At 70.9% G+C, this 56,436-nt stretch carries 55 protein-coding genes and 1 pseudogene (2 of these 56 cut by a window edge); 24 read left to right on the plus strand and 32 right to left on the minus strand.

All coding sequences use genetic code 11. From position 1 onward, the window contains the following. From AB4Z14_RS13610 to AB4Z14_RS13665, 12 genes are all read right to left on the minus strand, one after another. A protein-coding gene (locus AB4Z14_RS13610) for a M23 family metallopeptidase (RefSeq protein ID WP_442275641.1) crosses the window boundary here: on the minus strand, positions 1-397 show its 5' portion. The gene continues 1,106 nt to the left of window position 1, outside the view; the window shows 397 of its 1,503 coding nt (coding positions 1-397); it begins with the start codon at positions 395-397; the stop codon falls past the left edge of the window. Between the two features lie 146 nt (positions 398-543). Next, positions 544-1,449, minus strand: a complete 906-nt coding sequence (gene ftsX / locus AB4Z14_RS13615; protein WP_056775782.1) for a permease-like cell division protein FtsX — start codon at positions 1,447-1,449, stop codon at positions 544-546. Between the two features lie 24 nt (positions 1,450-1,473). Next, positions 1,474-2,370 carry a cell division ATP-binding protein FtsE gene (gene ftsE, locus AB4Z14_RS13620; protein WP_442275642.1) on the minus strand — a complete coding sequence of 299 codons (897 nt, stop codon included), beginning with the start codon at positions 2,368-2,370 and terminating at the stop codon, positions 1,474-1,476. Between the two features lie 182 nt (positions 2,371-2,552). Continuing rightward, positions 2,553-3,023 (minus strand): hypothetical protein, encoded by a 471-nt coding sequence (locus AB4Z14_RS13625; protein ID WP_442275643.1) that lies wholly within the window; start codon positions 3,021-3,023, stop codon positions 2,553-2,555. A gap of 134 nt (positions 3,024-3,157) precedes the next feature. Beyond that, on the minus strand, positions 3,158-4,270 hold the full coding sequence (prfB, locus tag AB4Z14_RS13630) for a peptide chain release factor 2 (protein WP_442275644.1): 1,113 nt from the start codon (positions 4,268-4,270) through the stop codon (positions 3,158-3,160). 171 nt (positions 4,271-4,441) lie between these two features. Next, positions 4,442-4,969, minus strand: a complete 528-nt coding sequence (locus AB4Z14_RS13635; protein ID WP_442275645.1) for a matrixin family metalloprotease — start codon at positions 4,967-4,969, stop codon at positions 4,442-4,444. A gap of 288 nt (positions 4,970-5,257) precedes the next feature. Then, on the minus strand, positions 5,258-5,716 hold the full coding sequence (locus AB4Z14_RS13640) for a lamin tail domain-containing protein (protein WP_442275646.1): 459 nt from the start codon (positions 5,714-5,716) through the stop codon (positions 5,258-5,260). 305 nt (positions 5,717-6,021) lie between these two features. Continuing rightward, complete coding sequence (locus tag AB4Z14_RS13645; RefSeq protein ID WP_442275647.1) at positions 6,022-6,540, minus strand: hypothetical protein; 519 nt, start codon at positions 6,538-6,540, stop codon at positions 6,022-6,024. Between the two features lie 374 nt (positions 6,541-6,914). Then, positions 6,915-7,424 (minus strand): pilus assembly protein TadG-related protein, encoded by a 510-nt coding sequence (locus tag AB4Z14_RS13650; protein WP_442275648.1) that lies wholly within the window; start codon positions 7,422-7,424, stop codon positions 6,915-6,917. Next, positions 7,421-7,885, minus strand: coding sequence for a pilus assembly protein (locus AB4Z14_RS13655; protein ID WP_442275649.1), 465 nt, complete (start codon positions 7,883-7,885; stop codon positions 7,421-7,423). The genes AB4Z14_RS13650 and AB4Z14_RS13655 overlap by 4 nt, the downstream gene beginning before the upstream one ends. Beyond that, on the minus strand, positions 7,882-8,256 hold the full coding sequence (locus tag AB4Z14_RS13660; RefSeq protein WP_442275690.1) for a TadE/TadG family type IV pilus assembly protein: 375 nt from the start codon (positions 8,254-8,256) through the stop codon (positions 7,882-7,884). Before AB4Z14_RS13660 ends, AB4Z14_RS13655 begins: the two co-directional genes overlap by 4 nt. A 71-nt stretch (positions 8,257-8,327) precedes the next feature. Beyond that, the gene (locus AB4Z14_RS13665) at positions 8,328-8,543 is read right to left on the minus strand and encodes a hypothetical protein (protein WP_442275650.1); all 216 of its coding nucleotides are present in this window, start codon (positions 8,541-8,543) and stop codon (positions 8,328-8,330) included. Between the two features lie 166 nt (positions 8,544-8,709). Between AB4Z14_RS13665 and AB4Z14_RS13670 the strand changes: the two genes are divergently transcribed. The 7 genes from AB4Z14_RS13670 (at position 8,710) to AB4Z14_RS13700 (ending at position 13,841) form a co-directional block, all read left to right on the plus strand. Beyond that, the gene (locus tag AB4Z14_RS13670) at positions 8,710-10,074 is read left to right on the plus strand and encodes a recombinase family protein (protein WP_442275651.1); all 1,365 of its coding nucleotides are present in this window, start codon (positions 8,710-8,712) and stop codon (positions 10,072-10,074) included. Between the two features lie 646 nt (positions 10,075-10,720). After that, the gene (locus tag AB4Z14_RS13675; RefSeq protein ID WP_442275652.1) at positions 10,721-10,951 is read left to right on the plus strand and encodes a hypothetical protein; all 231 of its coding nucleotides are present in this window, start codon (positions 10,721-10,723) and stop codon (positions 10,949-10,951) included. An 8-nt stretch (positions 10,952-10,959) separates the two neighbouring features. Next, entirely contained in the window at positions 10,960-11,163 is a 204-nt protein-coding gene (locus tag AB4Z14_RS13680; protein ID WP_442275653.1) for a hypothetical protein, read from the plus strand. 125 nt (positions 11,164-11,288) lie between these two features. Then, the gene (locus AB4Z14_RS13685) at positions 11,289-11,552 is read left to right on the plus strand and encodes a hypothetical protein (RefSeq protein WP_442275654.1); all 264 of its coding nucleotides are present in this window, start codon (positions 11,289-11,291) and stop codon (positions 11,550-11,552) included. A gap of 150 nt (positions 11,553-11,702) precedes the next feature. Continuing rightward, complete coding sequence (locus AB4Z14_RS13690; RefSeq protein WP_442275655.1) at positions 11,703-11,912, plus strand: WhiB family transcriptional regulator; 210 nt, start codon at positions 11,703-11,705, stop codon at positions 11,910-11,912. A gap of 331 nt (positions 11,913-12,243) precedes the next feature. Further along, on the plus strand, positions 12,244-13,638 hold the full coding sequence (locus tag AB4Z14_RS13695; RefSeq protein ID WP_442275656.1) for a phage major capsid protein: 1,395 nt from the start codon (positions 12,244-12,246) through the stop codon (positions 13,636-13,638). After that, complete coding sequence (locus tag AB4Z14_RS13700; protein ID WP_442275657.1) at positions 13,638-13,841, plus strand: hypothetical protein; 204 nt, start codon at positions 13,638-13,640, stop codon at positions 13,839-13,841. Before AB4Z14_RS13695 ends, AB4Z14_RS13700 begins: the two co-directional genes overlap by 1 nt. Positions 13,842-14,186: 345 nt before the next feature. Here AB4Z14_RS13700 and AB4Z14_RS13705 read toward each other — a convergent pair whose 3' ends face one another. After that, a complete protein-coding gene (locus AB4Z14_RS13705) occupies positions 14,187-14,702 on the minus strand; it encodes a hypothetical protein (RefSeq protein ID WP_442275658.1) in 516 nt (171 codons plus the stop codon). Positions 14,703-15,173: 471 nt separating this feature from the next. On the opposite strand from AB4Z14_RS13705, the gene AB4Z14_RS13710 reads away from it, so the two are divergent. The 3 genes from AB4Z14_RS13710 to AB4Z14_RS13720 all read left to right on the plus strand — a co-directional run bounded on the left by AB4Z14_RS13710 (position 15,174) and on the right by AB4Z14_RS13720 (position 17,029). Then, entirely contained in the window at positions 15,174-16,073 is a 900-nt protein-coding gene (locus tag AB4Z14_RS13710) for a hypothetical protein (protein ID WP_442275659.1), read from the plus strand. 62 nt (positions 16,074-16,135) lie between these two features. Then, positions 16,136-16,672 (plus strand): hypothetical protein, encoded by a 537-nt coding sequence (locus AB4Z14_RS13715; RefSeq protein ID WP_442275660.1) that lies wholly within the window; start codon positions 16,136-16,138, stop codon positions 16,670-16,672. Positions 16,673-16,777: 105 nt separating this feature from the next. Beyond that, positions 16,778-17,029, plus strand: coding sequence for a helix-turn-helix transcriptional regulator (locus AB4Z14_RS13720; RefSeq protein ID WP_442275661.1), 252 nt, complete (start codon positions 16,778-16,780; stop codon positions 17,027-17,029). A gap of 32 nt (positions 17,030-17,061) precedes the next feature. On the opposite strand, the gene AB4Z14_RS13725 is transcribed toward AB4Z14_RS13720, so the two are convergent. Beyond that, positions 17,062-17,433, minus strand: coding sequence for a hypothetical protein (locus AB4Z14_RS13725; protein ID WP_442275662.1), 372 nt, complete (start codon positions 17,431-17,433; stop codon positions 17,062-17,064). A 121-nt stretch (positions 17,434-17,554) separates the two neighbouring features. Here AB4Z14_RS13725 and AB4Z14_RS13730 point away from each other — a divergent pair, with 121 nt between their 5' ends. Beyond that, complete coding sequence (locus AB4Z14_RS13730) at positions 17,555-17,770, plus strand: hypothetical protein (RefSeq protein WP_442275663.1); 216 nt, start codon at positions 17,555-17,557, stop codon at positions 17,768-17,770. 234 nt (positions 17,771-18,004) lie between these two features. On the opposite strand, the gene AB4Z14_RS13735 is transcribed toward AB4Z14_RS13730, so the two are convergent. Genes AB4Z14_RS13735 through AB4Z14_RS13745 form a run of 3 tightly spaced genes read right to left on the minus strand, consistent with a single transcriptional unit; the run spans position 18,005 to position 21,029 of the window. After that, positions 18,005-18,928 (minus strand): type II secretion system F family protein, encoded by a 924-nt coding sequence (locus AB4Z14_RS13735; RefSeq protein ID WP_442275664.1) that lies wholly within the window; start codon positions 18,926-18,928, stop codon positions 18,005-18,007. Then, positions 18,925-19,791, minus strand: a complete 867-nt coding sequence (locus AB4Z14_RS13740) for a type II secretion system F family protein (RefSeq protein ID WP_442275691.1) — start codon at positions 19,789-19,791, stop codon at positions 18,925-18,927. Before AB4Z14_RS13740 ends, AB4Z14_RS13735 begins: the two co-directional genes overlap by 4 nt. Continuing rightward, on the minus strand, positions 19,791-21,029 hold the full coding sequence (locus tag AB4Z14_RS13745; protein WP_442275665.1) for a CpaF family protein: 1,239 nt from the start codon (positions 21,027-21,029) through the stop codon (positions 19,791-19,793). The genes AB4Z14_RS13740 and AB4Z14_RS13745 overlap by 1 nt, the downstream gene beginning before the upstream one ends. Before the next feature lie 252 nt (positions 21,030-21,281). Here AB4Z14_RS13745 and AB4Z14_RS13750 point away from each other — a divergent pair, with 252 nt between their 5' ends. The 3 genes from AB4Z14_RS13750 (at position 21,282) to AB4Z14_RS13760 (ending at position 27,514) form a co-directional block, all read left to right on the plus strand. Beyond that, positions 21,282-25,568, plus strand: a complete 4,287-nt coding sequence (locus AB4Z14_RS13750) for an FtsK/SpoIIIE domain-containing protein (RefSeq protein WP_442275666.1) — start codon at positions 21,282-21,284, stop codon at positions 25,566-25,568. A gap of 28 nt (positions 25,569-25,596) precedes the next feature. Further along, on the plus strand, positions 25,597-26,547 hold the full coding sequence (locus tag AB4Z14_RS13755; RefSeq protein WP_442275667.1) for an acyl-CoA thioesterase: 951 nt from the start codon (positions 25,597-25,599) through the stop codon (positions 26,545-26,547). Positions 26,548-26,641: 94 nt separating this feature from the next. Beyond that, positions 26,642-27,514, plus strand: coding sequence for a hypothetical protein (locus AB4Z14_RS13760; protein ID WP_442275668.1), 873 nt, complete (start codon positions 26,642-26,644; stop codon positions 27,512-27,514). A gap of 39 nt (positions 27,515-27,553) precedes the next feature. Here AB4Z14_RS13760 and AB4Z14_RS13765 read toward each other — a convergent pair whose 3' ends face one another. Further along, positions 27,554-28,759, minus strand: coding sequence for a glycosyltransferase (locus AB4Z14_RS13765; RefSeq protein ID WP_442275669.1), 1,206 nt, complete (start codon positions 28,757-28,759; stop codon positions 27,554-27,556). Positions 28,760-28,963: 204 nt separating this feature from the next. Between AB4Z14_RS13765 and AB4Z14_RS13770 the strand changes: the two genes are divergently transcribed. Beyond that, positions 28,964-31,018, plus strand: a complete 2,055-nt coding sequence (locus AB4Z14_RS13770) for a PhoX family protein (protein ID WP_442275670.1) — start codon at positions 28,964-28,966, stop codon at positions 31,016-31,018. Between the two features lie 100 nt (positions 31,019-31,118). Here the strand turns inward: AB4Z14_RS13770 and AB4Z14_RS13775 are convergent, their stop codons facing one another. After that, positions 31,119-32,045, minus strand: a complete 927-nt coding sequence (locus tag AB4Z14_RS13775) for a DNA-3-methyladenine glycosylase family protein (protein WP_442275671.1) — start codon at positions 32,043-32,045, stop codon at positions 31,119-31,121. 124 nt (positions 32,046-32,169) lie between these two features. Between AB4Z14_RS13775 and AB4Z14_RS13780 the strand changes: the two genes are divergently transcribed. Together AB4Z14_RS13780 and AB4Z14_RS13785 are read left to right on the plus strand one after the other, a co-directional pair. Further along, positions 32,170-32,913 (plus strand): DUF3105 domain-containing protein, encoded by a 744-nt coding sequence (locus AB4Z14_RS13780; RefSeq protein ID WP_056827092.1) that lies wholly within the window; start codon positions 32,170-32,172, stop codon positions 32,911-32,913. A gap of 76 nt (positions 32,914-32,989) precedes the next feature. Beyond that, positions 32,990-33,424, plus strand: coding sequence for a nitroreductase family deazaflavin-dependent oxidoreductase (locus AB4Z14_RS13785; RefSeq protein WP_442275672.1), 435 nt, complete (start codon positions 32,990-32,992; stop codon positions 33,422-33,424). 48 nt (positions 33,425-33,472) lie between these two features. On the opposite strand, the gene AB4Z14_RS13790 is transcribed toward AB4Z14_RS13785, so the two are convergent. Together AB4Z14_RS13790 and AB4Z14_RS13795 are read right to left on the minus strand one after the other, a co-directional pair. Further along, positions 33,473-34,435 (minus strand): lysylphosphatidylglycerol synthase domain-containing protein, encoded by a 963-nt coding sequence (locus AB4Z14_RS13790; RefSeq protein ID WP_442275673.1) that lies wholly within the window; start codon positions 34,433-34,435, stop codon positions 33,473-33,475. Between the two features lie 33 nt (positions 34,436-34,468). Further along, positions 34,469-36,484 (minus strand): glycosyltransferase, encoded by a 2,016-nt coding sequence (locus AB4Z14_RS13795; protein ID WP_442275674.1) that lies wholly within the window; start codon positions 36,482-36,484, stop codon positions 34,469-34,471. 98 nt (positions 36,485-36,582) lie between these two features. On the opposite strand from AB4Z14_RS13795, the gene AB4Z14_RS13800 reads away from it, so the two are divergent. The 4 genes from AB4Z14_RS13800 to AB4Z14_RS13815 are packed head-to-tail and all read left to right on the plus strand — an operon-like array spanning position 36,583 to position 39,566. Then, positions 36,583-37,269 carry a glycosyltransferase family 2 protein gene (locus AB4Z14_RS13800; RefSeq protein ID WP_056775742.1) on the plus strand — a complete coding sequence of 229 codons (687 nt, stop codon included), beginning with the start codon at positions 36,583-36,585 and terminating at the stop codon, positions 37,267-37,269. Further along, positions 37,266-37,694: a DUF2304 domain-containing protein gene (locus AB4Z14_RS13805; protein ID WP_056775741.1), complete on the plus strand. Its 429-nt coding sequence runs from the start codon at positions 37,266-37,268 to the stop codon at positions 37,692-37,694. The genes AB4Z14_RS13800 and AB4Z14_RS13805 overlap by 4 nt, the downstream gene beginning before the upstream one ends. Then, entirely contained in the window at positions 37,684-38,838 is a 1,155-nt protein-coding gene (locus tag AB4Z14_RS13810) for an LCP family protein (RefSeq protein ID WP_442275675.1), read from the plus strand. The genes AB4Z14_RS13805 and AB4Z14_RS13810 overlap by 11 nt, the downstream gene beginning before the upstream one ends. Next, positions 38,838-39,566, plus strand: coding sequence for a TIGR03089 family protein (locus AB4Z14_RS13815; RefSeq protein WP_442275676.1), 729 nt, complete (start codon positions 38,838-38,840; stop codon positions 39,564-39,566). Before AB4Z14_RS13810 ends, AB4Z14_RS13815 begins: the two co-directional genes overlap by 1 nt. Before the next feature lie 11 nt (positions 39,567-39,577). Here AB4Z14_RS13815 and AB4Z14_RS13820 read toward each other — a convergent pair whose 3' ends face one another. Then, entirely contained in the window at positions 39,578-41,437 is a 1,860-nt protein-coding gene (locus tag AB4Z14_RS13820; protein ID WP_442275677.1) for a peptidoglycan-binding domain-containing protein, read from the minus strand. 246 nt (positions 41,438-41,683) lie between these two features. Between AB4Z14_RS13820 and AB4Z14_RS13825 the strand changes: the two genes are divergently transcribed. From AB4Z14_RS13825 to AB4Z14_RS13835, 3 genes are all read left to right on the plus strand, one after another. Beyond that, positions 41,684-42,475: a CoA transferase subunit A gene (locus AB4Z14_RS13825; protein ID WP_442275678.1), complete on the plus strand. Its 792-nt coding sequence runs from the start codon at positions 41,684-41,686 to the stop codon at positions 42,473-42,475. A 1-nt stretch (position 42,476) separates the two neighbouring features. Beyond that, on the plus strand, positions 42,477-43,133 hold the full coding sequence (locus AB4Z14_RS13830) for a 3-oxoacid CoA-transferase subunit B (RefSeq protein ID WP_442275679.1): 657 nt from the start codon (positions 42,477-42,479) through the stop codon (positions 43,131-43,133). Between the two features lie 233 nt (positions 43,134-43,366). Next, a complete protein-coding gene (locus AB4Z14_RS13835; protein ID WP_442275680.1) occupies positions 43,367-46,501 on the plus strand; it encodes a SpoIID/LytB domain-containing protein in 3,135 nt (1,044 codons plus the stop codon). Between the two features lie 73 nt (positions 46,502-46,574). Here AB4Z14_RS13835 and AB4Z14_RS13840 read toward each other — a convergent pair whose 3' ends face one another. The 10 genes and pseudogenes from AB4Z14_RS13840 to AB4Z14_RS13885 form a co-directional block, all read right to left on the minus strand. After that, positions 46,575-46,976 carry an adenylyltransferase/cytidyltransferase family protein gene (locus AB4Z14_RS13840; RefSeq protein WP_020144383.1) on the minus strand — a complete coding sequence of 134 codons (402 nt, stop codon included), beginning with the start codon at positions 46,974-46,976 and terminating at the stop codon, positions 46,575-46,577. 70 nt (positions 46,977-47,046) lie between these two features. Next, the gene (locus AB4Z14_RS13845) at positions 47,047-48,030 is read right to left on the minus strand and encodes a glycosyltransferase (RefSeq protein ID WP_442275681.1); all 984 of its coding nucleotides are present in this window, start codon (positions 48,028-48,030) and stop codon (positions 47,047-47,049) included. Continuing rightward, positions 48,030-48,848: a CDP-alcohol phosphatidyltransferase family protein gene (locus AB4Z14_RS13850; RefSeq protein ID WP_056775724.1), complete on the minus strand. Its 819-nt coding sequence runs from the start codon at positions 48,846-48,848 to the stop codon at positions 48,030-48,032. Before AB4Z14_RS13850 ends, AB4Z14_RS13845 begins: the two co-directional genes overlap by 1 nt. Next, a complete protein-coding gene (locus AB4Z14_RS13855; RefSeq protein WP_442275682.1) occupies positions 48,845-50,764 on the minus strand; it encodes a DUF5941 domain-containing protein in 1,920 nt (639 codons plus the stop codon). Before AB4Z14_RS13855 ends, AB4Z14_RS13850 begins: the two co-directional genes overlap by 4 nt. Continuing rightward, positions 50,761-51,516 (minus strand): ABC transporter ATP-binding protein, encoded by a 756-nt coding sequence (locus AB4Z14_RS13860; RefSeq protein ID WP_442275683.1) that lies wholly within the window; start codon positions 51,514-51,516, stop codon positions 50,761-50,763. Before AB4Z14_RS13860 ends, AB4Z14_RS13855 begins: the two co-directional genes overlap by 4 nt. Next, on the minus strand, positions 51,516-52,316 hold the full coding sequence (locus AB4Z14_RS13865) for an ABC transporter permease (RefSeq protein ID WP_056775719.1): 801 nt from the start codon (positions 52,314-52,316) through the stop codon (positions 51,516-51,518). Before AB4Z14_RS13865 ends, AB4Z14_RS13860 begins: the two co-directional genes overlap by 1 nt. A gap of 159 nt (positions 52,317-52,475) precedes the next feature. After that, positions 52,476-53,696, minus strand: coding sequence for a CDP-glycerol glycerophosphotransferase family protein (locus tag AB4Z14_RS13870; RefSeq protein ID WP_442275684.1), 1,221 nt, complete (start codon positions 53,694-53,696; stop codon positions 52,476-52,478). 62 nt (positions 53,697-53,758) lie between these two features. Further along, on the minus strand, positions 53,759-54,739 hold the full coding sequence (locus AB4Z14_RS13875) for a glycosyltransferase family 2 protein (RefSeq protein WP_442275685.1): 981 nt from the start codon (positions 54,737-54,739) through the stop codon (positions 53,759-53,761). A 68-nt stretch (positions 54,740-54,807) separates the two neighbouring features. After that, positions 54,808-55,971 carry an acyl-CoA dehydrogenase family protein gene (locus AB4Z14_RS13880; RefSeq protein ID WP_442275686.1) on the minus strand — a complete coding sequence of 388 codons (1,164 nt, stop codon included), beginning with the start codon at positions 55,969-55,971 and terminating at the stop codon, positions 54,808-54,810. Positions 55,972-56,045: 74 nt separating this feature from the next. Next, positions 56,046-56,436: pseudogene (locus tag AB4Z14_RS13885) on the minus strand (HNH endonuclease signature motif containing protein) (its annotated part continues 176 nt past the right edge of the window); the annotation flags it as partial.

The raw sequence follows: 56,436 nt of genomic DNA on the forward strand, positions 1-56,436 counted from the left end.
GCTCGTTGGCCTTGGCCACGGCGAGCTTCTGGGCCACGGCCTCGTTGTGGGCGCGGGCCTTCGCCTCGGCGGCGATCGCGCGGGCCTCGGTGGCCTCGGCCGCCACCTGGGCCGCCTGGGCGCGCACCTGGGCCGCCTGCGCGGAGGTGACGCGCTGCTGGGCGATCGGGAGCGCGGCGTTGGTGCGCTGGAGGTTGACGTAGGCGCGCGCGAGCGCGGCGTTCGTGCCCTCGAGCTGCTGACCCAGCGTGGCGATCTTCTGGTCGTTGCGCTTCTTCTGGTCCGACACGGAGTCGGCACGCGCGACGAGCGCCGATCCCAGGGAGACGGAACACGTGATGACGAGCCCGGCGGCCGTCAGCCTGGTCGCGGGCCCGCTCTTCTCAGAACGCCTCATGAGCCACATATGCTCCATTGGTACCACACGTCACTCGCGTTGGGGAGAAATCGTCACGATCAGGGCCGCATGCCGGCCCGGGACAGCATGCGACGCCGCCTCGGTCCCTGGCAGCGAATTCGGGAAATTGTGCAGAGCGGGCCGCGTCAGACGCGCAGGTAACGGCGCAGCGTCACCCAGGACGTGAGGCTCGAGAGCACGATGACGCCGACGACGACGAACGGCGCGACGTAGTAGACGTCCGCCACCCCGATGAAGGCGGTGTCCGTCAGGGTCTGGCTCAGGAAGCCGACGACGCCGTAGCGCACCGTGGCCCAGAGCATGCCCATCGCCAGGACCGCGCCGAGCACGCTCGCCAGGACGGTCTCCATGACGAACGGGAAGCGGATCGTGAAGTTCGAGGCGCCGACGAGGCGCATGATGCCGGTCTCACGCCTACGGCTGAAGGCGGTCTGGCGGATCGTCGTCGAGATGAGCATGACGGCCGCGAGGACCATGAGTGAGGAGAGCGCGATCGCCGCCCACGACACGGTGTTCATGAAGGTGAAGAACTTCTCGAGGAGCTTCTTCTGGTCCTGGACGTCGGCGACCCCGGGCATGCCCTTGATCGAGCTCGCGACGACGTCGAACTTCCCGGCGTCGTTGAGGTTGACCCGGTAGGAGTCGGCGAAGTAGGACTCCCCCGCCCGCGCGAGCGGCGAGTTCTTGTAGGTCTGCTTGAACCGCTCGAACGCCTCGTCGCGCGACTCGTAGTAGACCTCCTTGACCGTCGGCTTGAGGGCCTCCAGCTCGGCCTTGATCGCCGTCCGCTGGGCGTCGGTCGTGGCCTCGCCCGCGCAGTTGGTGAAGCGGGTCTTCTCGGCGCAGAGCATCACCGTGACCTGGACGCGGTCGTACCAGTAGTCCTTCATGGTGTCGACCTGCCGCTGGCCCATGAGGCCGAGGCCGAGGAGGTACATCGAGATCATCGTGACGATGACGACCGAGACGGCCATCGAGAGGTTTCGCCGGAGGCCGTTGCCGATCTCGCCGACGAGGAACTGGAATCGCATGTCGTGTCTCGCTTCGTCTCGCGCTCAGCGGTCGCTCGTCTGGACGGCCTTGTGCCGCCGGAAGATTCCGCTCTTGCTGCGTGGCGCGTCGGCGTCGCGCCCGATGGGCGGCAGCCCGTCCGGCTCGTCCGTGTCGTATGCCGTGGGGTCCCCGTCGTCGTAGCCGTCGGACACCTCGGGCTCGGCCGCGCGGCGCGGCGCCTCGGCCTCCTCGTCGAGCCGGATGCGCGGGATGGAACCGGTCGTGTAGTCGCCGGCCTCCATGTCGCTGACGAGCACGCCGCGGTCGAGGCGGATGACGCGCTTGCGCATGGCGTTGACGGTGACGGTGTCGTGGGTGGCCATGACGACGGTCGTCCCGGTGCGGTTGATGCGGTCGAGCAGCTGGACGATGCCCAGGCTCGTGTCGGGGTCGAGGTTGCCGGTGGGCTCGTCGGCGAGCAGGACCGGCGGCCGGTTCACGAAGGCCCGGGCGATGGCGACGCGCTGCTGCTCACCACCCGAGAGCTGGTGCGGCAGGCGCTTCTCCATGCCGGCCAGGCCCACGAGCTCGAGCGTCTCGGGCACCGTCTGGCGGATGCGGGCCCGGCTGCTGCCGAGGACCTGGAGGGCGTAGGCGACGTTCTGGAAGACCGTCTTGTTGGGCAGCAGGCGGAAGTCCTGGAAGACGCAGCCGATCTCGCGCCGCAGGGCGGGCACCTTGCGCTCCGGCAGGCGGTCGAGGTCGCGGCCCGCGACGAGGATGCGACCCCGGGAGACGTCCTGCTCCTTCATGACGAGCTGCATCATCGTCGACTTGCCCGAACCGGACGTGCCGACGACGAAGGCGAACTCACCGCGCGGGATCTCGAGGCTGACGTCGTCGAGGGCCGGACGAGTCGTCCGCGGGTAGGTCTTCGTGACGTTCTCGAAGAGGATCATGCGACGGGCCTCGACTCGTACTGGACATCAGCTGGGCATCAGCGGGACGGCGGCTGGCCCCGGTGGCACGTGACGGCATACGCCGGCGTGAACAGGACCGGCTCCGAGGCTACGGGCCGACGGACGAAACCCCCGGAAAACGGCCGGCCCCGGCGTGGCGGCCCGCGATGCCCGGCCGGGGCTCAGCAGACGAGCGTCGTCAGGCCCTGGGCCGACTCCGAGCCGGCGCGGGAGAGCTTGCCCCAGCCCTGCGTGCAGAGCGAGGTCGTGCGGACCGGGGTCGAGTAGCTCAGCTGCTGGCGGCTGGCGCCCGTCGTGAAGCCGCGCGCCTCGGGCTCACCACGGACGGCGACGCCGGAGAGCGAGCGGTAGGCGAAGCCGCGCACGTGGTACTGGTCCCAGACGTAGACGGACGTGAAGTTCATCCACGCCGACCCTCGGGCGTCGCGGCACCAGCCGACGTACTGGCGGACGGTGAAGGCGGACATCCCGAGGTCGGAGACGACCTTCCGGTCGCCGATCTGGCGGACGCTGCTGCATGGCGGGGAGGCGCCGCTGGAGGCGGCGGACGCCGCGGGAGCCAGCCCGACGGTGACGGTGGCGGCGACGAGGAGGGCGGCGAGGGTCGTGACGAGGCGGTGGAGGGGTGACATGGGCGGAACCTCTCAGGCGGGAGCGTGAGCTGCGCCGACCCACCGTGGGCGGGGGCCGTCGGGTGGAGCCGACGACGCGACCCTACGAGCGCGGAGGCCGGCGCGCCCGCCGAAAGCGGAGATCGCCCGAGATGTCAGTCCTCGCGGCGGTTCTCACCGATCTGCCACCGGATGCCCGCCTCGATGAAGCCGTCGATGTCACCGTCGAAGACTGCGCTCGGGTTGCCGGTCTCGAACTCGGTGCGCAGGTCCTTGACCATCTGGTACGGGTTGAGCACGTAGGAGCGCATCTGGTCGCCCCAGCTCGCCTTGACGTCGCCCGCCATCTCCTTCTTCACCGCGGCCTCCTCGGCCTTGCGCTGCAGGAGCAGTCGCGACTGGAGGACGCGCAGGGCGGCGGCGCGGTTCTGGATCTGGCTCTTCTCGTTCTGCATCGAGACGACGATGCCGGTCGGGATGTGCGTCATGCGCACCGCCGAGTCGGTCGTGTTGACGCTCTGGCCACCGGGACCGCTCGAACGGAAGACGTCGACCTTGAGCTCGTTCTCGGGGATGTCGACCGAGTCGTCGCTCTCGATGAGCGGGATGACCTCGACGGCCGCGAAGCTCGTCTGCCGACGACCCTGGTTGTCGAACGGGCTGATCCGGACGAGGCGGTGCGTGCCGGCCTCGACGGACAGGTGGCCGAAGGCATACGGCACGTTGACCTCGAAGGTGGCGGACTTGAGGCCGGCCTCCTCGGCGTACGAGGTGTCCATGACCTTCGTCGGGTAGCCGTGGCGCTCGGCCCAGCGGAGGTACATCCGCATGAGCATCTCGGCGAAGTCGGCGGCGTCGACGCCACCGGCACCGGAGCGGATCGTGACGACGGCCTCCCGCTCGTCGTACTCCCCCGACAGCAGGGTGCGGACCTCGAGCTCGCCGACGTCCTTCTTCAGCGTGGCGAGGTCGCGCTCGGCCTCCTCGAGGGTGGCGGCGTCGCTCTCCTCCTGGCCCATCTCGACGAGAGTCTCGAGGTCCTCGATGCGCGCGTCCATCCCGAGGATGCGGTCGCGCTCGGAGTTGGCGCGGGAGAGGGCGCTCGTGACCTGCTGCGCCGCGTCGGGGTCGTCCCAGAGGTCGGGGGCGGAGGCCTGCTGCTCGAGCTCGTCGATGGTCCGGGCGAGCTCGTCGAGGTTCGTGACCCCGCGCACGGAGTCCATCGTCGCGCGCAGGTCCTTGATCTCTTGCGTGAAGTCAACAGCCACGATCGAACAGCCTACGGCAGCGGCGAGCCGCCCCGCGCACGCCGGGCTGCGCTCCCGGAGCATCTCCCACCCCGTGGCCGGGGTCTCCTGGACGCGCATCGGGCCCACGGCATACGCCGCGGGCCCGATGTGGTTGTGGTGCAAGCTCCCCCGAGCAGTGGTGCGGGTCGATCAGTAGTTGCCGGCCATCCAGCGGATGTCGGCGGCCGTGGGCCGGGTGAGTGCCGTGTTGGAGTTCGTCGACGGGTACATGACGCTCTTGGCCGACGTCGAGTGCGGCAGGCCGCCGCAGTGGCCGAGCTCGTGGATGGCGAGGTGCTCGCCGGCGTACATGGTCGCGAACAGCGGGTCGAGACGAACGGTGCAGCCCGTGATGACACCTCCACCACTGACGAGGGTTGCATCACCGATCGCGCCGTCCGAGGTCGCCTGTTGCGCGAGGACCGTGATGTTGGCCTTGGTGGCGTCGCTCGTCATGGCCACGTTCCACCCTGACTTGCGCCACTCCGAGACTGCCTCAGCGACCTTGTACGAGTTGTTTCCGCCGGTGGAGTCGTAGACGAGGGCCTGGGTCGCCCAGTGGCCCCAGTAGGCCGCCGTGACGGTGGGGGTAGGGGTGGGCTTGGCGGCCTGCGAGGGTGCGGCCGCGCCGACGGCGAGACCGACGGCTGCGAGGACGACGAAGATGATCCGCTTCATGTGCCTTCTCCTGCTGTGGGGGATGTGCTGGGGGCTCAGGACTGATGGGGCTCCATGCGGTGTGTTCGGACAGACGCCGAGACCACCCGTGGGGTAGGTGGTCTCGAGGGGAGTTGGCGCTGTTTGTCCAAATTATCGACTTCGTGACGTAATGCGGCCTTTTTGACGATCTCTTGACCATTACTGGCGCGTTGGTGGGACAACTCCCAGATATGGGGGCACGACGAAGGCCCGCCCCGGATGCGGGGCGGGCCTTCGTTGTGCGGCGTCGGTCGTACGGAGCTGGGCTCAGCAGTACTTCGCGGTGCCGCCTCCGCTCCACGCGCACGTGTCGACCGTCGTGCCCGAGGCGTTCTTGAGGTATGCCGTGTCGCCCGAGTTGTTCCAGACGTACCAGGTCTTGTTGTAGTAGCGGTGCGTCGACGTCGCGGACCCGCGCCCGGTGTGGACCGTCACGGTGGCGCCCGCCTTGAGGGTGAAGGTCGGGAACCGGTAGGTGTAGCCGGTCTTGTCGCGCAGGGTCCAGCCGGTGAGGACGCGGTTGCTGCGCGTCGTGTTCTTGATGACGACGTACTCCGCGTTGAGGCTCGTGTTGCTGCCGGTGTCGGAGCCGGGTGAGTCGTACTGGACCTTGTAGATCATGATCGCCGGCAGCGCCTGGGCCGAGGTCGCGGCGGCGATGGGTGCGGCCACGGCGAGGCCGAGACCGGCGGTGGCCACGAGGGCCTTGGTGATGAACGTGCGCATGCTTCCCTGTCTGTCGTCGCGACCCCGTGGTCGCGGCACGTGCGGATGGCGCCGCCCTTCGGACGGCGCCATCACTCCCTGTCTCGACGCGCCACGCCGCCAGGCCTTGGACGTGCTGGGCGGTGTGGGCGTCGTCGACGGACGCTAGTGCGGATCCGTCTGGCGTGTGAGCGTTTTGGAGGTTTTGCTTCGGTGAGTAGGCCATCAGGGGTTGGCGACGTCCTGGGTGCGGCCCAGCTTCCCCCGACCGCGCCGGTGCGAGCCACGACCCCCGCCGCGAGGACGGTGTCGGTGTCCACGTCGAGTCACAGGCAGGACATGGACTGGGTGCCGTCGGTCGAGAAGCGGTCGGCGAGCCAGAGTGCCCGGTTGGACGTCGTCATGGTGACGTCGCCCTTGCCGGAGCGCACGAGCACCACGGGCGTGACGGTCGGCCGCTCGTGGTCGGAACATCCGCCGGCTCCGGGCGCGAGGCGGAGCCACTCGAGCATGCGCGCCGTCGCCCACGCCGACCGACCCGTGGGCGGCGTGGCCGCGACCGAGACGAGGAACGCGTCGACCTGGGCGAGCACGAGCGTCCCCAGGTCGGCCACGAGCATCACGGCGGCCAGGTGCTCGCGTCCGGCAGCGCGGCCGAGGCGCGCCGCCTCGACGGCATCCTCCAGGGACTGCTTCTCCGAGTCCGGGACGGGCGGGTCGGCAAGGAGGTCAGCGAGCTCGGCCTTCGCCTCGGCCAGCGCAGCGGTGGCCTCGGTGGCTGCGGTGGATGCGGTGGCTGCCCCCGCCTTGGCGGTCGCGGCCGCCCCCGGGTCGAAGGTGCTCACGGCGGCCCGCGGGGCGGCCGAGCCGTTTCTGCAGCGGACTGCGACCCAAGGTCCGGAAGGGGTCGAGGGACACCGTGCACCCGGCAGTGGCGAGTGCGCCCGACCACCGCGACCGCACACGTGGAGTCCTCGTGCGTCACGGCAGACGTCGCGCCGCGGCCTTGTCCGCCTCGGCGAGAGCCTTGTCGACGGCGGCCTACTGGACCTCACGCCGCAGGTCAGCCGGAAGGTGCTCCAACGGATCGGGGTCGGCCACGGGGGGGCTCCTGTCGGTCGGCGACGCGGATCAGGCGGTTGCGCCACGTATGTCCCTCCCGCCCCTCGACGGTCGGTGATCACCACAGGTGGTCCGTGTGCCGCGGCGCCGCCCCGAGTCACCCGAGCGGCGCGCGGGCCCGGGACGTCACGGTGATGGTGACGCTGCCGCCGAGGGTCTCGAGGACCCACCCGCTCATCGGAAGCGTGGCCGTCCCCTGGATCGTCACGACGGCTGTGGCGCCGTCGCTCGTGCCGGTGCCGGGGACGACGGACCACGCGGTGATCCCGGACGGCAGCGGCGTGCGCGCCAGATGGGCCGTGGCGGCGCTGGCCACGGACTCGTCGGTGATGGCGAGCTGGTCGAGGACGCCGCCCTCGTAGGCGGCGCGCTCGTCGAGCGCATCGGCGGCGTCGAGAGCCGCCGAGTCTGCGGCGTCGAGCAGGCGCATCCGCGCCAGCTGAGCCGCGGTGACGTCGACGGCGCCGAGGACCAGGAGGGTCGCGAGCACGAACAGGCCGAGGGCGAGGACGCCGATCTGGCCCTCGTCGCGGGCCCGATTGTGACCTGTCCGAGCGCGGAGGCGACGGACGACGGCCCGGAGGCGGACGGCATACGTGCTCGTCATCGCGCCACGAACCGGTCGACGGAGGCGACGTGGGTCGACGAGACGGTCACGGAGGCCGGCACGTGCGACGCGATGAAGTCCGGCACGAGCGGAAGCCGGACCTTGATCGTCGCCGTGGAGGTCACCGTTCCGTCGGGGCGCAGGCAGGGAGAGCCGTCGCACGCCACGGACACCGCTGCGCCGTCCTCGAAGGAGAAGTCGGTGAAGGCCAGCTGGGCCGCCGCTCGGGCACGGGCATGGCCGTCGTCGTCGGACCGCGCCGTGACGAAGGCTCGGCCGGCCTCCCGCCCGGCCAGCGACGCCGAGAAGGAGGCTGCCTGGAGCCGAGCCGCTGTGAGCACGAGGTAGGTGAGCGGGAGCAGGAGCAGGAGGCCGAGGAAGATGAACTCGAGGATGGCGCGACCAGCCTCGACGTCACTCCGGCGGCCAGCCCGGGCGAGGACGTCCTGCGGCCGGATCATCGGGTGCCTCCGGCCACGACCTGCTCCTCGCTGAAGGCGCGACCGGACACCGTGAGTGCGCCCGTGGGTCCGATCGGACCGATGACCGGCAGCGGCGCCGTCACGCGGACCTCCACGACGCGCACCCCCGAGGCGGTGACGGAACGGGTGGCGCTCACGTCCTGGGCGAACGTCGAGCTCAACGCCGAGGTGATGAGCGCCTCGGTGCGTGCGATGCCGTCACCGGGCTGCGCATCGGCTCGAGCGCCGTAGCGGGCGCCCTCGGACGCGGCCGAGATCAGCGTGTTGCGCACGTAGAGCGCCAGGCCGAGCTGGAAGACCCCCATCGCGACAACCAGCAGAAGTGCAGCCACCATGACGAACTCCGCTATGGCAGAACCACGCTCGCGATCAGCTGCGCTGGTTGAGGGGTGCTCCAGCCGGGCCAGGAGCGACCCGGGCGTCACGGGCCCTTGACGTCCGAGATGGCGTCGCTGAAGAGCTGCCCGAGCTGGGGGCCGGCGAGGGCCCACAGCGCGGTGACGAGCCCCGCGGTCATGATCGTGATGAGGACCCAGCCGGGGACGTCCCCACGGTCACGAGCGCCGGCGATCCGACGAGACACGGCGGTCGTGACGGCCGCTCGGGCTCGGGCGTGTGCCGTGATGATGCGGTTCATTCTCTTTCTCCCTGTGTTGGATTGCGGTGACAGGACACTCGGTGGGCCGGGCGTCAGAGCTTGAGGTGGAGGAAGCTGAGGCCGGGGTAGAGCGCGAAGAGCACCGTCACCGGCAAGGTGAGGAAGACGATGGGGACCACGGTTGTCAACCGTTACTGTTCCTCTCATGAGCAAGCGCGCAGCGATCTACGCCCGCCAGTCACTCGACCGCTCCGGCGACGGAATGGCCGTCTCCCGGCAGCTCGCCGAGTGCCGGGAACTGTGCGAGCGCAACGGCTGGGTCGTCGAGGAGATCTACCAGGACAACGACCGCTCGGCGACGAGTGGCAAGCCCCGACCCGAGTGGCGACGTCTGCTCGAGGACCTGATCGACGGGCGGTACGACGTGCTCGTCTGCTGGCACACCGACCGCCTGTACCGGCGTCTCCGAGACCTCGTGGACCTCGTCGAGATCGCGGAACGGCGCGCGCTCACGATCGCCACCGTCAAGGCCTCCGACCTCGACCTTTCGACCCCGTCGGGCCGGATGGTCGCGTCACTCCTCGGCTCAGTTGCGGCATACGAGGGACAGCAGAAGGCAGCCCGCCAGATTGCCGCCAACAGGCAGCGCGCGCAGGCCGGCACGGTCCTCTGGACCCGACGTCCCTTCGGCTTCCAGCGAGACGGTGACCACGTTTCTCTCGTCGACGGTGAGGCCGCAGAGATCCGCAAGGCCGCCGAGCGCGTGATCGCCGGCGACACCCTCGCGAGCATCGCCTCCGACTGGAACACACGCGGCATCCCTACGACCATCGGCAACCGGTGGTCGGTCACCAGCGTGAGACGAGTCCTACTCAACCCGCGAACAGCAGGACGGGTTTCGTCCAAGGGCGAGGACTTCGGCTCGGCGCAGCTGACGATTCTGTCGACCGATGTCGCTGCCCGAGTCGGCGCGATCCTGCGCGACCCGGCACGCAAGGCATCGCCCCCATCCACCGCGGTCAAGTACCTCTTGAGCGGGATCGCCCTGTGCGGCCGAGACGACGCGGTCATGTATGCCACGACCAACGCACAGGGACGGCTCGTCTACAGGTGCCGTACCTGCTACTCGACGCGGCACATGACCTACGTCGATGAAGTCGTGGTGGGCGTTCTGCGTGAACGACTCAGCCGCTCCGACGCATCTGACCTGCTTCAGTCCGGCGACCAGCTCGAGCGGATCCGCACCCAGGTGAGCGACCTGCGCCGGCGTCGAGACGGGCTTGCGGAGCTGCTAGCCGATGGGCTTCTCGATGCTGACGCCGTCCGGGCCCAGGCCGGCCCACTGACGGCTCAGATTGATCGCCTCGAGCTCGAGCAGGGTGGCGGGGTAGTTGCCGCCCCCCTGGCCCGCGTCGTCCAGTCCACGGATGTCGTGAAGGCCATAGACCACCTCGAGCTCAAGGAACTTCGCACGGTCATCAAGTCGCTCATGACGGTGCACATCCTGCCCTCGGGACGAGGTGTTCGCTTCTCCCCCGAACAGGTACGCATCGACTGGGCCGGCCGATGACGACGCCACGCGTCCTCGTCTTCTGCGACGAGCCCGCACACGATGGCAAAGAGGTGTCCGTCGAACGTTTCCATCACGTGGCGGACGGTCATTGGGTTGCCGACGCGCACCGTGGTGCACACGGCCCTCGGGGGCGGCGCCTTAACAGCTACACCGGCGAGACGACCGCCGGGTTCCGAGCGGGGCATCGCAATGCCGTCCTGCGGTGCCCGCGGTGCGGTCTGGATCTGCAGCGCGCCATGACCGCGGTCGAGCCGATCCTTAACCAGCTCGCTACCGCGGGCCTCGCGCGCGTGTCTCTGCGGCAGCTGATACGACTGACTTGCTAAGGTTCGAAGCAGCACAGACGCGACGCAGGACGCGCGGGCAGGAACACACGATCTGCATCTAGGCCTCTCACCGGGGGCGATCTTTGCATCCCGGAAGAGGCCCTTTCCATGTCCTCGACTTTGAGGCACGAGCGAGCCCGCGTTGCGGCCCTGACTCGATCCCGAACCGCAGACGACCCAGACCTTCTCGAGGCCCGTCAGAACCTGCGTAGCGCTGGTCTCGAGGCCTACATTCGCCGCGTCGTCGATGAGGCGCCGCCCCTCTCGCGGGCGCAGCGCGACCGGCTGGCAGCCCTTCTCCGCGGCGGTGATGCCGCATGACCCGCGAGGAAGGCCGCCCCGTTGACACCGGGGCGGCCGATCGGAGCATCCTCGAGCAGGCGCGTTCCACTGCCAGCGTAAGACGGTCGCGGGCCCGGGTCGAGCAGATCCGCACGCGCCGCCGGGTGCAGCGTCAGGTGCACCGAGCGCTCGACCACGACCGCTACCCCGAGGTCGAAGCGGCCTACCCCCGCGTTGCGATGCGCGAACCGTTGGGGCCGTCATGACGTCGCGCATGTTCGTCTACAGCATCGCCACCAGCAGCCGGCACTCGCTGCTCCGTGGCAACGTCGCGGATTGGCTTCGCACACAACGAGTCCCGGTCCAGCGAGCTCGCAGCCTCAAGGGTTGGACCATCCGGACGGAGCACGTCGGCGACGTCGTCGCACGCGCGGAGCGAGATGGCATCACCGTGCGAATGATGGGCAGCGTCGAGTGAGCTGGCTCCGATTCTCCGACGACTTCACCGAGTGGCCCGAATGGGATCTCGCCCCACTCGAGGCGCGCTGGGGCTACGTGTGCCTCGTCCAGGCGTGCTCTCGCGGCAGGTACTGGGACGGCGTCATGCCGAAGAAGAAGGCGCTCGCGGCGCTTGTCGCTCAGGTGGACGACCCTCAGCAGGTGCTCGAGAGGCTGGGGATCCTCTCGCTCGTGAACGAGGACCGCGGCGCACAAACCGTTCGGCTGCCACGGATCCACGATCACGTGCCACCGCCCGGCGTTCGCCGCAACACCGAGGCTTCGCGGATCCGCATGCGCCGCAAGCGCGCTCATGATGCGGGCGACCACTCGATGTGCCTCGATACGTGCACGTTACGGGAGGGGTGACGCTACGTGTTACGCGTAACACCAGGACAGGACGGGACAGGTCAACAGACCACGTCACACGAAGTCGGAAACCCACACCGGGCCCGAGCCGAGACAGCGCATCAGACCCTCGTCCGCGCAGTCGCGGCCGCCGTCGCCGTCCACCTGACCGTGCCCTGTCTCGGCGATGCCCGCTGGCTCTCCGACTCGCTGCACGACCGACGACAAGCCGCACGCCTCTGCGTCGGGTGCCCCGTCTTCGACGAATGCAGCTCAGCCGCACCCAAGACCCGTGGGTTCGGTGTCTGGGCCGGCAAGGACCGAACGATGCGCCTACGGCACCGAGCCCTGACCGCGACCACACAGGGCAGCGAATTTTGACACCAGACCACCAGCGCGACCCCGGAGTCGCCTCGCTCTCTATCCGACGTTTTTTTCCACGCAGGACACTCGCCAGACGCGGGGACTGTCGGCGTGGCCTTGTATCGTTGCTCTTGCCAGGTGGAAGGTTCCGCCCGGCGATCGCGGAAGATGGTCACTCGCGTTTCGGCCCGAGTTCGGATCACCCCCGGTCGTCCGGAGTATCGGAGATCTCACCGACCTTGAGGCAGCGCTCGCGCCACGGCCCGACTGACCTGCGGCACTCCATCACTCAATGCATCGCTGCGCCCCGTCGACGTGTCGTCCGGGGCCGGAATGGAGAACCACAGTCATGACCATCCACACTCTCATCGAGCAGGTTCGCGCCGCGATGGCGACGAAGCTGCAGGCGCGTACTGCGCAGAAGGCCATCCTTGACAGCATCCGCGCCGCGGCCGCTGCCGACGGGAACCGCGACCTCACCGCCGACGAGGCGACCCGCTCCCAGGCGGCCGCCGCCGAGCTGCGCCAGATCGACGGCGAGATCGAGGCGCAGCGCACCCGGATCGCCGAGCTCGAGTCGGAGCTGGCCCGCGACGAGGCAACCGACGCGCTCGCTCGCGAGATCCACTGGACGCAGCCCGCCGCCCGCGGCCTCGCCGGTGGTCAGCCGGCAGCCTCGGCGCGTGGTTCGTTCGTCCGCGCGGACGACCTGCAGCCCGCCACGGTGGCCCGCGGGACCCGATTCTGCGACCACGAGGTCGTGGCGGCGTCCGTCGCTCGCTCGAGCCAGCGTGACGCCGCCGTCACCGGCCAGCACGGTTCGCTCGGCCAGCTCGTCCGCGCCATGTCGACGGCGTCCGGGTCCGCGATCGTGCCGACCGTGTGGTTCGGCGACATCATCGACCGTGCCCGCAACCTGTCCGCGGTGATCCAGGCCGGTGCCGAGATCGTGCCCATGGACGCCAAGACGGTCCAGATCGGGCGCCTGACCGGCGACCCGACGGCCGCCTTCCGTGCCGAGGGCTCGACGATCACCGCTTCCGACCCGACGTTCGACAACGTCACCCTGACGGCCACCACGATGAGCACGCTCGTCGTCGGTTCGCTCGAGTGGTTCCAGGACGCGAACAACGTCGACGAGATCGTCGCGAACGCCATCGCCGAAGCCTTCGCGCTGCAGCTCGACCTCGTCGCGCTCTACGGGTCGGTCACGACCGGTGCCGGCACCGTCAACCTGCCGACGCCGCCGAACCCGCGCGGCGTCCTGGGCACCCTCAACGCCGTGGCGGCGTCCTCGGTGCTCGGGGGCGCCGCGAACGGCACGACGCAGACGCCCGCGAGCTTCTACAACGAGCTGCTCGACCTGGCGTTTACGCCGCGCGACTACAACGAGGCACCGAACGCGCTCATCTGGAACGCGAAGGCCGCCCGGCAGTACGCCAAGGCCTACGACACCACCGGGCAGCCGCTGCGCATGCCGGCCGACGTCGAGGCACTGCAGCGCTTCACGACCAACCAGGTCCCGAGCTACACGCAGGGCACCATGACCGGTCGCGCCACGGACGTCTTCACCGGCGACTGGACGCAGCTGCTCATCGGCCAGCGCCTCGACCTCACGATCCAGACCCTGACCGAGCGCTACGCCGAGAACGGCCAGGTCGGCATCGTCGCCCACTGGCGCGGCGACGTCGGAGTCGCACGGCCGCGTGCGTTCGCCGTCTACAAGGCCCTGCAGGGTGCGTGATGGGTATCCGAGCAGAGCGGGCCGCGCAGGCCATGGACGAGGCCGCGCAGGAGTCCGGCCGCGCCAAGGTCCGGCCGCACCGCTTCACCGCTGACTGGCTGTCGGCCACGCATCCCGAGACGGGGCTCGAGGTCGTGTTCAAGCCGGGTGAGCGTCTCCCCGACTGGGTGGCGCTGCCCGGCGAGAAGCCGGTCGACCTGTGAGCGCCGTGAGGCGTCGTCAGCGGAAGGCGACCGGCCTGCCGAGTGCCCGGCCAGCGTCAGCACGAGGCGTGGACGAGCGCGCCCCATACGTCCACGACGGCGAGCTCCCGTCGCTGCCTCGACGCGGGTCCGGAAGCAGCTGGGGCGACATGTCCTGGGCGCGGGGCCGCTAGAACCACAAGCCACTCCGGTGGGCGTCAACGTCACCCCGACCTGCGATCTCAGAGTCTTTCGCAGCGCGGGGAGCGATGGCGGGAGAGTCCAAGTCCCCCTTTCGGATGCGGACAGTGACCCCGACCAGCGCCCGCCGGAGATCCCTCAGGGGAGCTCTTCCGACCAGCGGGGCTACTGCGTCAGCAGCACAGCGGCTGCAGACAGCACGCTGCCGATGGCCACCATCACCACACCCCAGAGCTGCACCGTCAGACTTCCGACTGCGGCGTTCTTGACCTCTGCGCGCAGCGCCCGGCCCTCCTGACGCAGAGTCGTGCGCAGGTCGAACAGCTGCTTCTGCATGCCGCCCTGCCGTCGAGACACCCCGTCGAGCCGGGCCTTGAGGTTCGAGATCTCGAACTGCATGCGCTCGATGTCGTCATTCGGTGGCGCCCAGTCCCCATCCACAGCTGTCGCAATCGCCACGCCGCCCGCATTCAACTCCACGCCGTCGAGGCGCACGATCCTCCTCCGGCGCCAGCGCCGAGGGTTCCGGTACCAGATGAACCCCCGTTTTGCCCCCGCCAAGGCACGCGCCAAAGCGTGATCGTTCGCGCGGGCGTCTTGCACCAGAGCCCAGCCCGACAGGAGCGCACCCACGAGGTTGAATGCAATCCCGACAACTCCGAACCAAGTCGCGGCCGACATGGCCACACCTCCCCTGTGCTGCCGATCACCCTGGCGCGAAGCGGCTCGCGATCAGTGTCCGGCATATCGCCGACATCGGTACTGCAAGCCCGTTCAGTCACGCCCCGACCCGCGTCACAAGCTCGGCGGCTAGCCACTGCTGGGCTAAGACGTCGTCGCCCTCGAGGTAATAGGAGACGAGCGCGAACCACTGTCCGTCGCGGCGCTCCCATGCGAGCAAGACACCAGGGTGCGGTCCGGGCGCCTCCCGGGTGCCCGCGACCCAGACATGGCGGCGGCTGGCCGGCACGGGCGGGAGAGGGTGTTGGTGCCCTCGCCCGGATCCGCCAGCCATGGCACCAGTGTGCCGGATCATCGAACACGCGTTCGATGCCAGGGCTGTTTGAGGCTGAGTTGCCCCGTTTCGGGCCACTACAAGCCCCACGACCCTAGGCTTGGCCGGCCGATGCACAAAACTCACAGGGGAGCCTCATGCCGAGTCGCACAGTCCGTTTCTTCGAGATTCTCGACGAGGACGGCAAGCAGATGCCAGATCTGGACTGGACGGGCTTGCTCGCGGCTGTCCGCGCGCTCCCGGCGAAGGATGCCTACCTTCACGTGGCGCGCATGGAGCTGTTGGGCTCGTGTTACGAGCCCAACGGCAAGGGTGTTCGTGCTTGCGACATGCTCATCCTCGACCGCATCACCCGGGACGTGCGGATCCGCATTGAGAACAATCGCAATTACCGGCCGCTCCAGCTCGGCAAGGACGACACCTTGGCGGAACCCACCCACTACGGGCTGTTTCCCAGAAACGTCGTCGGAGTCCTTCGAGCCGGCACCCACACGCCTGGGCCCGCATCTCTCCGTGACTTTCTCAACGCGGGAGGCTTCTTCGAAGATCCCATCACCATCAAGGCCTTGGCGGACATCAACGCCTTGCGCGCGTTGAGCGATGTTGACCAGCTGACAAGCATGGAGATCGAGATGGATGCCGCGGCCGCTGGGCAGGTACTTGGACAGAATTCCATGCTCGGAAACGTCTTCGACAACTTCCGGACCCGCCTGGGCGGCGTGACCATCGATGTCATCGTCAAGATCGATCGAGGCCTGCACGAGGCTAGCGACACGGCGCTTGGGGAGCTCCGAGAGATCGTCGAGGACGACGACGCGCGTCAGGTCGTCACGAAAGCGAAGATGAAGTACAAGCGACTCGAGGACGGTCGCGTCGACACCTTCGATTTCATCAATGAGTCCGTCGCCAAGTCGGTCGAGGTCGACATCGACGAGGAGGGCTCGGGCCCCACCGACCTGTCGGCGAGCCAAGGCATTGCTGCCGCCTACGAGGCGCTCTACGACGACATCGCAAGCGCGCTGGCCGGCAGGACATAAGCCGCATCCCGAAGGCTGACACCGGGCGGGACTAGTCTGGAAAGGGACAGGGAGGGGGCGTCATGGAGAACGGATACAAGACCGTACGCAACTGGTGTCTCGAGCACCCACTCGTGGACTACCTTGCCGCCGGAATCCTCACGATCGGTGCGTGGCAAGCTTCGGTCCGTCTCAGTCCGGCCTGGGATCTGCTGGGGGGAATGGCCTTCGCCGACAGGATGAGCCTCTACACGGACCTCATGACTGCGACCGGCATCTTCTTGGGTTTCAGCGCAACGGGCTTGGCCGCGTACCTAGCGTTGTCCGGCACTTCTATCGAGCGGTTCCGCGAAGTTGCCAACGGCAAGGTGCTAAGGCAGTGGGTTGCGGCACTCGCCGGAAGCGGTCTCGCCCTGCTGGTCTTCGTAGTGTGCAAGGTGGTTGATCGCGCAGATTCGGCTGCCTACGCTCACTGGCTCGCTACAGGGGCGTTCGTGTTCATGGTCGCTCGCGGCGTGCGGATGCTGTATGTCTTCGTCCAGCTGAGCGGGATCGCCACGTTGGCGCCCTTTAGCCGACGAAAGAGCGAGAAGGCGAACCATCTCAGGAGCGCGTCGTAACCCCGCCGCCCAAGGCCGCGCCTCCCGGGCCACTCTGGGCAGGGGTGGCATCATCTGCGAATGCGCCCGAGAAGGACTGAGTCAGCCCTCGATCGCACGTCGCCGGTGGCTCCACGCTTCTACACGCTGAGCGACGTCGCGACGCTGCTTTCGAGCACCGAGGCCCAGGTCTACGCGCTCGTCCGCACGGGCGACCTGCCCGCGATCAAGATCGGCGGCCGCGGGCAATGGCGCATCGAGATCACCGTGCTCGACCAGTGGATCGCTGACCAGTACGCGGCGACCAAGACCTACGTCGAGGAGCACCCGGTGACCGACGCGTCCCGTAAGGCCGGCCCGCGCAAGCTCGACGACTGACTGGTCAACTGCACGATGTCGTGAAGGCGTGTCTACGACCGTCTTCTGAACCAACCCCGCTTCGGCTTCACCTCCGTCGTGACGCCGGTTGCGTGTATCACCATCTCGCCTATGTCCAGCTCAATGCAGTTCGCAGACACGCGGTCCTGCTCGCTCCACAGAGCACGGTCCTCGGGAAGGGTCTCGATCCATTCGGACAGGAGCGACGAGCAGACTGACCGCACAGTGAGGGCCTCCTGGGCGTCGAGTTTGGCGAAGACCATGAAGTCGTTGTCCACTTCGACGTAGACCTTCTCAGCTTCCTCGACCTGACGCAGCGCCCGTCGCGTGAGGGCGTCTGCGTGTCGGTCGTTCCGCGTCCTCTCGGCGACGTTGCACAGCACCTCCCACGTAATGCGTGTCATCGGAACCGCGTACCGCATCGTGCCCCCCGCCCTGTCTTCGTCATCGCTAGCGCGCGTTGCTCGCCACGAACGCTAATCGCTCGCTCAGGTTGTCTCCCCCATCGAGTCCGACGGTGCGCTCGTGAAGCAGTGGCTGCCGCGGACGTCTTCACCCCGGCTGGGCGTCCTGGTTACGTTTGAGATCCGCAAGCTCAGCAGCGAGCTCGGTCACACGCGAAGAGAGCCCGTCGATCTCAACCCGAACCTGCCGCACCAAACCCGCATGCCACTGCTGATGGGTCGCCAGCGAAGCAGTGTCGATGAGGGCGCCGCACCCGGCGCAAGGCTTCGTGTGTGAGGTCATGTGGGCAGACCCTAACGGCCATGTGTCAGAGTCCGGGCCGCGCCACACTGAGTCTCACAAAGCGAACTGCGCCTGGGCGACGGGTGCATCCATGGGCCCAACCTTGACCCACGGAGCGCACACACCACCATCTTGCGACACGTTGCCGCTGAAGCGACTTCGCGCAAGCGCTGGACAAAGGCCGCAGGAACGGCGGCGTGCGTGCCAGCCGCGACAGCGTGAACGAATTTAGGACGGGTAACGGCTGACATTTGTGACCATCATGTAGATCTCCTTCTTCCCGCCCTCCTCCATGAGGGTGCGTCGCCCGTCCTCGCGGACGTCCTGCGCCTGGGCCCTGAGCACGTCGGCGAGCGGCGTTCCACGCTCGACGGCGACGACGATGCCGTCGACGAAACGGGTCAGGCTCATCAGCCCGGTGCGGTCGGCGAGACCCTGGAGTGCCGTGGGCAGGTTGGCCCCAGCCCGGGCGTCGGCTAGGCACCGGCGCAGCTCGTCGGAGAGCTCTCCGCGGGACAGGCGGCAGACGCGTTCCAGCGCGCCGACGGCACCCTCTCCCGCGCTGACAGCAAGGGCGAGCAGTTCTGCGACGGTGGGGAACTCGGTGAGCATGCGGGCCTCGCGCCGGCTCGCGGCGCGGCTGAGGAGGTAGTCGCGACCGGCGATCCCGCCGAGCACCCCGACGATCACCATCGACACGAGGACCGGCACCGGAAAACGTCGCTGCGCGACGGCGACGACGGCAGTGAAGGCGAGACCACCCAGTCCCCCAACTGCCCCGGCCATGACCTGCTCGGCGCGAAACCGTTCGACGTCCGCGGGCTGCCCCGCGCGGAGCTGCCGACGCGCCACGGAGGGGGCGCCCCCGACGAGCGCGCCCACCCCGGAGCCCAACCTGGCCACGTAGGGCGCGAGCAGCTCACCGAAGCCGAACGGACCACGCGGCGGGGCCGGCCGGGAGAGCAACGTCGACGGGCGGGGCGTGTCGCGCAGGTAGGGCTCCAGGCGGTCGTCGAGGGTCGGGCGGCGGCTCGCGGGCAGTCCGGCGACGACGAGAGCGATGCCCGCGACGAGGCACACGCCCGCGCTCGCGCCGACCCAGGACCACCCGTCGGCGACGAACTCGCTGAGTCGACCTGCCAGCCCGTTCACCGGAGGACCCGCTCTTCCTCGGGGAGTCGCCCGATCCACACCATGGTCCGGTAGGCCACGACGCACAGCGCAGCCCCGACCGCGAGGACGGCCCAGCCCGTTGGCGATGAGTAGGCCGCGAGCGAGCTGCCGTTGAGGGCGAGCAGCCCGAGGACGACCCACGGGGCGCCGGCTGCGAGACGGGCTGCGTTGACCGTCCAGCTCTGCCGGGTCTCGAGCTCGGAGCGGGTGCGGGCATCCTCACGCAGGAAGGACGACAGGGTGCGGAGCAGCTTCCCGAGGTCGCTGCCACCCACCTCGCGGGCGATCCGGAGCGACTCGACGATGCGGTCTCCGACCGGGTCGCTGAGCCGGTCCTTGAGCCGGTCGAGACAGTCGTGGAAACGCCCTGTCGTCCGGTAGTCCTCCGCGAACGCGGCGAAGGCCGGACGCAGCTCGGCCGGACCGCGGACGGCGAGCTGCGAGAGTGCCTCGGGAAGCGCCAGGCCCGCCCGCACGCCCGACGTGATGTTGTCGACGACGTCGGGCCACAGGTCGCGAAGCTTGTTGCGGCGCTTGCGCGCTCGCATTCGCACGAGCGAGAGCGGGATCGCGCCTGCCATGAGGCTGAAGCACAACGAGATCGGGACGACGCGCGTCAGGGCGAGGACCAGGACGAAGGCCACGACGAAGAGCACGACCGACCCGGCGACGACGTTGCCCGGCGTGACCGACGAGTACCCGGCCTGGGTGAGGTGGTCACGCAGCTCGACGATGAAGCCGCCCCGGTCGACCTTCTCGCGGGCGGGCTCCTGGGGCCAGGAGGACCAGTAGACGAAGAAGACGCCGACACCGAGCAACAGGCCGATCGCCAGAGGCGAGATCACGAGTCCGCCTGACCGAGAAGGGCCGCCACGTCGTAACCCGCCCGCTCGAAGGCCTCCCGGTGGGGCGGGAACCCGTCGGCCCGTCGCAGGGCACCCTCGCGCGTGACGAAGAGGTCGGCGATCTCGATGACGTCCCCCTCGGCCCGTCCGGGAACGGCAACGATCTCTCGGACCCGTCGGACGCCGTCGCGCTCGAGGGCGACGTGGACGACGACGTCGACCGCCGCCGCCACCGTCGGAACGACGAAGCGGCTCGAGACGTTCTCGCCGGCGAGCAGAGGGAGCGTGCACATCTTCGTGACGGCCTCGCGGGCGCTGTTGGCGTGCACGGTGCACATGCCCGGCACGCCGCTGTTCAGGGCGATGAGCAGGTCGAGGCTCTCCTCCTGCCGCACCTCGCCGACGATGATGCGCGACGGACGCATCCGCAGCGCCTCCTTGACGAGGCGGCGCAGCGGGACCTCGCCCGTGCCCTCGAGGCTGGGTTGGCGGCACTGCATGGCGGCCACGTCGCGCTGCGGGATCTTCAGCTCGAAGACCTCCTCGCAGGTCACGATGCGCTCGCGGGGCGGGATCGCGGCGGCGAGGCAGTTGAGCAGCGTCGTCTTGCCCGCTTGGGTGCCGCCGGCCACGAGCACGTTGAGGCCGCTCGCGACGGCGGCCTCGAGGAACGTCGCCGCCTGTCGGGGCATCGTGCCGAGCCGGACGAGGTCGTCGAGGTGGTCGGCCTTGACGACGAACTTGCGGATGTTGACCTGCCAGTGCGCCCTGCTGATGTCGGGGATGACGACATGGAGCCGTGAGCCGTCGGCGAGCGTCGCGTCGACGAAGGGGCTGCTGAGGTCGACGCGCCGGCCGCTGCTCTTGAGCATCCTCTCGACGAGGTCGCGCACGTCGTCGGCCGTGAGGATCGTGGGGGTCAGCTCGGCGATCCCGCCGCGGGCCACGAAGACGCGTGAGGGCTCGTTGATCCAGATCTCCTCGACGGCGGCGTCGTCGAAGTACTGCTGGAGCGGACCGTAGCCGGCGACGACGGCCAGGATCGAGTGAACGGCGAGTCGCTGATCTCCGAGGGTCGGCAGACCCCCGTGGAGGGAGCGCTCGTCGTAGTCCTGCACGGCGTCCTGGACGAGACGGCGTACGGCCTTGGAGTCATGTGCGGGATCGAGACCCGACCGACGGATCAGCTCACGGACCTCGCCCTCGACGTGGCGCACCGCTTCCTGTGTGGACATGCGTTCCCCTGAACCCTGTGAGTTGCTACGCCCGACATCCTGCCCGGACTGTCGCGATCTGGCGCGTCCAAGCTAGGTCAAATGCGTCCAAACGCGTGATCTTCCTCCACAGGGTCGCCGTGGGGTGGTGCGAGCGCCGGGCACCGTAGCGGGCCCGGGATCTCGCCGTCGCCATCGTCCACACCTGTGCACGCGCCCCCGGACGACCGGCTCCTGCGCTGTGTCATGGGGGCACACGAGAAGGAGGATCCGGTGCGCCTGACCATGACCGTCGTCGACACCCGTGGGCTCGGCGCGCGTCCGCGACACGTGACGATCGAGGCCCCGTCGGGCACACGCTTCGGCGAGATCCGTCCCGAGCTCGCCGACGTCGCCGGCGTCCGGGGCTGCGGCTTCCGCACCGACGGTCGGCTCGTCACCGACGACGCCCTCGTCGGGGCACCGCCCCTCCTGCGGGGTGCCCTGCTGACCATCACCCGGCCGGGTGATCCCATCGCGGTCGCGACGGGTCGAGGCGCCGTGCAGCTGCGGCTCGCCGGTGGCGTCGGCGCGGGGCGGGTCGTGTCCCTCGGCAGGGGCGAGCACGTCATCGGGCGAGCCGCGTCCGCGGACGTACGCCTCGACGACCCGGGCGTCTCCCGCGCCCACGCGGTCGTGACCGTGACCCCTGACCATGTCAGCGTCGTCGACCACCACCCGACCAACGGGTCACGGATCGAGGGGACGCTGCTGCCGAGCTACGGGGCGCGCCTCGAGCCCGGTCAGCTGCTGACCGTGGGGTCGACGACGCTCGTCCTGGGCGGCGTGGACGTCCGCGGCGGCCACCACGATGTCGTGGACGGCGAGGTCCGGATCCACCGCCAGCCGCGCTTCCGCGACGCGGGCGTCCCGCCGTCCGTGACCTTTCCCGAGGTCCCGTCCCGCCCGGACCGACAGCGTGTGCCGCTCCTTGCCTCGCTGGCTCCGGTGGCGCTGTCGGCCGTGCTCGCCGTCGCGCTGTCCTCCCCCGCCCTCCTCCTCTTCGCCCTGATGTCGCCGGTCCTCCTCATCGGACAGTGGTGGAGCGACCGACGCGCTGGTCGGGTGTCGTATCGCCGGCAGGTCCGTGAGCACGCCGCGCTGCTGGCCCAGGCCCGCAGCGCGCTCGCAGAGGCCGTCGCGGCCGACGCGGCCGCCCGGCGCGCGGATCATCCCGACCTCGGACACCTCGAGGCCGTCGCCCGTCGGCGCGGGACCCGGCTGTGGGAGCGACGGCCCTCGGACGACGACCACCTGGTGCTCCGTCTCGGGACCGCGACCCAGCCGACCCGGGTCGACGTGTCCGGCCCGGCACCCGACGGCGTACCGCACGTCAACGGGCTCCCCGCCCTGCTGGATCTCGCGACCTCGGGTGTCGTCGGGGTCGCGGGCCCCCGGGCCCACACGCTCTCGCTCGTCGGCGGCCTGCTCCTGCAGGTGGCGACGTGGCACACGCCCCGCACCGTCCAGGTCCACGTCCTCGCCGACACCCATGGGCACGCGCTCGACTGGGAGTGGGCCGCACACCTCCCCCACGTCCGGGACGACGACGGCTCGCCGGCGCGCGTCACCGGCCGCGCGGCAGACGTGGCACGCCATGTCTCAGCCCTCCGCGAGCTCGTCGACAGCCGACGTGCGGCGGACGACGGTCGCTGGACAGGTTCGCGACGTCCTGCTCCCGACGTCGTCGTGCTCCTCGACGGAGCCAGCGGGCTGCGGGCCCGTCCCGGGGTCGCCGACCTGCTGCGCGACGGCCCCACGGCCGGGATCGTCGCCGTTTGCGTGGACACGGACGTCTCCGCGCTACCGGCCGAGACGCGCGCCACGGTGGAGCTGGACGCCGCTGCACCGTCGGCCACGGTTCGTGCGGAGGGGCACACCCTCACCGGGGTGGTCCCGGACCTGCCGTCGGTCGGCTGGCTCGAAGGCGTCAGCCGGGCCTTGGCGCCGTACGTCGACGCCACACCGGAGTCAGGATCGGCAGCCCTGCCCCGTGACGTGTCGTTCGTCGAGCTGCACCGGGGCGCGGGCGTCGACCCCACGACCGGCGACGGCCTGGCGCTGTCGTGGGCACGCAGCACCGGTCGTCCGGTCGCCCTCCTCGGGCGGTCGACCGGCGGCGACCTCATGGTCGACCTGGCGACGGACGGACCGCACGTGCTCGTCGGCGGGACCACAGGGTCGGGCAAGTCGGAGCTGCTCCAGACCCTCGTGACCGGCCTCGCCGTGAGCAACCGGCCGGATGAGCTCGGCCTGCTCCTCGTGGACTACAAGGGTGGCTCGGCCTTCGGCGACTGCGCGCGGCTGCCGCACACGGTCGGCCTCGTCACCGACCTCGACGTTCACCTGACGGCGCGGGCGCTCACCTCGCTCGATGCCGAGATGAAGCGCCGTGAGCGGCTGCTCGCGCGGGCGTCCGCGCGCGACCTCGACCACTACCGGCGCTCCGCTGGCGTATGCCGTGAGCTCCCTCCCATGTCCCGCCTCGTCATCGTCGTGGACGAGTTCAAGGCCCTCGCCGACGAGTTCCCGGACTTCATCGCGGGCCTCGTGCGCGTCGCGGCCCTCGGTCGGTCGCTCGGTCTCCATCTCGTGCTGGCGACCCAGCGCCCGGCAGGCATCGTCTCCGCCGACATGCGGGCCAACATCGCCCTGCGCATCGCGCTCCGGGTCCGTGACCGCGCCGACAGCGAGGACGTCGTCGACGCCGCAGACGCCGCGTCGCTCGACCCGCGAGCTCCCGGACGAGCCTGCCTACGCTCCGGAGACCGGAGCCTGACCACGGTGCAGACCGCCTACCTCGGCGGCCCGCTGGTCGAGGGCCCCGGGTCGGCGGATCGCACCCGCGTGGTCCCGCGCGACCTGCTGGCCCCGATCGCCCTTGCCGAGGACGTCTCGGACGAGGAGCCCCGCCCCAGCGAGCTCCTCGCCGTCGTCGACGCAGCACGCGACGCCGCTCGTCGCGCCGGCATCCCCTCCCAGCCCTCTCCCTGGCTGCCGCCGCTGCCGACCGAGCTGACCCCGGCCGACGTGATGGTCGCTGCGGCGCGCGCGTCGGGGTCGACGCCGCTCGACGTGCCGATGGGTCTCGTGGACGTGCCCGACGAACAGCGACAGGACACCCTCTGGTGGCGCGCAGGCGACCGCGGCCACTTCGGCATCGCCGGTGGGCCACGCTCGGGTCGCTCCACCGCGCTCGTCACCCTCGCCCTCGGCCTTGCGGGGAGCACCTCACCCGACGACGTGCACGTGCACGTGCTCCAGGGCGTCGCCGGGCCGTGCGCCGCACTCGCGTCGCTCCCGCACGTGGGGACCGTGACCGACGGCGCAGACCCGACCCGCACCCGACGCCTCGTCGCCCGCCTCCTCCGACTGGTCGACGGCGACCAGCCCGCGGCCGCCTGCACCGTCGTGCTCGTCGACGGCTGGGAGTCGCTCGAAGAGGCCCTGTCGAGCCTCGACCACGGTGCCGCCGTCGACGAGCTGCACCGCCTGCTGCGAGACGGCCCCCGGGCGGGGGTGAGGTTCGCCGTCACGGGTGGCCGGGCCATCCTCTCCGGCAGGCTTCCGGGCCTGCTCGACCACCGGCTGGCCCTCCACCTGCCCGACCCGCTGGACCTCACCCTGGCGGGCGTCTCCCCCGAGCTCGCCACCACGACGAGGACGCCCGGACGGGCGATCGACCTGCGGACCGGCCACGAGGTGCAGCTGGCCGCCACCTCACCCGGCGACGTCGCGGAGGCCGTGGCCCGGGTCGTGGACGTCCACCGTGCCGGCTCCCGGGACCGACGCGCCCGCGTCCCCTGGCGCATCTCGGCGTTGCCGCAGCAGGCGCGGCTCGAGGACCTGCCACCGGTCCGGGACGGCTTGTGGATCGGTGTCGGCGGTGACGACGCCGCACCCCTCGCCCTGCCGCTCGGCGCCGGTCACCGTCGCGTCGTCGTCGCGGGACAGAACAGGTCCGGGCGCTCGACCACCTTGGTGACCGTCGGCGAACAGCTGTTCCGGCTGGGACGACGCGTCTGTGTCGTCAGTCCCCGCCGGTCCGTCCTCTCCCTCTGGGCGGCAGGCCAGGAGTGCCCGACCCTGACACCACACCACGCCACGGAGCTGATCGGCATGCGGCGTGACGATCCAGATCTGTGCCTGCTCGTCGACGACGCCGAGCTCGTGGACGGCAGCCGGGTCGAGGCGGCACTCGTCGAGGCTGCTCGCCTCGTCGACGGCACGGAGGGCATCGTCGTGGTCGCAGCAGAGCTGGCCCGCGCGAACGGCGCGTTCCGCGGACTCCTCCCCGAGGTATCGCGCGACGGGGTCGGGATCCTGCTCGGTGCGACGTCCCCGGGTGATGGCGACGTGCTGGGCGTCCGTCTCGAGATCGACAGCACGCGCCGCGCAGGTCGCGGCCACCTCGTCGTCGACGGCCGCTCGACACCGGTCCAGGTGGCCCTGCTCGACCCTCCGGCGCGCCGGACGTCGGACTCACCGCCCACCACGGCCCCCGCTCTGCCACTCTCGTGACGCACACCACCAGGCCCCAGGAGGACCCATGCCGCGCGGCGCCCGAGAGATCACCCTGCGCTTCCTCGCCGCACCCACGGACGCGGGCTACTCCGGCACGGTCGGGGGCGGACGTGTGCTCGAGTGGATCGACAAGGCGGGCTACGCCGCAGCCGCGGGGTGGAGCGGGACGTACAGCGTCACGGCATACGTCGGCAACGTGCGCTTCACCCGGCCGGTCGAGGTGGGCGACCTCGTCGAGGCCACCGCTCGCATCATCCACACCGGAACGACGAGCCTGCACATCCTCGTCACCGTCTCGGCCGGCAACCCCAAGGACGGCGACCTGCGCCCGACCACCGACTGCATCATGGTCTTCGTTGCCGTCGACGAGCACGGCCGGCCGACCCCGGTCGCCCAGCTCGTCCCCGAGGACGAGCACGACCGCGAGTGGCAGGAGAGCGCGGTCACCCGGATCGGTCTGCGCAACGAGATCGCCGCCGCCATGGCCGCCCAGACCTACAGCGACGCCGGCACCGCGCCCCGCGTCGTGCTGCGCTTCCTCGCAGCCCCGACCGACGTCAACTGGGGCGGCAAGGTGCACGGCGGCATCGTGATGCGCTGGATCGACGAGGCCGCGCACGTGCTCGCCACGCAGTGGACCAGCTCGGCGTCCAACGTCGCCGTCTACGCCGGCGGGGTCCGCTTCTACCGTCCGCTCCGGATCGGCCACCTTGTGGAGGTGGAGGCGCGGCTGCTGCTCACCGGTACCTCCAGCATGCACATCAGCGTCCACGTCCGCTCGGGTGACCCCTCGACCGGCGACCTCGACCTGACGACCCACTCGCTCATCGTCTTCGTGCCACTCGACGTCCGCGGCACCGCCGTCGCCGCGCGCCCCTGGGTGCCGGTGAGCGAGGAGGACGTGGCCCTGCGCGACCACGCGCAGGCTCTCGTCGAGATGCGCAACGAGGTCGACGCCGAGCGCCACATCCCCTGATCCGCCTTCAGCCGAGAACCACCGTTCGCGCGTGGGCTCACGTCATCGCGCGTAACGTCGATGGATCACTCCCAGCGCAGAAGGAGTCCGAGCCATGACCACACAGGGGACCCTGCGTCCGCAGGGGCGCGCGACCGTGACTTACGTCGACCCGCTCGAGACGCCGCTCGACTTCGGCGTCGACCGGTTCAGGCCCAGCATGAGCGACGGGTCGCCCATGCCCACGGTCGTGGAGCGACAGCTCCGAGAGCTCGACGAGGCCGCCGGAGCCCGCGACGAGGTCGCCGCGCGCTCCGCAGCACGCGATCTGGGCCATTGGTGGGGCGACCGGGAACGGTACGAGGTGCTCGGATCCGGTGAGGGCCATGTGGACGTACCTGCACTTGTGGCGGCCTCGCCCCCCGGCGCGGACGCGGAGGTCACCACGTCGTTCAGCAAGTCTGACGCACACGGTGGTGGTCTCGAGTTCAAGATCGCGGGCAACGGGCTGTCGGCTGACGCGAAGGTCACCATCACGGACACGTCCGAGATCACGGCCGGCAACGGCGAGACCCAGGTCTTGTTCGTCTCGCTGCCCGTCGCGTGGGAGGCGCGTCTCGTCACCCACGATGGGCAGTACGAGGCCGTCCGTCAGCTCGTGGTCTGGCCTCGACGGGTCGACGGTCCTCTGGAGCTCGCGGTGCGTGTCGTCGACAAGGCGCCCGTGCTGGTCATCCAGAAGTCCTTCGTCGTCGACCTCAGGGACGCGGGCACGAAGCCGACGAGCTTCGAGCGCGACGTGAGCATCGAGGCGAGTGGCGGGTTCAGTCTCGGCTTCAAGGCCTTCGGCATGGACGCCACGCTCTCGGTGACGCGCGAGTCGAGCCTCGAGGTGAAGATGAGCGCGAAGCTCCCCTCTGGCAGCGAGTACCAGATCGACTGGCTGGGAGCGCCTCCGGGCGTACGCGTGGCCCCACGAACGACCTAGTCGACGGCTGAGCGCTTCGGGGCTCTGACGCCCAGCTCGTCAGCCGCCTAGTCCGCTCGTGACGATCCGTTCGATGGGGGCCACGATCTCGGACGCGGCCGGAAGCGTCGCGATCTCGTCGGCCAGCGCGGCCGCCCGGGAGCGGATGGCGGTGTCGCCGAGGACCCGGGTGAGGGCGCCGGCCAGCTCGGGCATCGCCTCGTGGCGACCTCCGAGGCGAAGGCCCGCCCCGACCTCCTCGATGCGCCGGGCGTTGACCTCCTGGTCGAAGGCGAAGAGCGGCACGAGCACCTGCGGCACCCCGGCGACGAGCGCGGACATCATCGTGCCGAACCCGCCGTGCCCGACCACCGCCGACGCGAGTGGCATGACGTCGTCCTGGGGCCACCACCGCTCGACGTGAGCGTTGTCCGGCCACGGCCGCAGGGTCTCGGGGTCTCCCGCGTGCCCCGTCGTGAGGAACACCCGCACGGGCAGGTCGGCGAGCGCGTCGAGCGAGAGACGGAAGACTGAGCTCAGCGCGTCGAAGCCTGCCGTCACCGACCCGAACGTCACGTAGACGAGAGGGAGGTCGGGATCGCCCCATCCGGACGGGACCTTCCCCGAGCCGGAGCGGGCCGCACCGTCTCGATAGCGGGTGACCGTCGGGACGTCTTCAACCGCAACATCGCTCGCGCCCGGGACGTGGTCCGGAACGTCGAGACTCGGTGGGACCTGTGACAGGACGGGCGCCGACGACATCGCCGCGGCGCACGACCCCTGGTCGAGGCCGGTGACGCCGTCGAGCTCGCCGAGCGGATCGACGAGCGCCTGCCCGGCCCACTGCTGGAGGCTCCCGAGCCCGATCGCCATCTCGACGTGCGGCACCCCGGAGCGCACCGCGGCGGCGAGCGAACCGAACTCGCACGGCTCGCGCAGGACGATGTCCGGCGCCCACGCGTCGACGAGCTCCTGCACCCGCGGCCAGGCGGCCTGCGCGTCGAGCCGACCGAAGACGTCCCGGACCACCGTCGCATTGGCCTCCTCCGGGGTCAGCGACGGCAGCCGCGCGAAGACCGGGCCCATGACCTCCTGCGGTACGTCGTCGAACGGCACGTGCTCGAGTCCGGCCCGCGCCACGTGGTTCGCGAAGGACTCCGGGGCCGCGACCCGCACCTCGTGCCCTGCCTCGACGCACGCCCGGGCCACCGGGACCATGGGGCCGAAGTGCCCCGTTCCCGCCGTCGTCGCGAAGAGCATCCGCATGTCGACCAGAGTCCCACCCGCGGCGGCGCGCGACGAGTGGTTTCGGACGGCATACGCCCCCTGACGAAGGGGACACGCGGAGTTCACCCGATGGCCACCGAAGGAGCACCCACCCGCTCCCCCGGCGCTCCTAACGTCACAGACGGTTCCCAGCCGCGCCGACCAGAGGGGCGCGGCGGACTCACTCGCCGAAGGAGCACCCGCGTGACCCCCAAGCTTCTCCCCCTCATCGCCACGCCACGCCACGGCTCGCGCAGCCGCATGACGTGCCAGTACCGCTGCAACAACGCCTGCGACGCCCCGGTCCCCAACGAGAGCGCCAACCCCGCGATGCGCGACCTCGTCGAGGGCGCTCTCGCCCGCCGGTCCGTCCTCAAGGGCGGCGCCATCGGTGCCGGCGCACTCGTCGTCGGCGGCCTCGCGACCGCCACCCCCGCCGCGGCCGCCGGCGCCAGCGCCGCAGCCGGCCGAAGCCGCACCACCGCGGACGTCGGCCGCGCCGCCTTCACGCCCGTCGCGCCCAACCGGGCCGACGCCGTGACGAACGCCCCCGAGTTCACCCACAACGTCGTCATCCGCTGGGGCGACCCGGTCGAGGCCGGCGCACCCCGCTTCGACGCGCACGCCCAGACGCCGGAGGCCCAGGCCCAGCAGTTCGGCTACAACAACGACTACGTCGGCGTGCTGCCCCTCGAGGGTCGACGCGCCCTGCTCGTCACGAACCACGAGTACACCGACGAGAACCTCATGTTCCCGACGGGCGAGTACGACGACGCCATGATCAAGAAGATCGCGATGGCCGCCCACGGCATGTCCGTCGTCACGATCGAGCGCGGACGCGCCCAGGGATCCTGGATCCGCGCCGACCACCGGCGCGCCCACCACAACCGCCGCGTCACCGTGCACACCGAGTTCGCCTTCCACGGCCCGGCCGCCGGCCACGAGCTGCTCCGCACCGCAGCCGACCCGACGGGGACCCGCGTCAACGGCACCTTCGGCAACTGCGCCGGCGGCACGACCCCGTGGGGCACCGTGCTGTCCGGCGAGGAGAACTTCAACGGCTACTTCGACGCGAGCGGCGCCGTCGACGCGGCGAACGCCACGTCGTTCAAGCGCTACGGCCTCGCCACCGCAGCCGTGACGAACCGCGGCTGGTCGACCGTCGACGAGCGCTTCGACCTCAGCAAGCACCCGCACGAGGCCTACCGCTTCGGCTGGGTCGTCGAGGTCGACCCCTTCGAGCCCGACTCGACGCCGGTCAAGCAGACGATGCTCGGCCGCTTCAAGCACGAGGGCGCCAACGTCACGATCTCCGAGTCCGGCCACGCCGTCGCCTACATGGGTGACGACGAGCGCGGCGACTACCTCTACAAGTTCGTCTCGGCAGACCGCTTCCGCAAGGGCGAGTCGCGCGCCGCCCGCGCGCACAACAAGACCCTCCTGACCAAGGGCACCCTCTACGTCGCGAAGTTCGTCGGTGACGGCACGGGCGACGGCGAGTTCGACGGCGCGGGCACGTGGATCGCCCTCACCTCGGACACCCGCTCCCACGTCCCCGGCATGAGCGTCGCCGAGGTGCTCGTCAACACCCGACTCGCCGCCGACACCGTCGGCCCGACGAAGATGGACCGTCCCGAGGACGTCGAGCCCAACCCCGTCAACGGCAAGATCTACGCCGCCCTGACCAACAACTCGGACCGCGGGGTGAAGTACCCGACCGACGAGACCAACCCGCTCGCCTCGAGCATGGTCCGCGCGAGCCTGGACGCACCGCTCACGAGCAAGTCGGGCAACCGCAACGGCTACGTCCTCGAGCTCACCGAGCTCGGGAACGACCACACCGCAACGACGTTCACGTGGGACCTCTTCCTCGTCTGCGGAGACCCCGCAGCGCCGGAGACGTACTTCGCGGGCTATGACAAGTCCAAGGTCAGCCCGATCAGCTGCCCCGACAACGTCGCCTTCGACGCCGTCGGCAACCTCTGGATCTCGACCGACGGCAACGTCCTCGGCTCCAACGACGGCCTCTTCCGGGTGCCGGTCTCCGGACCCGACCGCGGCTGCGTCGAGCAGTTCCTCACCGTGCCGTTCGGCGCCGAGACCTGCGGCCCATTTGTCACCGAGGACCAGCGCTCGGTCTTCGTCGCCGTGCAGCACCCCGGCGAGACGGACGGCGCGACCTTCGAGGCGCCGTCGAGCACCTGGCCGCACACCGACGGATTCCCGCGCCCGAGCGTGGTCGTCTCCTACCGCCGCTGACCGAGCGGCAGGACGCACGAAGGCCCGGCACCGTCAGGGGGTGCCGGGCCGTCGTGCGTGACACGTCGTGACCACGAGTTGGTATGCCGTCCGGCGTCGCTCAGCGGGTGCGCGTCGGCAGGTGCGTGCGTGGCGCCATCCGCGGCCCGCGGCGCGGCCGGTGGTGCCCCGCGAGACCGAGCAGGTGCTGCACACGGTAGCGGTGCCCGCGGTAGGGCTCGAGCAGCTCGGCGAGTCCGTCGTCGTCCACCGGGGTCCCGGTCAGAGCCCACCCGATGTCCTTGGCCACGTGGTAGTCGCCGAAGGACACGGAGTCGGGGTCGCCCAGCGCTCGCTGCGCCACCTCGGCGGCTGTCCACACCCCGACGCCCGGCAGAGCCCGCAGGCGACGGTGCGCCTCCGCGACGGACACGGACGCCCCCTGCTCGAGCCGGCCGGCATACCCCGCCGCCCGCACGACGGTGCGCGAGCGCGCGCCGTCGACGGACGCCTGCAGCCACGCCCATGACGGGACCGCCGCCCACCCGGCTGCCGTCGGCGGGGCCATGAGCCCCGGGAAGGGTCCGGGCGCCGGCTCGCCGAAGCGACGCACGAGCACGCGGTAGCCCGAGAACGCCTCCTGACCGGTCACCTTCTGCTCGATGACCGCCGGAGCGAGCGCGTCGAAGACGAGACCCGAGCGTGGCACCCGCCAGTGGGAGAAGCGCCGCCACGCCTCGGCGACGAGGTCGTGGTGGGGCTCGAAGCCCGAGGGGTCGTCGTCGTCGCCGAGGAGACCCGGCACGGCGTCGAGCAGCCACGCCGCTCCCGGACCCCACGCCTGGGCCTGCACCTCGGCGTCCCCGGGGCGGCACACGAGGTGGAGGGTGCCGACGCCGTCGGGCGTCTGCGCCGCCCGCGTCACCGTGCCGTCGCGTCCGAAGCGTGAGGTCGGGTCACCCGAGCCCCGGCGGAAGACGCCGAGCTGGGCACGCAGCGCGATCTCGCGGTCGCTGCGCCACAGGCGGGTCGGGGCTTCGGGCACCACAACATCCTCGCCTACACTCGGCACCGTCGCCGCACGGGACGACCCGTCCGTCGACGAGCGACTCACACCCCCGCCCCACCGGCCCCACCGGCCGCCGCCGACAGACCGACAGGAACGAGGAACGATGGCCCGCGAGACGAGCCGAGACCGCCGCGAGCGCGTCGCCGAGATGCAGGCCGCCCAGAAGAAGGCCGAGCGCCGTCGCCTCTTCGTCGTGATCGGCGCCTGCGTGGCCGTCATCGCCATCATCGGCGCGGCCGTCGCCTGGGCGATCATCGGTGAGCAGAACAAGAAGGACGAGGCGCTCCAGAACATCAGCGGCGACGTCGCCGCCGCCTCGTGCGACCCCATCACCAACGACCCCGCGAGCGGCTCGAGCGACCACGTCGGCCCGGGCACCAACCAGCCGGACGTCACGAAGATCACGTACTCCACGGTCCCGCCGTCGAGCGGCAAGCACTTCGCCGTCCCGGCCGTCGACGGGCGTCGCGTCTACACCGTCGCGGACGCCCCGCAGATCGAGACGCTGGTGCACAACCTCGAGCACGGCTACACGATCCTCTGGTACGACCGCTCCGTCGAGAAGGAGCAGGCAGCCGCGTTCCAGGCCCTGTCGACCAAGGTCAACGCCATGAAGGAGTCGGCCAACAAGTTCCTCATCAGCCCGTGGGACCCGGCCCACGGCGCGTTCCCCGCAGGCAAGAAGTACGCCCTGTCCCACTGGGCCGCCGACGTCGACCAGGCCACCGGCAAGGTCGGCGCCCAGATGGGTCACCGTCAGCTGTGCGGAGGACTCAACACGACGGTCGTCGAGGACTTCGTCAAGAAGTACCCGTGGAGCTCTGCCCCCGAGCCCGGCGCCGCCTGAGCCCTCCCCCGTTCGCCTCCCAGCCCCCGGTGACCACCGGGGGCTGGGTGCGTGTACAGCGGGTTACCCTGCCGTCATGACGATCACCGGCGAGTACGTCCCCAGCCCCAGCGAGTGGGTCCGCAAGCAGGTCGAGACGATCGAGAGCACAGGCACCACCGCATCGGTCGACATCATGGGCCTGCCCGTGGTCATGCTGACGATGCGCGGCGCGAAGACCGCGGCGATCCGCAAGGTGCCGCTCATGCGCGTCGAGCACGACGGGTCGTTCGCCGCGGTGGCGAGCCAGGGCGGGGCACCGGCGCACCCGAACTGGTACCACAACCTCCTCGCCCACCCCGACATCGACCTCCAGGCCGGCACCGAGACGTTCCCCGTGCACGCCCGCGAGCTCGAGGGCCAGGAGCGCGAGCAGTGGTGGCAGCGGTGCGTCGCGGCCTACCCGCCCTACGCGGAGTACCAGACGAGGACGGACCGCCTCATCCCCGTCTTCGTGCTCGAGCGCCGCTGAGCGTCTGCGCGCGACGGGTCGGACCGCGACGGGTCGGACCGCGACGGGTCAGACGCTGACGTCGCTCTCGGCGGCGGCGTGCCGCTCGGTGATGAGGTGGTGCGAGCGGGCGTAGAGCCACCCGCCGAGCGCTGCGACGACGTCGACGATCGTGACGATGAAGCGCGACATGATCGCGACGGCGGCCGCCGCCGGCGTCGGCATGGCGGTGGACAGGATGAGGGTGAGCAGTCCCTCGCGTGCACCCAGTCCGGCCGGCAGGACGATCGTCAGCATGCCGAGCGACACCGACAGGGCGTAGCCCGTCATCGCCGCGGTCGTGAGGTCGGGGTGGGGCGAGGCGTCCCCGGCGACCGCCCGGGCGAGCAGCAGGGTGTGCACGCCGAAGGCGACCCACACGAGGACGAAGATGACGACTGCGCGCAGCACGGCGCCTGCCGAGAGGCCGTGCTCGAGGGGCTCGCGCTTGATGGTGCGCAGCATCTTGTCGATGATCGCGTTGAGCAGCTTGGGCACGCAGAGCACGACGAGGATCGGGATGCCGAGGAGCAGCCACCAGTCGAAGCCCGACGAGGTGCTCGTGAGCAGGAACGACGCGGCCGGGAGCCCGACGAGCAGGCCGGTGAGCAGGGCCAGCCCGAGCGCGAGCAGGCCGGTCACGGCGGTGCGCCGACGCGGCACCTTGAGGTGGCTCGCGATGTCCGCCTGCACGAGCACCGACCACAGCGAGCCCGGAAGGTACTTGCCGAGCTGGCCGACGAAGTAGACGCCGGACGCGGGCGCAGGGTGCAGGTCGGAGCCGAGGTCGCGCAGCAGCGTCTTCCAGCCGATCATCGTCAGCCACGTGCCGACGCCTGCCGCGAGCGTCGACCACAGGAACGTCGTCCACGAGATCTTGTCGAGGTGCACGGACACGTCGGCCCAGTTGTGGACGACTGCGTAGACCACGGCTGCGAGCGTGATGAGCGCGATGGCCACGCGCAGGACGGTGAGGATCTTCTTACGGGTCATGTCGCACCCATCATCGCAGCGTCATCCGGGTGCTCAGCGCCGTCGCAGCGTGAGACGCACGAGGCCGTATGCCGCGTCGTCGGCCCGCGCGCGTGACGCCGCCTCCCGCATCCGGGCGTTGACGTCGCCGTCGAGGTCGCCGATGAGCACGAACCCGAGGTCGTGGGCGCGGGCCAGGATGCCACGCACGTCGGCGGGTCCGACGGCCCCCTCGGCCGCGCGCGGGCCGATCGGGACGGTGACGACGAGGAGGCCGCCGGAGCGCAGCGCCCACGAGGCCTGCTCGAGCACGTGGTCGACGTCGTCGGCGTCGCAGCCATGGGGGTGGATGCGGACGATGACGTCGAGGGATCCGGTGTCGACGTCGAGCGCCGCGACGCTCGGGTGCGAGCCGGTGAAGTCGATCTCGACGGGGGCGAAGCCGACCGCGCGGGCCCACCGGGACAGGAGGGACCGCGTGCCGCCTTCGTCGACGATCACGGCGCTGCGGCGGCCGTCGTCGCGCACCCGCAGGATCGCGGCGAGACTGCCGAGGGCCGCCCACGCCGAGACGCTGTCGAGGGATCGCGGCAGGCCGAGGATGCGTGAGAGCCGGCGGGCGTCGTCGGCCTCGTCGGGCTCGCCCAGCACGTCGGTCGCAAGCACCCACTCGGGAAGGTCGTCGGGACGGAGCGAGACGAGCGGACGCCGCGCCGCCACGGCCCGGGTCGCGGTGCGACGGGCCCGGCCGGCGACGCTGCGAGCACCGCGACCCAGGACGCGGCGGGCGTGCGGGAGCAGGCCCTGCTCCGCCGGCCCGTCCTCGTCCCTGGGGTGGAGGTCGTCGGGGTCGTCGAGGTCGTCGGGCTCGTCGGCAGGCACGCCGGGCTCGTCGGCGGGGAGGCCCGGGTCGCCGAGCAGCACGCTCTCGTCGACGGAGAGCGCCTCGAGGGTTCCGAGGTAGTGCGCCCACGGTCCCGACAGGTCGGGGGTCTGCACGCCCTCGGCGAGGCGGCGGCGGACGTCGGGGTCGCCGAGACGGCGCAGCGCACCCGCGAGCGCTCGCTCGTCCTCAGGCGGGACGAGGATCCCGTTGACGCCGTCGGCCACCTGCTGGGAGAAGGGGGCGATGTCGGAGGCGAGGACGGGCAACCCGTGGGCGTGGCCCAGGATGACGTTCTGCGAGGCCGTCGCCGAGCGGTAGGGCAACGCGAGCACGTCGTGGTCGGCGAGGAGCGAGGCGAGCGCGTCGGCGGGGACGTAGCCGTCGCGGATCTCGACCCGCCCGGCGAGCGCCGGGTCCGAGGCGAGGCGGCTGATGACGCCGCGGTTGGCGCCCCAGATCTCACCGGCGATCGTGAGGGTGACCTCGGGCACGGTCCGCATGGCGCGCAGGAGCACGTCGATGCCCTTGTACTCCCGGATCAGGCCGAGGGCGAGCAGGCGGGTGGGACCGGGCCGCGGTCCGCGGTGGATCGGGTCGCCCCCCGGGAGGTGGGGCGGGAGGTCGGCGACGGAGACTCGTCGGGCCCCCAGCTCGTGGGCCACGGTGGCCTGGTCGGCGCTGTGCACGAGCACGGAGTCGACGCGCGAGAAGAGCACCGACATGAGCCGGGCATCACCCGGGTGCGGTTCGTGCGGCATGACGTTGTGGCAGACGACGACCGACTGAGGGCGCGGACCGGCACCACCTGGCACGGCGCCGGCCGCCCGCAGCAGCGCCAGGTGGGCCGGGACGACGCGAGGCATGACGTGGACGACGAGGATCGCGTCGACATCGCGCAGCCGCCGACCGGCCCGCACCCACGTGTCGGGCCGGGCCCAGCTGAGCGCCCGGATCGTCCGCGGGAACGGAGGCACCTCGGGCACCCCGTCGGGCACGGACGCATCGGCGTGGTGCAGCTTCGAGGGATAGAGGTGTGCCCACGACACGAGCGTGACGTCGTGCCCGGCGTCCGCGAGGTGGTGGGCGAGCATCGTCGTGTGCGCGGCGACGCCGCCCTTGTGCGGGTGGGTCGGGCCGACGATCGCGATGCGGAGCGCGGCCGAGCCCGTCGAGTCGTCCGTCATGGTGCCCCGACTCTAGTTCCCGGCCCCGGCTCCCGGGCGTGCTGCCGTGCGCACCTCGCGTGTCGGTCAGGGCACCGACGGCGCTCTACGCTGGGCGCATGCAGAACGAGGACGTGTGGCTGGTCGTGCCGCTCTACGACGAGGCAGCCGTCATCGCCGACGTCGTGCGCGAGGCCCGCGCCGTCTTCCCCAACATCGTGTGCGTCGACGACGGGTCGCACGACGGGTCGGCCGACCGTGCCGAGCAGGCGGGTGCGGCCGTCGTGCGTCACCCCGTCAACCTCGGGCAGGGCGCGGCCCTGCAGACGGGCTTCGACTACGCCCTGGGCGACCCGGCCATGCGCTACGTCGTCACCTACGACGCCGACGGCCAGCACCAGATCCACGACGTCGAGGTCATGGTCGACCGCATCCGGCAGGGCGACGTGCGTGTCGTGTTCGGCTCACGCTTCCTCGACGAGCGCACCGACGCCTCGGCCTCGAAGCGGCTCGTCCTGCGGGCCGCGGTCGCCTACACGAACTTCACGACGGGCACCCGACTGACCGATGCGCACAACGGCCTGCGCGTCCTGCACCGTGACGTCGTGCAGCGCCTCGACATCACCCAGAACCGGATGGCGCACGCCTCCGAGATCGTCGCCCAGATCGGGTCGATGCGCTTCGACGGCGCGAAGGTCGCCTACGCGGAGGAGCCCGTGCACATCCTCTACACCGACTACTCCAAGGCCAAGGGCCAGTCGCTCTGGAACGCCGTCAACATCCTCGCGGAGCTGATCTGGCGATGAGTCGACAGAGTGTCATCCAGATCCTGCTCATCGCCGCGGTCCTCGCGATCGCGTGGCGGCTGCTCATCGGCTCGGGTCAGCGCACGCAGGCGCTGCGTCGTCTGGGGCTGCTCTTCCTGCTCGGCCTCGTCATCTACTCGATCATCGACCCGAGCAAGACGTGGACCAACCTCGCCAAGGCGCTCGGGATCGGACGCGGCGCCGACCTCATCCTCTACGGGCTGGTCGTGGCCTTCCTCGGCTTCGTCGTGACGACCTACAAGCGCTTCCGGGCGATGGAGACGCGCTACACCCGCCTGGCGCGCCGCATCGCGCTCGACGAGGCGGGGTCCGCAGCCGAGCACGTGAAGTCGACAGGAACGGCTGTCACACTGTCCGGCGAAGTTCCCCCGTCCCCGAGCGTGAAGGCAGCCGATGCCGACTGATCCGAGCACTCCGCGTCGTCCCGGCCATGACGACGCCTACGTCGTCGACACCCGGCGTGGCCCCAAGCGACCCGGCGGCGCGGCCGTCGCCGCTTCGCGCATCGACGAGAGGGACGCCGGACCGGACACCCCGGCGCGTGAGCCCCGCTACCGATGGCGCCGCGGACGCATCGCGCTCGTCGTGCTGCTCGTGCTGCTCCTGGCCTGGATCGGCTTCATGGTCTGGGTGCCGATGCAGGCGTGGGGGGCCGTCAACAAGGTCGACAACATCCCCGCCGGCGAGCGGCCCACCGACACGTCGGGCTACAACTACCTCCTCGTGGGCTCCGACAGCCGTGAGGGCCTGACCAAGGAGCAGCGCAAGAAGTACGCGACGGGCAACGCGGCCGGCAACCGCACCGACACGATCATGCTCGTCCACGTCTCCGAGAGCGGCGGCAAGCCGGTCATGGTCTCGCTCCCCCGCGACTCCTACGTGCCCATCCCGGGGCACGGTTCCAACAAGATCAACGCCGCGTACTCCATCGGCGGACCCAAGCTGCTGACCGACACCGTCGAGCAGGTCACCGGCATCCACGTCGACGGCTACATCGAGATCGGCCTGGGTGGCTTCGCCGCCGTCGTCGACAGCGTCGGCGGCGTCGACCTCTGCGTGCCGCGCGACATGAAGGACAAGAAGGCCGGCATCGACCTCAAGAAGGGCTGCCAGACGCTCGACGGCGGCAACGCCCTCGGCTACGTCCGCTCCCGCTACGAGGACCCGCTGGGCGACATCGGGCGCGCCGCCCGGCAGCGCCAGTTCCTCGGCGCGCTCATGAAGAAGGCCGCGACGCCCTCGACCGTGCTCATCCCCTGGCGCTACAAGAGCTTCGCCGACGCCTCCGCCGCGGGCCTCGCAGTCGGCCAGGACACGGGGATCATGGACGCCGTCCGGGTGCTCCAGGCCATGCGTGCGGTCAGCAACGACGAGGGCCTCTCGCTGTCCGTGCCGACCTCCGACCTCGCCTACCGCACGAGCGCCGGCGCCCTCGCCGTCAAGTGGGACACGGAGCGCGCCAAGGCGCTCTTCAAGGCCCTCAAGGACGACGAGCCACTGACCGAGCCGCCGGCCGGCACCACGGTCGAAGGAGCGAAGAACAGCTGATGGGCGACCTGCTGCCCGCCGACGTGCTCGCGCGGATGGTCGCCGCGGACCCGGGCCGGCCGCGCCTGACGTGGTACGACGACGAGCCGGGACCCACCGCGGGCGAGCGCATCGAGCTCAGCGCCCGCGTCCTGGCCAACTGGGTCGCCAAGGCCGCGAACCTCCTGCAGGACGACGCCGCGGCGGGCCCCGGCACGACGGTCGGCATCGACCTCCCGGCGCACTGGCGCTCGCTCTACTGGGCCCTGGCGGCGTGGTCGGTCGGCGCGACGGTCGTCGTCGGCGACGCGGCCACCGGGGCCGACGTGCTCGTCACCGACTCCCCCGCTACCGCCGCCGGCCACGGAGGTGACGCGGTGCTCGTCTCGCTGCCGGCCCTGGCCCGTCGGCACCCGGAGGCGGACGACGCGGGTGGCGCCGTCGACGAGGCCCGCGAGCTGGCCACCCACGGCGACCTCTTCTCGCCGATGTCCGACGCCGAGCCCGGCGACGTCGCGCTGGCCGCGGACGGCGTCGACACGGCATACGGCGCCGTCGTCGTGCCTGAGGACGGCTGGGGCACGTCCCCGCGCGTCGTGCTCGGCGGCGCCCTCGAGCCGGTGCTGCGCCGGGCGCTCGCCGCCTGGGCGGTCGACGGGTCGGTCGTGCTCGTGCGCGGTCAGCGCGACGACCTCGCAGACCGCTTCACCTCGGAGGGCGTCACCGTCGACGCCCGCGAGAGCGCCTGAGCGACAAGGCTCTACGCCGACAGCCGGTCGAAGAGCGACCAGGTCCGGGACGCGACGACCCCGGTGCTGGCGAGGCCCGCCCGCGCCTGCACGGACTTGACGGCCTCGCGCGTCGCCAGGTCGAAGACGCCCGTCTGACGGACGCCGAGCAGGCGCTGCACGGCGACGACCTGAGGTCCCGTGTCACCCGCGCGCAGCACCGTCGACCGGTCGGCCACGAAGGGGAAGTCACGGGCCTCGAGGACGTCCCAGAGCTCGGGGGTCATGACCCCGGTCTGTGGCAGCGCGAGCGAGCGCTGCAACGAGACGACCTTGTCGCGCGTGACGGAGCCGAAGACACCGTCGACGGCGAGGCCGCCGAGCGCCCGTTGGAGGACGCGCACCGCGGCGCCGCGCGAACCGGTCGCGAGCGTCAGGCTCTTGTACGCCGTGTAGCTCGTGCCGATGTCGACGCTGGCGACCCCGGCGCTGCTGCGTGACGACGTGCTCGCATAGGTGGTCATGGCGAGGTCCCTCCCGGCCGTGGTGGTGCTGGTGACGAGCGCGACCGTGCTCGCCGTCGCGGACCAGCCGCGCGTGTAGAGCCGCTGTTGCGTGGCCGAGTCGGCGACACCGGTCTGCGGCAGCCCGGCGAAGCGCTGGTAGGCCGTCACCCGGGCGCGCGTCAGCGTGCCGTAGTAGCCGGTCGTCGGCAGCGAGCCGAGCCTGGCCTGGAGCGTCTTGACCGCCGCCGACGTCATCCCGAACCGCAGGGTCGGGTAGGCCTTCGTCGTCGTGCCGGACGCCGCCGCGGTCCCGGTCCAGCCGCGCACCCAGAGTCGGGCCTGCGTCACCGGGTCGGCGACTCCGGTCTGCGGCAGGCCGACGAACTTCTGGTACGCCGTCACCCGGGCCCGGGTCAGGCTGCCGTAGTAGCCGGTCGTCGGTAGCGAGCCGAGCTTGCCCTGGAGGGTCCTGACGGCGGCCGAGGTCGTCCCCGGCTTCAGCGTCGGGTAGGCCGCGGTCACACTCCGCCACCCGCGGGCCGCGAGGATCTCCTGTGTCCGCAGGTCGGCGACGCCGGTCCGCGGCAGCCCGACGAAGGTCTGGTAGGCGACGACACGGGCCTTGGTCTGGTCGCCGAAGTAGCCGGTCGTGGGCAGGTTGCCGAGCCGGACCTGCAGCTGGCGCACCGCCTCGGAGCGCATGCCGTAGGAGAGCAGCACGGGCTTGGTCGTCACGGGCGTCGACGGCGTCGGGGTGCTGGGCGGGGTCGTCGGCAGCGTCGTCGCCGCCGGCGGGAGCGAGGTGAGGTAGCTGCGGGTCGCGACCCCCGTCCACCACGACGTGCGGCCGGCCGCCCCGTCGTAGTTGAAGCTGAAGTGCACGTGGTCCGTGTGGGGCGAGGAGCCGTAGTACGGCGCCCAGCCCCGCTCCGTCGCGTAGGAGCGCCACATCTTGCGGTCGTGGATGATGTACATGATCCCGAAGCGACGGGCCATGGCGCCCTTGACGCCGTTCTTGTCGGGGGCGGTCAGCCACGCGAGCACCGACTGGGCGACGGCCTCCTGCGAGGGGTTGTCGACGTTGAGCATCCAGTCCCAGGCCCGCCCGTCGTAGTGCTCCGACGGACCGCTGCCGCAGGCGCGCCCGATGAGTCCCGTCGAGCCCATCCCGTAGTGAGAGGTCATGAGCCGGGCGAACGCGAGCACGCCGGGACGCGCCACGGGGTCGCAGACCGTCTGCTCCTGGTAGGGCACGTACACGTCGAGGGTGCTCGGGAGCGTCCGGGTCGGCGGCGCCTGGACCGCCGCAGCCGGGCTCGCCGTCATGGGCACGGTCAGCGCGGGAAGAGCGAGGACGAGGCCCAGTGGGTGTCGGCGCAAGGCCATGGTGAACCTCTTGTCAGGGGAGGGAGCGGGTTTACTCCCGCACCATTTATGCACTCCAGTCACACCCATCACAAGGCGGTTCGACGAATTACAGGCCTGTTCTTCGCCGGGGTCACGAATGACACGACTGTCATTCCCTCTCCCCGGCACGCGAACGGCATACGTGCTCGGCGACCACAGGTCGGCGCGCTCGTGTGGGGCGACCCCACGGCACCCCGGCGCGACGGCGCGGATAGAGTCCGACCCATGGACAAAGTCGTCTCCACCCCCCAGGAGGCCATCGCCGGGATCAGCGACGGAATGTCGCTCTCGGTCGGCGGTTTCGGTCTCTGCGGCATCCCCTCCGTCCTCATCGCGGCGATCCACGACGCCGGCCTCACCGACCTCGAGGCCGTCTCGAACAACTGTGGCGTCGACGACTGGGGCCTCGGCATCCTGCTGCGCGACAAGAGGATCCGCCGCATGGTCAGCTCGTACGTCGGTGAGAACAAGGAGTTCGAGCGGCAGTACCTCTCCGGCGAGCTCGAGGTCGAGCTGACGCCGCAGGGCACGCTCGCCGAGCGCCTGCGCGCCGGCGGGTCCGGCATCGGCGCCTTCTTCACGATGACGGGCGTCGGCACCCAGATCGCCGACGGCGGACTGCCCTGGCGCTACGACGACTCCGGCAACGTCGCCGTGGCGTCCCCGCCGAAGCAGACCCAGGACTTCGAGTGGATGGGCGAGACGAAGACGTTCGTCCTCGAGCAGGCCATCACGACCGACTTCGGGCTCGTGCGGGCCGCGAAGGGCGACCGCCACGGCAACCTCGTCTTCAACCAGTCCGCCCGCAACTTCAACCCGCTGTGCGCCATGGCCGGCCGCGTCACCGTTGCCGAGGTCGAGGAGCTCGTCGAGCCCGGCCAGCTCGACCCCGACGAGATCCACCTGCCCGGCATCTTCGTGCAGCGCGTCCTCCCGCTGACCCCCGAGCAGGCCGCCGACAAGCGCATCGAGCGCCGCACCGTCCGCCCGCGCACGACCACCGAGCAGGAGGCCTGAGATGGCTCTGACCCGTGAGCAGATGGCGGCCCGCGCCGCCGCCGAGCTGGCCGACGGTGCCTACGTCAACCTCGGCATCGGCCTGCCGACGCTCGTGCCCAACTACGTCCCCGACGACGTCGAGATCGTGCTCCAGTCCGAGAACGGCATCCTCGGCGTCGGCGCCTACCCGCTCGACGGCGACGAGGACCCCGACCTCATCAACGCCGGCAAGGAGACCGTCACCCTGCGCAAGGGCGCGGCCTTCTTCGACTCGGCGACGAGCTTCGGGATGATCCGCGGCGGCAAGGTCGACGCCGCCATCCTCGGCGCCATGCAGGTCTCGCAGGGTGGCGACATCGCCAACTGGATGATCCCCGGCAAGATGGTCAAGGGCATGGGCGGAGCGATGGACCTCGTGCACGGTGCCAAGAAGGTCATCGTGCTCATGGAGCACAACGCCAAGGACGGCTCCTACAAGATCGTCAAGGAGTGTTCGCTGCCCTACACGGGCCGCGGGGTCGTCCAGCGCATCATCACCGACCTCTGCGTCCTCGACGTCACCGAGACCGGCCTCGTGCTGCGTGAGCTCGCGCCCGGGGTCACCGAGGCCGAGGTGCGCGAGAAGACCGAGCCCGAGCTCACGGTGGACCTCCAGCCGGCGCCGTCGCACGGCTGAGCCCCGGCCTCCGGACCACCGGAAAGGCGCGGTCACGAAGGTCGTGACCGCGCCTTTCCCCTTCACCGGCAGGCGCCGGAATTTACCGTCCGCTGTCATTCACGGGACAGGCCATGCCGCCTTTCCTGTGAATTCGGCTGGCACGGTCACGAATTGGCTACCAAGGCCTTGCGTTCATTCCGATAAATGGGACATTTGGGACCATTGCGTCTTCCGACCCAGGAGTGACTCCCGTGCGCCCCATCCCTACCTCGTTCGCCGTCGTCGCGCTGACCGCCACCTTCATGGTGGTCCCCACCGTGACATCCGGCGCCACGCCGCGCCCCGTCTCACCGGTCGTCCACGACGTCGCCGTCCCGGCCGTCGCGGGCGTCGGCACGGGCACCGCGAAACGGTCCGCGACGGTCTCCGGGACCGCCGCCGCCACCGGTGACCGACACGGCGCGGGCGACCCCGTCGTGGCCACGAAGCAGGTCCAGGGTGTCGACTTCGACCTCGCCGGCGTCACCTTCGACACGACGCCACCCGCCGGCACCCACGTCGAGGTGCGCACCCACGGGGAGAGCGGGTGGTCGGGCTGGACCGACCTCGGCCTCGACGGCGACGGACCCGACCCCGGCTCGGCCGACGCGCGCCACGCGCGCCCGGGCACCGAGGCCGTGGCCGCGGCGGGCTCGGACGGGATCGACATCCGGGTCACCACCCCCGACGGCACCCTCCCGCGCGGTCTCCGAGCGAGCCTCGTCGACGGCGGCCGGTCGAGCGCGGACGACGCACTCTCCGCCCCCGCTGGTTCGGCCGTCGCGGTCGTCACCCGACCGACGATCATCTCGCGCGCGCAGTGGGGCGCGGACGAGAGCCTGCGCACCTGCGACGCCGAGCGCCTCCCCGGCTTCAAGGCCGTCGTCGTGCACCACACGGTCAACTCGAACACCTACACCGCCGACCAGGCGCCCGCCATCATCCGCTCGATCTACGCGTACCACACGCAGAGCCAGGGCTGGTGCGACATCGGCTACCAGATCCTCGTCGACCGTTTCGGCCGTGCCTACGAGGGCCGCAAGGGCAGCCCGGCCGGCTTCGTCCAGGGCGCCCAGGCCGGCGGCTTCAACGCCGAGACGACGGGCATCTCGGTCATCGGCGACTTCACGTCGGTCCCCTTACCGGCCGCCACTCAGAGCACCGTGACCAAGCTCGTCGCCTGGGAGGCCGACCGGTCCCTCTTCGACCCGACGTCGTCGGTGACGCTGACCTCCAGCGGCAACTCGAAGTTCGACCCGGGCCAGAAGGTGACGCTGCCTCGGACCCTCGGACACCGCGACCTCAGCCTGACCGGATGCCCGGGCGACACGGCATACGCCAAGCAGCTGCCGACGATCCGCAGCAACGCCGGTGCGATCTGGCGTGACGGGCAATGGAACCCGATGGCCCCGCGGGCCGTGTCCGAGACCTACCCTCGCCCCACGAACGGTGTCCTGACGTTGGCGGGCCACGGATTCGGCCACGGCGTCGGCCTCTCACAGTGGGGTGCCTACGGCGCGGCCACGAAGGCCATGACGTGGCAGCAGATCGTCGGCTTCTACTACCCCGGCACGACGCGGACCGCCCAGGCCGACCCGACGCTGCGCGTGTGGCTCTCGGCCGTCGGCACGTCGGGCACCCAGTTCTCGAAGGTCAGCGGCATGGTCATCTCGGACGGCAAGCGGCAGTCCACCCTCTCGAGCGCCTACCGATGGCGCATCGTCCCGGACGGCTCGGCCCTGACGCTGCAGGCGAACTCGGGCGCGGGCTGGTCCACCGTGACGACATGGCGGGGCTCGACGCTGCCGCTCACGGTGAGCCGCCCCTCCACGTCGTCGGTCCGGGTGCTGCTGCCGAGCGGCACCCAGCGTGAGTACGCCGGGTCGGTCCGCGTCGTGCCCGTCTCCGGGAAGGCATACGCCGTCAACCTCGTCGGCTCCGAGCGCTACACACGCGCCGTGGTGCCCGTCGAGATGTCGGCGAGCTGGCCCGCAGCAGCCCTGTCGGCGCAGGCCGTGGCCGCCCGCACGTATGCCGCCCACTCGCGTGCCGCTGCCGGCTCCCGTGTCTACGACATCTGCGACGTGTCGTGCCAGGCGTACAACGGCATCGCCGACTACAGCTCGGCAGGCACCCTCGTGCGCCGCTACGAGGACACGCGCTCGACGAAAGCCACGACGGCCACCGCCGGCACCGTCCTGACCTACGGAGGCAAGCCCGCATTCACCCAGTACTCCGCGTCGAACGGTGGGCGCACGGTCAGTGGCGGCACGGCCTACCTCCCGGGCAAGACCGACCCCTACGACGGCGCGGTCGCCTCGACGTCCAACCCGCACTCGTGGACTGCCACGCTCCCGGTCGGTTCGGTGGAGCGCGCCTACCCGACGATCGGACGGTTCGTCCGCCTGACGGTCGGTCCCCGGGTCGGTGACGGCGGCGGCGGGACATGGGGAGGACGCGTCGCCTCCGTCACGCTGACGGGGTCGGCATCGTCAGTGACGGTGTCGGCGGACGCCTTCCGCACCTCGCAGAAGCTGCGGAGCACGTGGTGGGTCGTGACATCGACACCCCCGTGGTCGACGAACTTCTCCCCTCGTGACGTCACGGGCGACTCCCTCGCGGATGTACTTCTGCCATCGGGTGGCGCGATGAAGACCCTCTCGTACACCGGGTCCCTGGGCTTCACCGTGAGACAGATCGCGGGGAGCGGCTTCGCCGACATGCGAGCGACTGCCCTGATCGGGCCGTGGACCCAGGACAACCTCGGCGACGTCGCCGCCATCGACAAGGCGGGACAGGTGTGGGTCTATCCGGGCCTGGGCCGCAGCAACCTCAATGCTGGGCGCACGCTGCTCGCGTCGGGATGGACCGGCGCCAGCCACATCCTGCCCGTGGGCGACTTCGACGAGGACGGCTACACGGACTTCGTCACGCGGTGGACCGACGGCAGAGTCGTGCTGCACCGAGGGAACGGGGCCGGCGGCATCCGGAGCAGTTCGACCATCGCGTCGGGCTGGAGCGGGCTGACGCAGCTCAGTGCTGGCGAGTTCACGGGTGACGGACATCCGGATCTCCTGTGCGTCCGGGCGTCCGACGGAGCCCTGGTGCTCTACCCGGGCTCGGGATCCGGAACCCTCGGTGCTGCACAGGTCATCGGTCTGGGCGGGTGGAACGCCATGAGCGCGGTCCGCGGCGCGGGTGACATCACCGGTGACGGCCGCGACGACATCCTGGCCCGACGCGCGAGCGACGGGAGGCTGCTCGTCTACCGCGTCCAGGGAGCGGCTCGGGTCACGTCTCCGCTCTCCGCGGGGACCTACGCGTCGACGGCCGCCTGGGGGCAGTAAGGCTGCCGTCGGCGGGGGCCCGGGACCGGGTGCATCGGTCCCGGGCCCCTTCCGTGCCCGGTGTGCGAGCGCCTCAGCCGAGGCTGGCGATGTGCTCGATGAGGCCGGTCGTCGACACCGACGGCGTGCGCGGCAGGTAGACGACCTCGCACACGTCGCCCACCCAGTCGAACTTGCCGGCCCAGTCGTCGCCCATGACGAGGACGTCGGCACCGTGCTCGACGATGTAGTCGCGCTTGAGCTCGAGGGACTCCTCGACGAAGACCTCGTCGACGACCTTGAGCGCCGAGATGATCTCGAGGCGCTCGTCCTGGTTGAAGACCGGCGGGCGGCCCTTCTTCGCGATGTTGAGCGCGTCGGCCGAGACGCCGACGACGAGGCGGTCGCCGAGCTCGGCGGCTCGCTGGAGCACGCGGACGTGCCCGACGTGGAAGACGTCGAAGGTCCCGAAGGTGATGACGGTCCGGTGGGTCACTCTTCTCCTAGGGCAGGTGGACGGGGTGGGAGACCCACCGCGTCGTCAGCGAGGGTACCGGTCGGGGTGCTCAGCGACGAGTCGCCGCGGACTCGGCGGACCGCACCGCGTCGGCCAGGGTCGTCTGGGCGAGACCACTGCCGTCGCTCACGGGTCCCCCGTCGGTGACGGCTGCCGCGAGCGCCTCGGCATCGAGAGGGGCGAGCACGACGCCCGCCGGCCGGGGCGCCGTGTCACTGGCGACGACGGTGGCTCCGGCCGCCTGGGCCTCCCGGACGATGACGGAGTCACCGTCCCAGCTCGTGGGGCGCAGGAACGTGCCGACGCGGGACAGGACGGCCGACACCTCGTCGGCGCTGGAGTCGAAGGCCACGGTCAGCCACGGCTCCCCCTCGGCGAGACGACGCAGCGCGTCGACCTCCGGCGAGTCGTGGCCGTAGGCGAGGACCGTGAGCGTCGCGTCGCTCCAGCGCTCTCGCACGCGACGGACCGTGTCGATGCCGAGCTGGGCGTTGTAGTGCGCCAGACCGGCGTTCGTCGCTAGGGCGAGTGCGTGGGGCTCCCGCTCGTACGGGCTCGGCACCGGCGCCGCGGACGAGTCGAAGGGCGTCACGACGGTGATGCGTGCACGCAGCGCGGCGGGGAGGATGGCCCCGATCTCGTCGTTGACCGCCCAGATCTCGTCATAGGCGTGGAGCGCGAGCACCAGGGCCCGGCGGCGCCAGGCGGTCATCCGCGCGACCTGCCCCCCGGTCGAGCCCGAGTGGAGCACGAGGACGGTGCGGCCCGGCAGCAGTGCGAAGGCCGGTGCGAGCACCATGGCCCGCCACAGGCGGGTCAGGTGCAGCAGGTGGAGCGACCGGTGGGTGAGCCGCGGCAGCACCGAGGCAGCGCGCCGTGCCGATCCCGTGTCGACGTAGGCCACCGGGATGCCCTCTGCCCGAAGGACGCTCGTCAGCTGGGCGTGGCTCGTGCGCACCCCGCCGACCTCGCCGTGCTCCTGGGCCCACTGGAGCACCGGGAGCGGCGCGACCGACGCCTCGCTGCCGGTCATCAGTCGAGCCTCGAGCTGGACAGCACGCCCAGCAGATGGCCCCCGGCCGTGATGACGATGAGCGGCACCATCGCGATGACGAGGACCTGCGTGCCGAGCAGGTCGCCGTGGACGGCGTCGACGACGGCAGCGACGAGCGCGAGGATCGAGGCCTCGACGGCGACAAAGGCCCGGAAGATCGGCACGTAGTCGAAGGCGCGTCGCAGGCGCGCCATGCCCGACGCCTTGGGGCGGGCCGTGCCCTCGACGTCCTCGAGCGGCGGGCGTCCGGTCTTGGCGCGGGCCACGTGGACGAGGTCGGTGAAGGCCTTGTTGAGCAGGACGCCGAGCGCCACGAGCATGCCGAGCGCCGTCCAGCCCCCGACGTCGCCGGGCGCCGACAGGCTCCACCCGTCGGCTCGGAGGCCGATCGCGACGGGGATCGCCCCCTCGGTGACGTAGTGCCCGATGCGGTCGAGGTAGATGCCGGCGGGCGAGAACCGCTGGCGCCACCGGGCGACCTCACCGTCGGAGCAGTCGAGCAGGATCTGCAGCTGCATGGCGAGGACCGCGACGATCGGCCCGACGAGACCGCCGAACGGGATGGCGAGCGCACCGACGAGGCCGGTGAGGATCATCAGCCACGTGACGCCGTTGGGCGAGATGTGCGTCGGGAGGAGGGCGCGCGTCGCGTAGATCGAGAGGTGACGGATGTAGAGCGCGCCGGCCCAGTGCTCCGCGTTGTAGCGGGCGATGTGCTCGGGCGGCTGCGCGACGGCCTTGAGCTCCGCGATGCTCGGGCGGTCGTTCGTCGGGTCGTGCGTCGGGTCGTGCGTCACGAGGAGCCATCCTGCCGTGTCGACCCGTCCGCTGCCGCATCGGTGGCCCCACCGGAGGGGCCCGACCCGATGACTGCGCGCCACGCGCGAGCGGACTCGGCGGCATACGCCACGATGAGCAGGACCGCGCCGACGAGCAGCGGGACGGCCGGCCGGTCGGTGAAGCCGCCGATGATCGCGAGGACGACGACGCGGCCCTCGACCCCGAGGGTGGCGCGGACGAGGGCGTGCGGCGTGCCCCGGCCGGTCTCGCGCAGCCGGTAGACGTTGTCGTAGACGTGCCAGCACACGGCCGCCAGCCACGCGTACGCGGCGGCGCGGGCGACGGGGTCACCGCCGGCGGCGAGGAGCAGGGCCGCCGCCTCGACGGCGACGAGCAGGCCGGGCAGCTGCCAGGCGAGCCGCCCGCGACCGGTCGGCCTCGGCACGACGGCGAGGTCGACGAGGTGCGGCAGCGTGGGGTCGGGCTGGTCGGCGCGGAAGTGGTCCCGCCCGGTCAGGGCCTTGCCGAGGCGCCCCACCTGGGTCCACGCGAACGCGATGGCTGACGCGATCCCGAGCGCCCACAGCAGGAGGGCCGGGCTGTAGAGGAGGAGCCCGACCGACATGACGAGGTAGCGCTCGGCGATGGGCAGGTGCAGCACCTGCTTGACGTCGCGGACGAGACGGGCGCGGCCCGTCGGCGCGGCCGGCACGTCGGTGCGGGCCCCCTGCGCTCCCCCGTCGCCGGGCACGTCGAGCGCGCGTGGCACGACGGGGCGGGCTGAGAGGGCACGGTGGCGGGTCGCGTAGGCGAAGTCCTCGGCGTGACGGACGGCGAGGAGGGCCAGCACGACGATGGCGAGCCACCACAGGTCGTCGCCCCGGCGCGCTGCGACCCACGCGACGGCCGCCACGAGCGTGAACTCCTTGATGCGGTCGCTGACCGCGTCGAGCCACCCGCCGAGCGGGCTGTAGCGACGCGTGAACCGGGCGAGCTCACCGTCCACGCAGTCGACGACGAGCGAGGCCTGGAGCAGGACGGCGGCGAGCACCCACGCCCAGCGCGTGTCGACGGCGGCGAGCGCGCACGCCGCCAGGCCGAGCAGGAGGCTGACGAACGTCACGACGTTGGGCGTCCAGCCGCGCCCGAGGCCGTATGCCGTCAGGCGACGTGAGAGCGGACGGATCGCGTGCGTCGAGAAGACGCCGTCATTGCCGCGCGAGGCGGCACGGAGTCGCTGCTGCCACGCGGAGCCGACGACGCCGGGACGCTGCTCGTGGCCGCGCTCGACGGTGACGTGGGCCAGGGGTGTCGCGGCGACCGGGACCACGGCGTCGCGGACGACGGCGAGCAGCGCCAGGTCGAAGGCCTGGATGCCGGGCTCCCCTGCCGACTCGCTCGTCGCTGCCGCCCGAAGGACCTCGGCCACGCGGATGCGGTCGGCCGCGGCGACGCGGAGGATGCCGGCGGCATACGTCGTCGGTCCGCTCACGACGTGCCGCACGGTCCCGACGGAGGTGACGCGTCGGGACACGGGGTCGACCCGCACGGGGGCGAAGCCGCCCGGCGCCACGTCGGAGGCGTCACCGCGCAGGTCGGTGACCGGGCCGTCGACGACCGCGGTCGAGGTCACGTCGCGCGGTCCGTCGAGCAGGTCGAGGAGGGCGACGGGGCTGATCCGCACGTCGTGGCTGACGACGACGAGCGGCACGTCGCTCGCGGTCGCGGCCACGTCCGCTGCGGCCAGCAGGTCCGAGGAGACCGTGTGCGCGTCGACGGGCGCGGAACGGCGGGCGAGGCCGAAGGGCTCGAGCGACTCGAGGAGGTCCGACGCCGGCGCGCCGCCGACCACGAGGAAGTCGCCACCGCAGGACCGGCCGTGCACGGCCCGGGCACGAGCGTCGCCGACGAGCGGGCGCTCGTCGAGCCTCACGAAGCGGCGTCCGCGTCGGCGTCGGCGTTGTACTGGGCGATCACCTCGTCGATGGGACCGTCGCTCTTGAGATGGCCCGAGGCGAGGTAGAGGCCACGCTCGGCGAAGCGACGCAGGTCGTGCTCGCTGTGCGACACGAGGAAGAGCGTCTTGCCGCCCGAGAGCATGTTCTCCATCCGCTCGTAGCACTTCTCGCGGAAGGCGCGGTCGCCGACGGCGAGGACCTCGTCGACGAGGACGACGGGCTGGTCGAGGGTGGTGATGAGCGCGAAGGCGATGCGCACCTGCATGCCGGAGCTGAAGTGGCGGAACGGCATGTCCATGCCGGCCTGCACCTGGGGGCCGGCGAAGTCGACGATCTCGTCGAAGCGGGCGTCGATCTGCTCCTTGGTCAGGCCGTGCAGGCCCGCAGCGAGGTAGACGTTCTCGCGCGCCGTGAGCTCGCCGAGGAAGCCACCGGTCAGCTCGATGAGCGGGGCGACCCTGCCCCGGACCGTGGCGTGCCCCTCGTCGGGGAGCATGACGCCGGCGATCATCCGCAGGAGCGTGCTCTTGCCGCTGCCGTTGCCGCCGACGAGACCGACGGCCTCGCCCCGGGCGACGTCGAAGGAGATGTTCCGCAGCGCCCAGAACGTCTCGCTCGGCGCGCTGTTCTGTCGCTTGAGCACCATCTCGCGCAGCGACATGCGCCGACGACGGGAGCGGTAGAACTCGATCCCGAGGTTGCGCACCTCGATCACCGGCTTGGCCATCAGATCTCCTTCAGCACGGCCGGCTCGAGCCGCTTGAACACGAAAGCCCCCACGAAGAGCAGCACGACCGTCAGCACGACGGCCGAGCTGACCGACAGGATGTTCATCTCACCCTTGAAGAAGCCGGACCGGAAGAGCTCGAGGATGCCGCTCATCGGGTTGAACAGGAGCAGCTTCTGCAGCACGGGCGGCGCCATGTCGGCGCTGTAGAGCACGGGGGTGGCGTAGAAGCCGAGGCGCAGCACGATGCGGACGACGCGAGCCATGTCGTTCACGAGCACGGTGACCGGCGCGAGGATCATGCCGATGCCCACGGACAGCAGGAAGGTCAGCACGAGCGAGACGGGCAGGAGCACGATGGTCCAGTGCAGCTTCGTCTGCCCGGTGATCATGTAGAAGATCGTGAAGGCGGCGATGACGGGGAGGGTCAGCACGAACTCGACACCCTTGGCGAGGACGACGCGCACGACCCACAGCTCACGCGGCAGGTTGGCCGACCGCACGAGGCGCGCCTCCGACAGCAGCGCCCGCGACGTCTCCGTCATGTTCTGGGCGAACCACTGCCACAGGAACAGACCGGTCACGAGGTGCAGGAAGTAGGGCTGGTGGCCGCCTCGACGTGCCTGGAAGATCACGGTGAAGACGACCAGGTAGATGAGGGCCATCAGCAGCGGGTCGAGCACCGTCCACACCCAGCCGAGCACGCTGCCGGCGTACCGGACGCGCAGGTCGCGCTCCACGAGGGTGCGCACCACCTGACGGTTGGCCATGAGGCCACGGAACTGGGACACGCCGATCATGCGCGCAGACCACCTTCTCCTTCGTGCTGTCTCGAGGCCTCTGCATCCAGGGCCGGGCTGGGCGGTCCCCCACCCGATCCTCGCCGAAGTCTAGGGGTGCTCGCCATGTGCCGCGTCCACGGCCGCTACGGGTCCGTGCCGGGGCACGCTCGGGTCGGTCTAGGTCTGGCGCACCATCCGGGTGAGCCGCGCCTCGATGAGATCGGTCGAGGCCCGCACGAACCGCTGCGTCGCTGCGCCGGGGCTCGTGTCGCCGAAGTAGTGCCGCACGACCCCGGCCCGGGAGTCATCGGACGCCGACATCGCGTCGTCGAGGATGCCGATGATCTCGCGGGCGTCGTCGACCTCGACCATCGGCACGCTCGTGTTGAGCCGGGTCGGCTCGACGTCGGCGCGCGGGTTCGCGGGACGCGTCAGCACGAGCGGCTTGCCGGTGGCGAGCCAGTCGAGGGCCACGGCCGAGATGTCGGTGATGCACGCGTCGAGCCGGGCCAGGTGCCAGCCGAACGCCGTCTCCGTGTCGACGAGGTGCCCCGCCGCGGGGTCGGCGTGGTTGGCCTCCGCGACGAGGCGGGCCAGGTGCGTCGACGCCGTGCCGTATGCCGGGTCGAACGTCCCCGAGCGCGGGTGCGGTCGGTAGACGATCCGGAACCGGCGGTCGGCGAGCAGGCTGGTCAGCATCGCCGCGCCGTGGGTCGCGATGGAGCCGTAGGCCATGCTCTGGCGGTCGCCCTCCCAGGTGGGGGCGTAGAGGATCGTGGTGCGCCCGTCGTCGGGCAGCTGCGGTGCCTCGTAGGTGACGTCCGCCTGCGGCCGACCGATCTCGACCGCTCGCGTGGCGACGTCGAACTCGACGAGTGCACCGCTGAGGCGCTCGGCGGCGGCCGGTCCCGCGATGAAGACCCGGTCGTAGGCCTTGAGCTGGTTGGAGGCCATGTAGGACTTGTCGCTCTCGCCGTGGCTCACGAACACGTGGGCAGGCTCGGCGAAACGCAACATCTGGAAGTTGCGGACGTTCTGGTTGACGTAGAGGACGAGACCGATCTCATGGGCCGCCATGAACGCCTCGATGTCGGTGACACGAGGTCCGTGCAGGACCGGGAGCGGACACTCGTCGAGGAGCAGGCTCGTCGTCTCGGGCATGCGCGAGATGACGACGACGGGCTGGGTCTTGGCCAGCTCCTGGAGGGGGGCGTACCACTGCCGGATCTGGTAGAGGTTGACCGGTTCGTCGGAGAAGTAGACGGCGCAGCGGAAGGGGGCGTCGGTGCCGCGCTCGAGGCCCGAGCGCTCCATCCGCGCGGAGAGCTTGCGCTTGGCCATCTGGCGGCGGACGGCCTGCTGACCCAGCTGAACCAGCAGCTTCGCGTTGTCGAGCACGATCGACGGCCCTTTCCGATGAGGTGTCGTGTGAGGAGAGGTCGGGCGGTGTCGCCCGCGGGTCAGCGCTTGAGGCTGCTCGGGCTCGTCAGGAACCCTATGCCCCACGACCAGTGCATCGTCGCGAGGACGACGGGCGTCGCGGCGCGGGTCGCCGCCGACTCGCCCCTGCTGATGGCGAGTCCGCCGGCCGTCACGCCCACGGCGTACGCCGCCGGGACGATCCAGGCGGGCGGCCACACGAAACCGGCGATCGTGGCCACCGTCGTGGCGCCGACCATCGTCGGCGGTGCGAGGTAGCGCGGGTTGATCGTCCCCTCGTGGTGCCTCGCGACGACGCGGCGCCACCGGCCGTAGTGGAAGTACTGCTTGGCGAGGGCCTGGACGGATGCACGAGGGCGGTAGGTGACCTTGAGGTCGGGCGTGAACCACACCTTGCCGCCCGTCTCGCGGATGCGGTGGTTCATCTCCCAGTCCTGCGCGCGGGCGAAGTGCGGGTCGTAGCCGCCCACCCGCTCGAGCGCCGCGCGACGGAAGACACCGAGGTAGACGGTGTCGGCATCGCCGGGCTCGCCGCCGGTGTGGAAGCGGGCGCTCCCGACGCCGAGCGGGCTGCGCATCGCGGCGGCCACCGCGCGCTCGAAGGCCGACGTGCCCTGGGCGTCCATGATTCCGCCCACGTTGTCGGCGCCGACCCGGAGCAGCTCGGCAACCGCGACGCTGATGTAGTCGTCGGGGATCTCCGCGTGACCGTCGACGCGGACGATGACCGCGCCGGTGCTGGCGCCGATCGCGGCATTGAGCCCGTCGGGCGTGCGCCCACTCGGGTTGGCCACGACGTGCACGCGGGCATCCGCGGCCGCGAGGTCGGCGGCGACCTCGTCGGTGCGGTCCGTCGAGGGCCCGAGCGCGAGGACGACCTCGAGCGGTCCGGAGTAGTCCTGCGCGAGGATCATCGCGACGGCGTCGCGAAGGTGCCTCGCCTCGTTGAGGATCGGCATGATGACGCTGACCGGGGGCTGGGGGTCAGGAGTCAGGTCCACAGGCGTCCTTCTCGTCGTCGGGTGTCATGGCGCGATGGCCCGGCCTCCCCGCGCGAGCGGCGCCCAGCCTACTTGAGGACGTGACGGGCCATGACCAGGCGCTGGACCTGGTTGGTGCCCTCGTAGATCTGGGTGATCTTCGCGTCACGCATCATCCGCTCGAGCGGGAAGTCGCTCGTGTAGCCCGCCCCGCCGAGCAGCTGCACGGCGTCGGTCGTGATCTTCATCGCGACGTCGGAGGCGTAGCACTTGGCGGCCGCACCGAAGAAGGTGAGGTCCTTGTCGCCGCGCTCGGACTTGGCGGCCGCGACGTAGACCATCTGGCGGGCGGCCTCGAGCTCCATCGCCATGTCGGCAAGCATGAACTGGATGCCCTGGAAGTCGGCGATGCGCGTGCCGAACTGCTTGCGGTCCTTGATGTAGGCGACCGCTTGGTCGAGAGCGCCCTGGGCGATGCCGACGGCCTGGGCGCCGATGGTGACGCGCGTGTGGTCGAGCGTGCGCAGGGCGATCTTGAGGCCGTCGCCGACCTCACCGACGACGCGGTCGCCGGGGATCCGGACGTTGTCGAAGATCAGCTCGCGCGTGGGGCTGCCCTTGATGCCGAGCTTGCGCTCCTTCGCGCCGAAGGTGAAGCCCGGGTCGGACTTCTCGACGACGAAGGCCGTGACGTTGCCGCCGCGAGGTCCGTCGGGGTCGGTGACGGCAAGCACCGTGTAGTACTCCGACACACCGGCGTTCGTGATCCACGACTTCTGGCCGCTCAGCACCCAGCCGTCGCCGTCCTGGCGGGCCCGGCACTTCATCGACGCGGTGTCGGAGCCCGCCTCGCGCTCGGACAGACCGTAGGAGAAGGTCGTCTCGCCCTTGGCGAGGGGCGGCAGGTAACGGGCCTTGACGTCGTCGCTGGCGGCGAGGATGAGCGGGAGGGAGCCCAGCTTGTTGACGGCGGGGATGAGGGACGCGGAGGCGTCGACCCGGGCGACCTCCTCGATGACGATGCACGTCGCGAGGGCGTCGGCACCCACGCCGTCGTACTCCTCGGGCACGTGCGGGGCGAAGAAGTCGGAGGCGACGAGGGCGTCGTGCGCCTCCTGGGGATAGCGCGCCTCCTCGTCGACGACTGCGGCGAACGGGGCGATCTTGTCCTCGGCGACCGCGCGGACGGCCTCCCTCAGGGCCTCGTGGTCCTCGCTGGTCCGGAACAGGTCGAAGTCGGCATTCGTGCTCACGAACCGTCATCCTACTCGCGAGTTCGGTTTAGTAGGACGTCCTAGTGATTCACGCCACGGCGCCGTCGACAGCGTCAGAACGGTGGTGGGTCGTCCTCGGTCCCGAGCATGCTCGGCCGGCTCTTCGGATCCGGTGCATCCGGTGCATCCGGTGCATCCGGTGCATCCGGTGCATCCGGTGGATCCGGTGGATCCGGTGGATCCGGTGGATCCAGCGGGGCAATGCCGGCGCGCCAGTTCTTGGGGTGGGTGGTGTAGGTGCGGCCGGTGAGGGTGGTCCAGGTGAGGCCGTGCTCGGGGGTCGGGGTGGAGGTCCAGATGCCGTCGGTCTTGAGGTTGTGGTGGAGGCGGTGCTTGGCGTGGAGGTTGCCGACGTTGGTGGGTCCGGTGGGCCAGGGGGTCTCGTGGTCGAGGTCGCAGCGGGTGGCCGGGACGTGGCAGTCGCGTCCGCGGCAGACCCCGTCG

The organism is Terrabacter sp. 2TAF16, from assembly GCF_052115065.1.
GTDB lineage: Bacteria > Actinomycetota > Actinomycetes > Actinomycetales > Dermatophilaceae > Terrabacter.

Bases quoted from the DNA above. Each gene is read 5' to 3' on its own strand.
- ftsX (WP_056775782.1), bottom strand. From the start codon at position 1,449: ATGCGATTCCAGTTCCTCGTCGGCGAGATCGGCAACGGCCTCCGGCGA.
- ftsE (WP_442275642.1), bottom strand. From the start codon at position 2,370: ATGATCCTCTTCGAGAACGTCACGAAGACCTACCCGCGGACGACTCGT.
- AB4Z14_RS13625 (WP_442275643.1), bottom strand. From the start codon at position 3,023: ATGTCACCCCTCCACCGCCTCGTCACGACCCTCGCCGCCCTCCTCGTC.
- AB4Z14_RS13635 (WP_442275645.1), bottom strand. From the start codon at position 4,969: ATGAAGCGGATCATCTTCGTCGTCCTCGCAGCCGTCGGTCTCGCCGTC.
- AB4Z14_RS13640 (WP_442275646.1), bottom strand. From the start codon at position 5,716: ATGCGCACGTTCATCACCAAGGCCCTCGTGGCCACCGCCGGTCTCGGC.
- AB4Z14_RS13650 (WP_442275648.1), bottom strand. From the start codon at position 7,424: ATGACGAGCACGTATGCCGTCCGCCTCCGGGCCGTCGTCCGTCGCCTC.
- AB4Z14_RS13655 (WP_442275649.1), bottom strand. From the start codon at position 7,885: ATGATCCGGCCGCAGGACGTCCTCGCCCGGGCTGGCCGCCGGAGTGAC.
- AB4Z14_RS13665 (WP_442275650.1), bottom strand. From the start codon at position 8,543: ATGAACCGCATCATCACGGCACACGCCCGAGCCCGAGCGGCCGTCACG.
- AB4Z14_RS13670 (WP_442275651.1), top strand. From the start codon at position 8,710: ATGAGCAAGCGCGCAGCGATCTACGCCCGCCAGTCACTCGACCGCTCC.
- AB4Z14_RS13675 (WP_442275652.1), top strand. From the start codon at position 10,721: ATGACCCGCGAGGAAGGCCGCCCCGTTGACACCGGGGCGGCCGATCGG.
- AB4Z14_RS13680 (WP_442275653.1), top strand. From the start codon at position 10,960: ATGTTCGTCTACAGCATCGCCACCAGCAGCCGGCACTCGCTGCTCCGT.
- AB4Z14_RS13685 (WP_442275654.1), top strand. From the start codon at position 11,289: ATGCCGAAGAAGAAGGCGCTCGCGGCGCTTGTCGCTCAGGTGGACGAC.
- AB4Z14_RS13695 (WP_442275656.1), top strand. From the start codon at position 12,244: ATGACCATCCACACTCTCATCGAGCAGGTTCGCGCCGCGATGGCGACG.
- AB4Z14_RS13700 (WP_442275657.1), top strand. From the start codon at position 13,638: ATGGGTATCCGAGCAGAGCGGGCCGCGCAGGCCATGGACGAGGCCGCG.
- AB4Z14_RS13705 (WP_442275658.1), bottom strand. From the start codon at position 14,702: ATGTCGGCCGCGACTTGGTTCGGAGTTGTCGGGATTGCATTCAACCTC.
- AB4Z14_RS13710 (WP_442275659.1), top strand. From the start codon at position 15,174: ATGCCGAGTCGCACAGTCCGTTTCTTCGAGATTCTCGACGAGGACGGC.
- AB4Z14_RS13715 (WP_442275660.1), top strand. From the start codon at position 16,136: ATGGAGAACGGATACAAGACCGTACGCAACTGGTGTCTCGAGCACCCA.
- AB4Z14_RS13725 (WP_442275662.1), bottom strand. From the start codon at position 17,433: ATGACACGCATTACGTGGGAGGTGCTGTGCAACGTCGCCGAGAGGACG.
- AB4Z14_RS13745 (WP_442275665.1), bottom strand. From the start codon at position 21,029: ATGTCCACACAGGAAGCGGTGCGCCACGTCGAGGGCGAGGTCCGTGAG.
- AB4Z14_RS13755 (WP_442275667.1), top strand. From the start codon at position 25,597: ATGCCGCGCGGCGCCCGAGAGATCACCCTGCGCTTCCTCGCCGCACCC.
- AB4Z14_RS13760 (WP_442275668.1), top strand. From the start codon at position 26,642: ATGACCACACAGGGGACCCTGCGTCCGCAGGGGCGCGCGACCGTGACT.
- AB4Z14_RS13765 (WP_442275669.1), bottom strand. From the start codon at position 28,759: ATGCGGATGCTCTTCGCGACGACGGCGGGAACGGGGCACTTCGGCCCC.
- AB4Z14_RS13780 (WP_056827092.1), top strand. From the start codon at position 32,170: ATGGCCCGCGAGACGAGCCGAGACCGCCGCGAGCGCGTCGCCGAGATG.
- AB4Z14_RS13785 (WP_442275672.1), top strand. From the start codon at position 32,990: ATGACGATCACCGGCGAGTACGTCCCCAGCCCCAGCGAGTGGGTCCGC.
- AB4Z14_RS13790 (WP_442275673.1), bottom strand. From the start codon at position 34,435: ATGACCCGTAAGAAGATCCTCACCGTCCTGCGCGTGGCCATCGCGCTC.
- AB4Z14_RS13795 (WP_442275674.1), bottom strand. From the start codon at position 36,484: ATGACGGACGACTCGACGGGCTCGGCCGCGCTCCGCATCGCGATCGTC.
- AB4Z14_RS13800 (WP_056775742.1), top strand. From the start codon at position 36,583: ATGCAGAACGAGGACGTGTGGCTGGTCGTGCCGCTCTACGACGAGGCA.
- AB4Z14_RS13805 (WP_056775741.1), top strand. From the start codon at position 37,266: ATGAGTCGACAGAGTGTCATCCAGATCCTGCTCATCGCCGCGGTCCTC.
- AB4Z14_RS13810 (WP_442275675.1), top strand. From the start codon at position 37,684: ATGCCGACTGATCCGAGCACTCCGCGTCGTCCCGGCCATGACGACGCC.
- AB4Z14_RS13815 (WP_442275676.1), top strand. From the start codon at position 38,838: ATGGGCGACCTGCTGCCCGCCGACGTGCTCGCGCGGATGGTCGCCGCG.
- AB4Z14_RS13820 (WP_442275677.1), bottom strand. From the start codon at position 41,437: ATGGCCTTGCGCCGACACCCACTGGGCCTCGTCCTCGCTCTTCCCGCG.
- AB4Z14_RS13825 (WP_442275678.1), top strand. From the start codon at position 41,684: ATGGACAAAGTCGTCTCCACCCCCCAGGAGGCCATCGCCGGGATCAGC.
- AB4Z14_RS13830 (WP_442275679.1), top strand. From the start codon at position 42,477: ATGGCTCTGACCCGTGAGCAGATGGCGGCCCGCGCCGCCGCCGAGCTG.
- AB4Z14_RS13845 (WP_442275681.1), bottom strand. From the start codon at position 48,030: ATGACCGGCAGCGAGGCGTCGGTCGCGCCGCTCCCGGTGCTCCAGTGG.
- AB4Z14_RS13860 (WP_442275683.1), bottom strand. From the start codon at position 51,516: ATGGCCAAGCCGGTGATCGAGGTGCGCAACCTCGGGATCGAGTTCTAC.
- AB4Z14_RS13865 (WP_056775719.1), bottom strand. From the start codon at position 52,316: ATGATCGGCGTGTCCCAGTTCCGTGGCCTCATGGCCAACCGTCAGGTG.